The following is a 55103-nucleotide window of genomic DNA, read 5'->3' as shown; positions in this document are numbered from 1 at the left end:
CCGGCCGGATCGCCGTCTGCCTCGGGCTCGACGGGCCCGCGTTCACCGTCGACACCGCGTGCTCGTCCGCGCTGACCGCGCTGCACCTCGCGTGCGCGTCGCTGCGGGCGGGCGAATGCGACGTCGCGGTCGTCGCCGCGGCTCACCTGCTGCTGGCCCCGGGCACCTTCGGGGTGTTCGCGAAGTCGGGCATGCTCTCGCCGACCGGGCGGTCGCGGCCGTTCGACGCGTCGGCGGACGGCTACGTCCGCGGCGAAGGCTGCGGGGTCCTGGTGCTGCGGCGCAAGCAGGACGCGGAAAAGGCGTACGCGGCGATCAAAGGCACCGCCGTGTACCAGCACGGTTCCCGCGACACGATCTCCCGGGTGTCGGGCACCGGACAGGCCCGGGTGATCCAGCACGCTCTGCGCGCGGCCGACGTCGAACCCGAGCAGGTCGGATACGTCGAGGCGCAGGCGAACGGCGTCCGCTTGGCCGGCGTGATCGAGGCCGAGGTGCTCGCCGACGTCTACGGCCGCAAGGGCGCCGGCCGTCCGCCGTTGCTGCTCGGCTCGGCGAAGGCGAACCTCGGGTACCTCGAAACGGTGTCCGGGATGGCCAGCCTGATGAAGGCCGTGCTCGCGGTCCGCGCCGGGGAAATTCCGCGCCAGGCAGGGGTTTCCGTGCCGGACCCGGACGTGGCGTGGGCGCGGCTGGGCCTGGAGATCCCGCGCGAGGGCACTCCGTGGCCGGACACCGGCGGCCGCCGGTTCGCCGCCGTCAGCTCGTTCGGGTTCACCGGGACCTACGCGCACGCGATCGTGGCGTCCGTGCGCGACGAGGAGACCGCCGCCGGTTCCGGAGCCGCCGTCCGCACCGGCCGGAGCTACTGGCCTGAAACGCATCGCTGGTCATGACCGGACAGGAGCGAACTTCCCCCATGTACTACGGCGAGCTGCAGACCCTCGACGCGACGGTCGCGTTCCACGCCCGGAACCGGCCCGACCAGGTCGCGATCCGCTGCGAGGACCGCGAGGTCACCTACGCGCAACTGCACCGCGGCAGCAACCGCATCGCCCGCGCGCTGCGGGCGGCGGGGGCCGGGCCGGGCGCCCGGGTGGTCTACCTCGGCCGGGATTCCGAGCACTACTACCGTCTGTTGTTCGCCTGCGCCAAGGCGGAAACCGTGCTGGTGCCGGTCAACTGGCGGCTCACCGCGGGCGAGACCGAGCACGTGCTGCGCGATTCGGGCGCGCACCTCGTCTTCGCCGAGCGCGATTTCCTCACCGTGGTCAAGGAAGCGGGCAAGGACCTGGCGGCACCACCCGAGGTCATTGCCGTCACCGCTTCCGACCCCGACGGCGGTCTCGACGATTGGGCGCGCGACGCCTCCGCCGAGGACATCGACGGCACGGCCGACCCGGACCGCCCGATCGTGCAGATGTACACGAGCGGGACCACGGGTCTGCCCAAGGGCGTCGTGCTGGCGCACCGCAGCTTCTACGCGGTCCGCGACGCGCTCGCCGGAGCGGACCTCGACTGGATCGACTGGCGGGAGGGCGACGTCAGCCTGCTCGGGGTGCCGGGGTTCCACATCGGCGGCCTGTGGTGGGCGCTGCAGGGTTTCCACGCGGGCATCACGAACGTCGCACTGCGCACGTTCACCAGCGCCGACGCGGTGCGCCTGGTGCGCGAGCACCGCGTCACGACCATGTGCGTCGTCCCGGCGATGCTGCAGATGATGCTCGCCGAGCGCGCGGTGACCGACGCGGACTTCGCGAGCGTGCGGAAGGTCGTCTACGGCGGCTCGCCGATCGGGGAGCGGCTGCTCGCGGAGGCCATCGAGCGGATCGGCTGCGAGTTCGCGCAGATCTACGGCCTGACCGAGTCCGGCAACACCGCGGTCTGCCTCCCGCCGTCCGAGCACGTCGCCGGGGGACCGCGGATGACCGCGGCGGGCCGCCCGTACCCCGGGTTCGCGCTGATGATCAAGGACGACGCCGGGAACCCGCTGCCCGCGAGGGAGATCGGCGAGGTCTGGATCCGCACCCCGGGGCACCTGCTGGAGTACTGGGGACAGCCGGAAGCCACGGCCGAGACCCTCGTGGACGGCTGGCTGCGCACCGGGGACGCGGGCTACCTCGACGAGGAGGGCTTCCTCTTCATCTGCGACCGGATCAAGGACACGATCATCGTCGCGGGCGAGAACGTCTACCCGGCCGAGGTGGAGAACGCGCTGGGCAAGCACCCGGCCGTGACCGAGGCCGCCGTCGTCGGCGTCCCGGACGAGCGGTGGGGCGAGGCGGTGCACGCCTTCGTCGTGCTCGCGCCCGGGGCCGAGGCGAGCGCCCGCGAGCTGACGGTCTTCCTTTCCGGGCGCCTCGCCGGGTTCAAGACACCGACCAGTTACGAGTACGTCGACCGGCTGCCCCGCAACGCCAGCGGAAAAATCCTGCGGCGGCAGCTCAGAGACTCCTTCTGGCAGGACGCCGCTCGTAAGGTGAATTGACCGGCAACCGGAAGGAAACACGGTGAACTCGTTGACTGCCATCAAGTTCGGGCTGAACGCCGCGGCCGCGGTATCGCCGAGCCTCGCGGGGAAACTGGCATTCCCGCTTTTCGTGCGCACGGGCGCCCGCGCCAAGGTGCGCCCGCCCGAACAGGCGGTGCACGACGCCGCCGACGCCGAGCGGATGCGCGTGGACGGCAAGGAACTCGCCGTCTACCGCTGGGGCGACAGCGACCGGCGGGTCCTGCTCATGCACGGCTTCGACAGCCGCGCCTCCAGCTGGGCCGCGCTCGTCCCGGGCATTCTCGAACTGGGCATGTCGGCGGTGGCGTTCGACTCCTTCGGGCACGGGGATTCCGAGGGCGACCGGTCGACGATCGTCGACACCGCGAGCGCCGCGCGGGCGGTGGCCGCGAAATACGGGCCCTTCCGCGCGGTCGTCGCGCACTCCTTCGGCGGCCTCTGCGCCTACCACGCGCTCCGCACCGGCGTGCCGGCCGACCGGCTCGTCACCATCGGGGCGGTGTGCGATTTCGGGTACCTGCCGGTGCTGTTCACCGGGCGGCTGGGGCTCGGCGGCAAGGTCGCCGACGACCTGCGGCGGCGCAGCGAGCAGTACTTCGCGCCGGAAGAGGACATCTGGAACCGGTTCTCCGCGACCTACCGCGCGGACGAGGCCAAGTGGCCGCTGCTGGTGATCCACGACGACAAGGACAAGGAAATCCACGTCTCGCAGGGGCGCAAGATCGCCGAGACGTATCCGCGGGCCGAATTCCTGGAGACCTCCGGGCTCGGGCACCGGCGGATCCTCGGCGACGGCGAGGTCGTCGCCAGGACGCTCGAGTTCATCGCCCGGGGCGAAACCGGGTGACGGGAAGAAAACCAGGGAAAGGGGACCGATGACCACGGGGCACGAGGACGGCGGGATCGACGCCGGGATCCGCGACGAGATCCGCCGGATCGTCGCCGACATCGTCGAGGTCGACGTCGAGGAAATCGGCTGGAACAGCCATTTCTGGGACGAGCTGAAGGCGGATTCCCTGCAGGGGATCGAAATCCTGTCGGCGCTGGAGCGCAGGTTCCGGATCACCATCGAGCAGTCGGCGCTGGCGGTGATGCACGACGTGCAGAACACCTACGAGGTGGTCGTGGCCGCGCTGGCGGCCGCCCGGGCCGGAGCGCGCTGACATGCCGGAGAACCGCTCCGGCCGCGAGCCGGTCGTCGTCACCGGGCTGGGGATCGTCAGCAGCATCGGCACCGGGGTCGGCGAGTTCGCGGACGGGTTGCGGGAGGGGCGCTCCGGCGCCCGCCCGATCACGGCGTTCGACATCGAGGGGTTCGCGCACACCACCGCGTGCGAGGTCCCGGACTTCGAGCCGGAGCGGTGGCTCGCGCGGCTGGCGCCCGGCGACCTCGGCCGGGCGACCCAGCTCTCGGTCGCCGGCGCGCGGATGGCGCTCGGCGACGCGGGCCTGACCGAGGAGCAGGTCCGCGACCGGCGGGCGCTGGTGGCGATCGGGACGACCTACGGCGAGTCCGGCGAACTCGACCGGATCGTGCGCGGGCAGGTGGCGAGCGGCTCCGACGACGTCGACGCCGCCGCCGCGCTCCGGTCGTCGTCGAGCCGGCTTTCGGTCGACGTCGCCCGGGAACTGGCGCTGACCGACGTCGAGGCGGTCACCATCCCGACCGCGTGCGCGGCGGGCAACTACGCCATCGGATACGGGTTCGACGCGGTCGCCGGCGGCGAGGCCGACATCGCGCTGTGCGGGGGCGTCGACGCGTTGCTGCGCATGACGTTCGTGACGTTCTACCGGCTGGGCACGATCGCGCCGGAGCACTGCCAGCCGTTCGACCGGGACCGCAAGGGCATCCTCACCGGCGAGGGCGGCGCGGTGCTGGTGCTGGAGACGCTCGGCTCCGCGCTCGCCCGCGGCGCGCACGTCTACGCCGAGGTGCTGGGCTACGGCCTGGCGTGCGACGCCCACCATCCGGTCGCGCCGGACCAGTCCAGCGTGGCCCGGTGCATCCGGCAGGCGCACCGGAACGCGGGCATCGAGCCCGGCGAGGTCGACTACATCTCCGCGCACGGCACCGGGACCAAGGCCAACGACGTGATCGAGGCGGCCGCGATCAAGCAGGTGTTCGGGCCGGAGCCGCCGCCGACGTCGTCGATGAAGTCGATGCTCGGCCACAGCATGGGCGCGGCGAGCGCGCTGGCCGCGGCGGGCTGCGCGCTGGCGCTGGAGAACGGGTTCATCCCGCCGACGGTCAACTTCTCCGAGCCCGACCCCGAGATCGGCATCGACTGCGTGCCCAACACGGCGAGGAAGGAAGAACTCCGGGTGGTCCAGAACAATTCGCTCGCCTTCGCCGGCAACGACGCGGTGCTGATCCTCGGCAAGCACGAGCAGAGCGGACGGCGATGACCGCTTCAGCCACTTCGGTGATCACCGCGTGGGAGACGTATTCCCCGCTGGGGCACGGCGCGCAGGCCCACCTTTCCGGCCTGCGCGAAGGCGACGGGAAGCGCGCCGCGGTCGCGGACTTCGACGTGCGCGAGATCCTCGGCAAGAAAGGGACGCGGGCGATGGACCGGGCCGCGGGACTCGCGGTCGCGACGACCGGCCTGCTGCTGGACAAGATCGGCCGCGAGCGGTACGCGGCGGACGACCTCGGCCTGGTCCTGGGGGCCAACGACGGGGTCCAGAGCGCGATGGAGTTCCTCCGCGACACGTGGACCCGGGACAAGCCCTACGACGTCGACCCGGCGCACGTGCCGAGGACCCTGATGAACTTCGCCGCCGGGCAGTGCGCGATCTGGCACGGGATCAAGGGACCGAACACGACGATCTGCGGCAGCCACGCGACCGGGTTGCTGACCTTGAACTACGCGCGCCGGATGCACGGCAACGGGCACGCGAAAGCGGTCGTCTGGGGCGCGGTGGAGGAGCTGTCGCCCGGCCGGCGCGCGGTCGAGGCGGCCCGCTCGGCCGGGTCGGACCCGGCCGAGGGCTGCGTGATGTTCCTGCTCGAAGCGCCCGAAGCCGTCGGCGGCGACCGCCGTGCGCTGGCCGAGGTCCTCGCGGTGGACTTCGGGGTCTACCCCGAACCGGACGGGATGCAGTCCGCGCTCGCCGCCAGCCTCCGCCGGGCCTTGCGGAAAGCGGGGGTCGACGCGGGCGAGGTCGGTGCGGTCGTGCCCGCGGCTTCGCCGAGCCGCGGCGCTCGGGAACGCGCGGCCGTCGGCGAGGTCCTGCCGGACGCGCAGGTGCGCACGAGGAGCGCGGAACGCTTCGGCGACACCGGGGCGGCTTCGGCCGCGTACCAGCTCGTCGAACTGCTGGCGGAACCGGGAGAACCGGGCCGGATCGGCGTGGTGACCACGTCGGACGCGGAAGGACGGGTGGGATGCGCGGTCTTCCGGAGCTGCTGACGCCGTTCGAGTGGCGGTTCGCCCGGGTCGGCCCGGACACGGTGCGAACCAGCGTCGACTCGAACTCCGCGGTTTTCGCCGGCCACTTCCCGGAGCGGCCGGTCGTGCCCGGCGTATGCCTGATCGACCTGGTGCGCCAGGCCGCCGCGGAACTGGGATTTCCGGTGCCGCCCGGGCTTGACGTCGCGCGGGCCCGGTTCGTCGACGCGGTGCGGCCGGGCGACGAGCTGGAGACGACCGTCTCCGCGGGACCGGACGGGCAGCTGACCGGCGCCGTGCGCAGGCGGGGCGAGCCCGTCTGCCAGATCCGGTTCGCCGCGCCGTGACCGGCCTGCACGACCTGCTTCCGCACCGCGACCCGATGCTGCTGCTCGACGAGATCACGGCGGTCGAGCCCGGCGTCCGGCTGGCGGCGCGCTGGACGGTCGCGGCGGACCGGCCGTGGTGCCGGAACGGGGCCGCGCCGTACCTGCTGCTCGAGTCGTGGCTGCAGGCGAGCGCGGCGCTGGCGTGCTGGGAATCCCCGCAGGCGGACGGAGAAGTGCTCGTCGCCGGGCTGCGCGACGTGCGGGCGGTGCGCGGCGCGGCGCCCGGCGAGGCGATCGAGCACCGCGTGGAACTGGTGCGCGGCGTGACCGGGTCGGCGATCTGCGCGGGCACGGCCTTGATCGGCGACGAGACAGTGCTGTCCGTCGGACAGGCGACAATCGGTTTCGGGAACAGGACGGGACGATGACACAACGCCCGGTGGCTTTGGTGACCGGCGGTTCGCGGGGGATCGGGCGCGCCGTCGTGCTCCGGCTCGCGCGGTCCGGGCATGACGTGGCCTTCTGCTATCGCTCGCGCGCGGACGACGCGGCGGAGGTCGAAAAGCTGGCGGCCGAATGCGGCGCCGCCGCGCTGGCCTGCGCGGTCGACGTGACCGACGCGCAAGCCGTGCAGGAGTTCGTCCGGCGGGCCGAAGGAGAACTCGGCCCGGTCGAAGCGGTGGTGACCTCCGCGGGCATCACGCGCGACCGGCCGGTGGTCGCGATGTCCGACGACGACTGGGGTTCGGTGTTCCGGACCAATGTGGACGGAACGTTCTTCGCGTGCCGGGCCGCGGTCTTCGGGATGATGAAGCGCCGTTCCGGGGCCGTGGTCACGCTGTCGTCGATCGCCGGCCGGGACGGCCAGGCCGGGCAGGCCAACTACGCGGCGGCCAAGGGCGCGATCGCGGCGTTCACGAAGACGCTGGCCAAGGAAGCGGGCCGGTACGGCATCCGGGCGAACACGGTCGCTCCCGGCTACATCGAGACCGAGATGACGAGCGCGATGTCCCAGGACGTGCTCGACAAGGCCGTGCCCCGGATCCCGCTCGGGCGGCTGGGGACCGCGGAGGAGGTCGCGGACCTGGTCGAGTTCCTGGTGTCCGGGCGCTCGGCGTACGTGACCGGCCAGGTCTTCGCGATCGACGGCGGCCTGGTGCTGTAACAGAGCCCCGCCAAGGAAAAGCCGCCGGAAACGGCTCGCGCCGCGCCCCCTCCGGGCGCGGCGTTTCCGTGCGTCCGGCTGTCTGGCACGAACGATCGTTCGCATGCTAGCCTGACGCTACGTTCAAGATCGGGGGGGCGAGTGGTGAGCACCAGTGCGTCGGCTTCGCGAGAGGCGGGACTGAGCTCCCGGGAGCTGGTATTGCGGCGGGCGATCGACCTGGCGTCGCTGGAGGGTCTCGACCGGCTCACCATCGGCAGGCTCGCCGGGGACCTGCGGCTCAGCAAAAGCGGCCTCTTCGCCCTCTTCGGGTCGAAGGAACGGCTGCAGCTGGCGGTCATCGAAGGCGCGCGGGCGTTCTACGTCGAGCACATCATCCTGCCCGCGCAGCGAGTTCCCTCGGGCACTCGCCGGCTGCTCGCGCTGATCGAGCGGTTCCTGCTCAACTCCGAAGAACACTGGCTGCCGGGCGGCTGCTTCTTCACGCCGGTGGCGCACGAGTTCGATTCGCGCCCCGGCCCGATCCGGGACGCGATCGCCGCGCTGATCCAAGAGGGCAACGACGTCCTCGCCCAGCAGATCCGCGTCGCGGTGGCCAAGGGCGAGCTGCGCGCCGACACCGACGTCGCGGAGCTGGCTTTCGAACTCCAGGGGCTGCTGTTCGCGGCCAACCTGCACGGCCAGCTCGGCCTCCCGGACGCGTTCGCGCGGGCGCGTTCCCTTTCCCGCAAGGCGTTGCGCGGCCACGCGGCCGACGACGGCGCCTTCGCGCGGCTGCTGGCCGAATCCTGATCTTCCCGACGGCGAATCATCGTGACTTCACAAAGGCGGGGCTAGATGCAGAACACCTCTGAGCTGCCGGTGCTCGACGACCTGGTCAGGTCCGCGAAGGGCCCGTGGTGGGAGTGGATCCCGGACATCGGAAGGCAGCACCGGTTCAGCCGGCTCGGCGGCATGGTCCTGGTGCACCGGTACGAGGACTGCTGGGAGGTCCTGCGGGACCCGGCGCGGTTCCGGGAAGGCGTTTTCGCGGCGATCAAACGGCTCGAGGGGGTCGACCCGCGGTTCGTCGAACGCCGCAGCAAGTCCCTCCTGTCGCTGGAGGGCGAGGACCACCAGCGCCTGCGCCGGCTCGCGCTGCCGGTGTTCCGCGCCCCGCTGATGGATCCGCTGCGCCCGCGGATGCGCCGGATCTTCTCCGACATGGTCGACGCCGCCGCGTCCGGCGCCCCGCTCGACGCCGTGTCCGCGCTGACGCGGCAGTACCCCCTGTCGGTGATCTGCGCCGTTCTCGGCGTCCCCACCGACGATCTGGAGTTCTTCTCCGAAATCGCCGAGGCTCAGGTCAGCGGGCTGAGCGGGTCCCCGGACACGTTCCCGGCCGCGATGCGCGCCTACGACGAACTCGACCGGTACCTGACCGAACTGCTCCAGCAGCGCCGCGAGCGCCCGACCGACGACCTGCTGTCCAATCTCGTCCGTGCGGAGGAGAACGGCGACCGGTTCAGCCGGGAGGAACTGATCTCCCTGGTGTCCACGCTCCTGGTGGCCGGGACCGACACGACCCGGACCACCCTGGCCAGCGTCATCTACCTGTTCGCCAAATACCCGGAGCAGTGGGACGACCTGGTCGCCAACCCGGAGCTGGTGCCCAGCGCGCTCGACGAGGTGATGCGCTTCGCGCCGACCGCGTTCGTGATCAAGCGGATGGCGCTGGCCGACGTCACCCTCGGCGGCCTGGACATCCCGGCCGGAACCGAGGTCGCGACGCTGGTGGTGATGGCCAACCGCGACCCGGACGTCTTCGCCGACCCGGACCGGTTCGACATCCGGCGGGTGACGCGGCGGCCGAACCTCGGGTTCGGCGCGGGCTACCGGCACTGCATCGGCAACGCGCTGGCCAAGGCGGAACTCGAGGAGGCGCTGAAGGTGCTCGTCGAACGGTTCGAGCGCATCGAGCCGGCCGGCGCGCCGTCGTGGCGCCGTCCGGACAACATCCAGGGCCCGACCGCGCTGCCGGTCCGGCTGATCCCGCGCGCCGCGGACCGGCAGCCCGAAACGGTGTCGTGATGACGGATCCGATTTCCGCGGGGCAGGCGGCCGGTTCCCGCACCGTGCTGCTCTTCGCCTCGGCGGCGACCTTCGTGGCGTTCCTCGACGTCACGGTCGTGAACGTGGCTTTTCCCGATCTGCGGGCGAGTTTTCCCGACGTTCCGGTGTCGTGGCTGACCTGGGTCGTTACGAGCTACACGGTCTTGTTCGCGGCGCTGTTGTGCTCCTCGGGACGGCTGGCCGACGTGATGGGCCGGCGCAAGCTGTTCAGCAGCGCGACCGCCGCTTTCACCGCTGTCTCGCTGCTGTGCGCGATCGCGCCCAACGTCGAGCTGCTCGCGGTTTTCCGTGCGCTGCAAGGCGCGGCGGCGTCCGCGATGATCCCGTCCGCGCTCGGTCTCGTGCTGGCCGAAAGCCCGCCGGAGAAACGGGCCGCGGCGGTCGGCACCTGGGGCGCGGCCGGCGCGATCGCCGGGCTCGTCGGCCCGGTGCTCGGCGGCGGGCTCGTGGAGGCCTTCGGCTGGCGCGCGGTGTTCCTGATCAACATCCCGATCGGCATCGTCGTGGTGTACGGCACGCTGCGCACGGTCCGGCGCGACCAGCCGGTCAAGCAGGCGCTGCCCGACCCGGTCGGCACCGTCGCGATCACCGTCGGGGTCGGGGCGTTCGTACTGGGCTTGTCCGAGGGTGAACGCTGGGGCTGGGGGAGCGTCGCCACGGTGGCGACCGTCCTCGGCGGCGCGGTGGTCACGGCGCTGGCGCTGCTGCGTTCGCGGCGGCATCCCGCGCCGGCGGTGGAACTTTCGCTGTGGCGCAGCCACGCTTTCGCGCAGACCAACGTGATCGCGGCGTTCTTCGGCGCCGCCATGTACGCCGTGCTGCTGAGCAGTCCGTTGTTCCTCACCGGGATCTGGCATTACTCGGTGTTCGAGGCCGCGCTCGGCGTGACCCCGGGCGCGGTGACCTCCGCGGTCGCCGCGATCGCGGTCGGCCGGTGGGTCAGCCCGCACGGCCGGCTGCTGATGATCGTGTTCGGCTCGCTGCTGGTGGTCGCGGTGACGCTGTGGATGACCTTCGGCCTCGGCTCGGAGCCGCAGTTCCTCCTGGTGTGGCTGCCCTGCAGCCTGCTGAGCGGGCTCGGGATGGGCGCGGTGCTCACCGGGCTGGCCAGCATCGCCGCGGGTTCGCTGCCGCCGGCCAGTTTCGCCGCGGGCAGCGGGCTGCTGATGGCGGCGCGGCAGGTCGGCGGCGCGCTCGGCATCGCCGCGGTGGCCGCGATCCTGAGCGTGGGCGGCAACCAGACGCTGGACGCGCTGCTCTCGGTGTTCGGATTCTGCGCGATCGTCAGCGGCGTGGCCGCGGTGTTCGGAATCCTGCTTTACCTGCGGGTGCGCGCGCGGCGCCCCGCTGCCGCCGCCGCGGAGAAACAGCAAGCGGACGCGCGACCCAGCTGACGAAGGAACATCGGAGGACCCATGCCTGGTTCGCGAGTGCTCTCGGCCGGTTACTACCAGCCGGAGAAGGTGCTGACCAACAACGACATCGCGCAGATGATGGACACCAGCGACGAGTGGATCCGCACTCGCGTCGGCATCCGGACGCGCCACATCGCGGACCCCACCGAGACCGTGGACGAGATGGCCGCCCACGCGGCCCGGTCGGCGCTGGAGCGCGTGGCGCTCCCGGCCGCGGAGATCGACGCGGTGATCGTGGCGACGACCACGGCCCTGGACCGGTCGCCGAACGTGTCCGCGCGGGTCGCGGCCAAGCTGGGCATTCCGTGCCCGGCCACGCTGGACGTCAACGTGGCGTGCGCGGGCTTCTCGCACGCGCTCGCCGTCGCGGACCAGGCGATCCGCGCCGGATCGGCGACGAAGGCCCTGGTGATCGGCGTCGAGCGGCTGACGGATTTCGTCGACTGGAAGGACCGGTCGGTCAGCGTCCTGGTCGGCGACGGCGCGGGCGCGGTGGTGGTCGAGGCGACCGACGAGCCGTCGATCAGCCCGGTGGTCTGGGGATCCGTTCCGGAACTGGGCAGCGCCGTCCGCATCGAAGGCGTCCCGGGCAAGTTCGAGCAGGAGGGCCAGACCGTTTTCCGCTGGACCACCACCGAACTGCCCGGGATCGCGCGGAAAGTCTGCGACCGGGCGGGGGTCGCGCCCGAAGACCTCGACGCGGTGGTGCTGCACCAGGCGAACCTGCGGATCGTGGAACCGGTGGTGCGCAAGCTCGGCGCGGTGAACGCGGTGATCGCCCGGGACGTCGTCGACTCGGGCAACACCTCGGCGGCGAGCATTCCGCTGGCGCTGGCGAAGCTGGTGGAGCGCCGGGAGGTGAAGCCCGGCGCGCTGACCTTGCTGCTGGGGTTCGGCGGCGGCCTCGCCTACGCCGGGCAAGTGATCCGATGCCCGTGACCGGCGAGGCCGCCTCACGCGCTGAACGATCTCTCGCCGGTCAGCAGCCGGACGCTGTCGCCGTGGTTGAGAATGCCGTCGCGATTGAGCACCCGCTGGTGGAGCTCCTGCATTTCCACGGCGGGCTCCATGCCCAGCCGCTCGATCAGCCGGGTCCGGAGCCGCGCGTACACGGTCAGCGCCTCGGCGGTCCGGCCGGACCGGTAGAGGCCGATCATGAGGTAGCCGTGGAAATTCTCCCAGTGCGGATGCTGGTCGACGAGCGACTGCAGTTCGCCGACCGCCTCGTGGTGGTGGCCGAGCCGGAGGTCGATGGACAGTTTGCGTTCGATCGCGGCGAGCCGCCGCTCCTCGATCCGCTTGGCGAAGTGGTGCAGCATCGGGCCGCCGCGCACGTCGGCTAGCGCGTCGCCGCGCCACAGGCTGAGCCCTCGGTTCAGCTGCGCGGACGCGGCGGGCAGGTCGCCGGCGAGTTCGGCTTCCCGCGCTTCCTCGAGCCGGAGGCGGAACAGGGAGAGATCGACGTCGTTCCCGGCGGTCTGCAGCACGTAGCCCGGCTGCCGGGTCAGCAGCATGCTCCGGCCGGAGCCCTTCGTCACCGGGCAGTTCAGCAGATGCTTGCGCAACTGCGAAACGTAGACGTGCATCGCGGTGGCCGCGGTGCGCGGCGCCTCGTGCGGCCACAGCTCCTGGATCAGCTGGGAGACCGGGACGACGTTCCCGGCATTGATCACCAAAGCCGCGAGCAGGGTGCGCAGTTTCAACGGTTTCGGCGTGTGGTCCGCACCTCTTTCGTCCAGCAAGCCGAGCGGGCCTAAGACAGCAAACCTCATGCGGTTCATCCCCCAAGAAACATCGAGATCCGTCGCTGGCGCGTCGCTTTTTCACCTTCCCCAGCGGGCGCGCGCCGATGATCGAATGCGTTCCCGGTTCCGATTATACGCGACTGCCGGGGCGCCGGGGCCACACTGCGCCCGACTTCCGTCGGAAAAAATACCGCGCCGGCCCGGACGATTGCCACGTTATTATCCGGCGGCCAGTCAGCCGCCGGATGCGGGCAGTCGGCATTTTCATGATCAGCGCGGGCGGGAGAAGCGTCGTCGGCCGAGGCGGATGCCGTCGGACGCGGTGCTCCTGTTGGCGTAATCGCTTGTCTCGCCGGGGATTCGGGCGGGGATCCGTCGACTTGTGGCGTGGTTCGCCGCGCGGTCGAAAAGAGATGTGCGGCTAGGGGAATTTGCTTGAATAAGCCCCTTTCGTAGTTCACTTGAGACTGTCGAGCAGGTTTTTCGGTCGGACGAACGGGAGAGTCCAGTGTGCTCCCGGTATTCACGTGCATCGTCCGTCCACATGGGAACGTCGCGGTGCTCTTGTTTGCCGGAGGAGTGCCAGGTGAAAATATTCTCGAAAACTTCAGGAGGTGCGAGGAAAAATTCTGGATAATGCTGGTGGCTATCTCGCGATATCAGGAAACTTCCCTCGGCAACCGGCACTGCCCGCGCGACGGTTTTCCCCGGCAGGCCTGGATGTCGCGCATGATCAGCACGCCGCGCTGGTCGGCGGGCAGCGCGGCGGACAGGCGTTCGACCTCCAGCCTGCTCGACACGTCTTCCTCAGCGGACGGCCCCGCCTCGTCCCGCGCCGCGCCGCCGCGACGGCCGCCCGGCGAAAGGATTCAGCCTTCGCCGCCCGAGGTTCGGAAGCTGTGCTAACTTGGCCGGGTGCCCCGGATGGGCCTATGCATGGAGGTAGCGGCTAACCAGCCAGCACAGAGATCGGGCTCTCCGTCTCTCGCAGTTCCGCGGATCCGTCGAACGGATCGCTGCGCCGTGCCTGTCCTGCGGGGTCTTCGCGCGTCCCGTCCTGTGCTTGACGCCTCCTTTCCGGAAACCGAAAGGAAATGAGTGAGCAACGATTTTTCCCGCCGGCTGATCGCCGAGTTTCGCGCGAACGACGGCGTGCTGGGCGGCATGTTCGAGGGATGGTCGCTGGCAGTGCTGACGACCACCGGCGCGAGAACCGGCCTGCGCCGCGAGGTGCTTCTCGGCTATCTGGAGATCGACGGCGCCGGGGTGGTCGTCGCCTCGGCGAACGGGGCGGACCGCAATCCCGCCTGGTACCACAACATCCGGCGGAATCCGAGAGTGACCGTCGAGACCGGCGGCGACCCGTATGAGGCGATGGCGGCTATTCCGCAAGGAGCTGCGTACGAGAGGCTTTTCGCGCAAGTCCTCGCACAAGCTCCGGGCTACGGCGATTACCAGGCGAAAACGACCCGGCGGATTCCGGTGGTCGTACTGCACCGGATTGATGAGCGAGTCAACGGCATGGGCGATTGCTGATCGAAGCGCACCAATGGTTCCGCGCCGAATTGCGGACTCTGCGGGAGCAAGCGGACAACCTGGCCGACGGCAGCGCGACGACGATCGTCGGCCGGTACCGGATCTGGCTCAGGAAATGCGCACGCACTGCCTGAGCTTCTGCACCGCCCTGCGACGGCACCACGTCGGCGAGGACTCGACGGTGTTTCCTTCGCTGGCCGAGCAGTTCCCAGCGCCGGCCCCGGTCCTCGCGCAGCACCAGACGGCGGCGCGGCTGCGGACCAAATTGGAGCGTCTCGCGGGGGAGTTGGAGGCGCACTTCGCTCTGGAGGAACCGGCCGTGGTGACCGCGCTGAACGCCACGGCCGCGGCACCGCCGACGGCCTGAACCGGGACTCCGGCTCACGTCCCGGGCAAGTCGGACCCGGTGCGGCTGCGGATCGGATTGGAGCGTCTTGCGGGTGAGTCGGAAACAAGCTGTGGCGACCGCGCTCAACGCCACGGCGGCGGTGCCGCTGCGGATCGAACTCGATCGGCTCGCGGGTGAATCGCAGGCGCATTTCAACCTTGAGGACCAAGCCATGGCGACCGCGCTCAACGCCGCAACCGCAGCACCGCCGACAGCCTGCACCGAGCCCAGGCCCGCCGCGGTGTCCAGTGTGGACCTTGTTGCGAACAGAACACGGCGCTAGTCCGCGAGAAATGTGCGAAACAGGCCGCCCCGAATGGTTCAGACCAGGCGAACGGCCGTAAACCGGGCGCCGCTGCGCATTCCGGTGCGGAGTCGGCCGCGGGCAAGGGAAATCGGCGGGTCGGCGGAGTGCTTGTGCCCGAACGGCGGTTGGGCCGGGGGCACGCCTGGGTGATGACCCGCGCGGGGGAGCTGATTCGGCTGCGGGCCTGCTGGGCCGTTCGGGGTAGGTAGTGGGAAACTTGACTACAGCGGGTAATTCCGGTTGGCGGGTCAGCGTGACCCATCGTGACGTTCCCGTTATCTTCCCGGTGCTTCCTGACGGGAAAGACTCGCAGGCCGTGGCTGGAAAATGTCTGTAACACCGCCCGCTGAGCACCCGATACCTTGGCGAGTGTCACACCTTCGGCGACGTGCGGCCCGACCGCCCGGTGATCACTGATCGTGATCAGCGGTTCTGACTCAGCGTGCCGGCGGCGATCAGGTCCGGGGAGCTTGCGCAGCGCGGGAGGACTGATGGAAGAACCGGTGCGGCCCTGGCCCGCGGACGGCGTCGCGCTGCCGCGGGTCGACCTCACGGCGGTCCCCGCGCCGCCGGTCGAGGTGGCGGCCCCGCCGCCCGGCCGTCCGGACGCCGACGGCAGGCTCGACCCGGCCACGGTGTGCCCGGCGGAGGGGGATCCGCCGAAAACGCACGCCGCGGAATGGGAAAAGCGTTACCGCAGAACGGTGATCGCCTCGGATCTCGTCGCCGCCTGCGTGGTGATCGCGATCAGCGCGTTCGTCATCGACCGGCTCGCCCCGCACGACATGCACGCGTTCGGCACCGCGTTCGCGATCCTGTGCGCCCTCCCGGTCAGCCGGGCGTGGAGCGCGCGGGTGCTGGGGGAGGGCCCCGAGGAGTACCGCACGCTCGGCCGCGCGCTGATCACCGCGGCGGTGCTGGTCGCGTTCGGGGGACTGTTGTTCGGTGCGCTCGAAGTGCAGCCCTGGGTGTTTTTCGTAGTGCCCGCCGTCGCATTAGTCCTTTTTCCGCAGCGATATGTGCTCCGGCAGATCCTGCACCGGAGACGGCGGCGCGGGCTGTGCCTGCTTCCCGTGATGGCGGCGGGCAGCGCCGAAACGGTCGCGGACCTGATCAAGCGGACCCGGAAGGAAGCGCACGTCGGGTGGCGCGTCGAGGCGGTCTGCACGTCCACCGGGCACGGGGAGATCGACGGGGTCCCGGTCGTCGGGCGGCTCGAGGAGCTTTCGCGGCACGTCCGCCGCGGCGGATACCGGGTCGTCGCCATCACCGCCGACCAGTACTGGAACCCGGAGCGGCTGCAGCGGCTCGCCTGGGATCTCGAGGGCACGTCGTCGGAAATGGTCGTCGCGCCGGTCCTGATGGAGGTCGCCGGGCCGCGGCTGAACGTCAGCGGAGTCCTCGGCATGCCGCTGCTCCGGGTGACCGCCCCCGCGTTCACCGGCGGGCGCCGGCTGGTGAAGGAAGTCGTCGACCGCTGTGGCGCGACGTTGCTTCTCGCGCTGTTTTCGCCGCTGATGCTGGCGATCGCGGTGGCGGTGAAGGCGGGCGACCGAGGCCCGGTGGTCTACCGGCAGCGGCGGATCGGCAAGGACGGCGAAGCGTTCACCATGCTCAAATTCCGCACGATGGTGGTCGACGCGCACCTGATCCGCCGCGACCTGGAAAGGGCGAACGAAGGCGCGGGGCCGCTTTTCAAGATGAAGAAGGACCCGCGGGTCACCAAGGTCGGCGGGATGCTGCGCCGGTACTCGCTCGACGAACTGCCCCAGTTGTTCAACGTCGTCGCCGGGCGGATGTCGCTGGTCGGCCCCCGGCCGCCGCTGCCGGAGGAGACGGCCAAGTACGCTCCGGCCGCGCGCCGCAGGCTGCTGGTGAAACCCGGGCTGACCGGGCTGTGGCAGGTGAGCGGCCGCAGCGACCTGTCGTGGGACGAGAGCATCCGGCTCGACCTGCGCTACGTCGAGGACTGGTCGCTGGCGCTGGACCTGGTGATCCTCTGGAAAACCTTCCGCGCCGTCCTGGCCGGGCAGGGCGCCTACTGACCTGGGAAGATCCCTCCGCTGACGGCCGCCGGGCCGGGGAAGGCGCGGCGGCCGTCCTCGTGCGCTGGGTCACACCGGCCGGATCCGCGAAATAGTCAAGCGTTCAACCATGTTGGTGCCGTGCGTAGGCGACAGCACGGGAAGGAACGCCGAACCGATGACTACTTTCGCAGAGTCCGAGCAGTTGCAGGTGCCCGCCGAGGTGCAGGACCTCCTGTTCCGCGAAGCGCGCACGGCCAACAGCTTCAGCGACGAGCCGGTGACCGACGAGCAGGTCCGCGCGATCTACGACCTCGTCAAGTGGGCCCCCACCTCGATGAACACCCAGCCGCTGCGCGCGCTGGTGCTCCGCAGCGACGAGGCGAAGCAGCGTCTGCTGCCGCACCTGTTCGAGGGCAACCGGGCCAAGACCGAGACCGCGCCGCTGACCGTGATCCTGGCCGCGGACGTCGACTTCCACGAGAACATCCCGCAGGTCTTCCCGCACAACCCGGGCGTGAAGGACAACTTCGCCGACGAGTCCGGCCGTGTCGAGTTCTCCAAGCTGAACTCGCTGCTGCAGGTCGGCTACTTCATCATCGGCGTGCGCGCCGCCGGACTGGCCGCGGGCCCGATGACCGGCTTCGACGCCGCGGGCGTGGACAAGGAGTTCTTCTCCGGCAACAACTGGCGTTCGCTCGTAGTGGTGAACGTCGGCAAGCCGGGCGAGAACCCGTGGTTCGACCGCCTGCCGCGGCTCGACTTCGACCAGGTCGTCGAGACCCTCTGACCCCTTCCGCGTCGCCGAGAGGCCGCCCCGCACGCCCGGGGCGGCCTCTCGGCGTCCGCGGGCGACGGCGGTCGAATCGGCCGTCCCGCCGACGGCTAGCATCAGCGGAAGCCGTTTCAGTCACTTCTCCCAAAGGAGTCCGATCGTGTCCCAACCGTCGTCAGCTGCCGCCGTACCCGCCCCGCGCGTGGTGGTGCCGGCGGGCACTACGGCGGGCGCCGCGGTGCGCGAAGCCGGGCTGCCCACCAAGGGCCCGGACACGATCGTCGTCGTCCGCGACGCCGACGGGAAACTGCGCGACCTCGCGTGGGCCCCGGAGGCCGAGGCCCAGGTCGAAGCCGTCGCGGCGAACACCGAGGACGGCCGCAGCGTGATCCGGCACTCGGCCGCGCACGTGCTCGCCCAGGCCGTGCAGCAGGAATTCCCGGACGCCAAGCTCGGCATCGGCCCGCCGGTGCGCGACGGCTTCTACTACGACTTCGCCGTCGAAAAGCCGTTCACGCCCGAGGATCTGCAGAAGCTCGAGAAGCGGATGAAGCAGATCGTCAAGGGCGCGCAGCAGTTCTCGCGCCGCGTTTTTGCCTCCACCGACGAGGCCAAGGAAGAGCTGAAGGACGAGCCGTTCAAGCTCGAGCTGGTGGACCTGAAGTCCGAAAAGGACACAGTGGACACCTCCGAAATCATGGAGGTGGGCGGCGGCGAGCTGACCATCTACGACAACCTCGACCCGCGCACCAAGGAACGCGTGTGGAGCGACCTCTGCCGCGGCCCGCACGTGCCCACCACGAAGTTCATCCCGGCGTTCAAGCTCACCCGCGTGGCCGCCGCGTACTGGCGCGGCAACGAGAAAAACCCGCAGCTGCAACGGATCTACGGCACCGCGTGGGAATCGGCCGAGGCGCAGGACGCCCACCTCGAGCGCCTCGCCGAGGCCGAGCGCCGCGACCACCGCAAGCTCGGCGCGGAGCTGGACCTGTTCTCCTTCCCCGAGGAGATCGGCTCCGGCCTGCCGGTGTTCCACCCCAAGGGCGGCATCATCCGCCGCGAGCTGGAGAACTACTCGCGCCGCAGGCACGAGGAAGCCGGCTACGAGTTCGTGAACACGCCGCACATCTCCAAGGGCGACCTGTTCCACACTTCCGGGCACCTCCCGTACTACGCGGACACCATGTTCCCGCCGGTGCAGTTCGAGGAAGAGGACTACTACCTCAAGGCCATGAACTGCCCGATGCACAACCTGATCTTCCGCTCGCGCGGGCGGTCCTACCGCGAACTGCCGCTGCGGCTGTTCGAATTCGGCACCGTCTACCGCTACGAGAAGTCCGGCGTCGTGCACGGCCTCACCCGCGTGCGCGGCCTGACGATGGACGATTCGCACATCTACTGCACCAAGGAGCAGATGCCGTCCGAGCTGCGGTCGCTGCTCAAGTTCGTGCTGGACCTGCTGGCCGACTACGGCCTGTCCGACTTCTACCTCGAACTCTCCACCCGGGGCGACTCGGACAAGTTCATCGGCGAGGACTGGGAGTGGGAGGAGGCCACCGAGACGCTGCGCCAGGCCGCCGTCGACTCCGGCCTCGAACTGGTGCCGGACCCGGGCGGCGCGGCCTTCTACGGCCCGAAGATCTCGGTGCAGGCCAAGGACGCCATCGGCCGCACCTGGCAGATGTCGACCATCCAGCTGGACTTCAACCAGAACAAGCGGTTCGGCCTCGAGTACACCGCGCCCGACGGCAGCCGCCAGCGCCCGATCATGATCCACCGCGCGCTGTTCGGCTCGATCGAGCGGTTCTTCGGCGTGCTGACCGAGCACTACGCGGGCGCGTTCCCGGCGTGGCTGTCTCCGGTGCAGACGGTCGCCATCCCGATCACCGCCGACCAGGTCGAGTACCTGCGCGGCGTGGAGAAGGCGTTGCGCGCCAAGGGAATCCGCGTCGAGGTCGACGCGAGCGACGACCGGATGCAGAAGAAGATCCGCACCCACACCACGCAGAAGGTGCCGTTCCTGCTGCTGGCCGGCGCGAAGGACGCGGAGGCGGGCGCGGTGTCGTTCCGGTTCCGCGACGGCGGCCAGATCAACGGCGTCCCGGTCGACCAGGCCGTCGAGGCCATCGCCGAATGGGTCGCCCGCCGGGAGAACGCGTCGCCGTCGGCCGAAGCCGTGGAGAAGATCCTGAAGTGACCGAGCCGGAACTCGTCGAACAGGACGGGGCCGGGGTCCCGGACGCGCTGCAGCGGCTGTGGACCCCGCACCGGATGGCCTACATCCGCGGCCAGGACAAGCCGGACGGCGAGGAGTCCGACGGCTGCCCGTTCTGCCGCCTGCCCGGCCTCGGCGACGACAAGCGCGCGCTGATCGTCGCCCGCGGCGAGACGGTGTTCGCGGTGCTGAACCTGTACCCGTACAACCCGGGGCACCTGATGGTGGTCCCGTACCGGCACGTCGCGGACTACCCCGACCTCACCGCGGACGAGACGCGCGAGCTGGCCGAGTTCACCCAGCACGCGATGGGCGTGATCCGGGCGGTCTCGGCGGCGCACGGGTTCAACATCGGGATGAACCAGGGCGTGATCGCCGGGGCGGGCATCGCCGCGCACCTGCACCAGCACCTGGTGCCGCGCTGGGGCGGCGACGCGAACTTCATGCCGGTGATCGGGCACACGAAGGTGCTGCCGCAGCTGCTGGGCGAAACCCGCGACCTGCTCGCGGAGGCGTGGTGAGCCCCGTCGCGCGGCGGTGATTGAGTGCTCAACCAGCGTATGATGACGATATGTCCGAACCACGCTGGCTGACCGACGACGAGCAGCGGGTCTGGCGCGCCTACGCCCAGGCCAGTTCGCTGCTGCACGCCCACCTCGAGGGACAGCTGCAGCACGATTCGGGCATGCCGCACACGTACTACGAGGTGCTCGTCGCGCTGTCCGAGGCGGAGGGGCGGCGGCTGCGGATGAGCGAGCTGGCGTCGGTGCGCGGTTCGTCGCGCAGCCGGCTGTCGCACGCGGTGGCGCGGCTGGAGGCCAAGGGCTGGGTCCAGCGCGAGTCCTGCCCCACGGACAAGCGCGGGTCGTGGGCGGTGCTCACCGAGGCGGGGTTCGCGGCGCTGAAGGAAGCCGCGCCCGGGCACGTCGAGGCGGTCCGGGAGACGCTGTTCGACCAGCTGACGGGCGAGCAGGTGCGCCAGCTGGGCGAGATTTCCGAGGCGATCCTGGCCGGGCTGCGGCCGAAATGCCAGGCCGTCCGGGAGGCCGAGGAGGCGGCGGAATTCGCCGCGCCGGTCGTCGAACTGCCGAAATCCGGCTGACGTTCCGGCGGGTCGCGGGCGGGCGGGTCCGGTTCGGACAGCGGGGTCGATAGGCTTTCGTCGCCCACCCGCCCCCGAATCAGGTGCACAGACGAGGAAGATGCTCAACATTTTCGCCCGTGCCTCGGTCTCCCGCGTGACGGACCCGATCGGCGCCGCCCTGGTCCGCGCCGGACTGACCCCGAACGCGATGACCGTGCTCGGCACCGCGGGCGCCGTCGCGTGCGCGCTGGCGTTCTTCCCGCAGGGGATGCTGCTGTGGGGCACGTTCACCGTGTGGGGCTTCGCCATGCTCGACCTGCTCGACGGCGCGATGGCCCGCGCCCGCGGGTACGGCACGCCGTTCGGCGCGGTGCTCGACGCGACCTGCGACCGGCTGGTCGACGGCGCGCTGTTCGCCGCGATCGCGTGGTGGTGCTTCGTGCAGGACCACAACAACCGGGCCGCGGCCGCCGCGCTGATCTGCCTCGTGCTGGCCCAGGTCATTTCCTACGTGAAGGCGCGCGCCGAAGCGTCCGGCCTCGAAGCCGACGGCGGGCTGGTGGAACGCGCGGAGCGGCTCATCATCGCCCTGGTCGGCACCGGGCTGCACGGCTTCGGCGTGCCCTGGACCGTCGAGATCACGCTGTGGCTGCTCGCCGTGCTGTCGGTCGTCACGCTGCTGCAGCGCGCGGCGGCGGTGGCGAGCGCGGCGCGGGCGGTCGCGGCGAAACAGGCCGATCCTTCGGCGGGCGGGGCGCAACCGTGAGCACACTTTCCCAGCGGCTCAGCGAGTTCGGCTACGCGACGGGCTGGCGGCTCGTCCGGCGGCTGCCGAAGTCGTTCGGGTCGGCGACCTTCGCCTTCGGCGCGGACATGGCCGCGCGGCGCGGCGGCGGGGGAGTGCGGCAGCTGCGCGCGAACCTCGCCCGCGTCGTGCCGCAGGCCGGGGAAGCGGAGCTGGACGAGCTGGTCCGGCGCGCGATGCGGTCGTACGCGCGGTACTGGTTCGAGACGTTCCGGCTCCCCGCGATGGACCACGCGGCGGTCGCGAAGCAGGTGACGGTGACCGGCGCGGAGAACATCGACGCCGCGCTCGCCGAGGGCAACGGCGCGGTGATGACGCTGCCGCACAGCGGGAACTGGGACATCGCGGGAGTCTGGCTCGCCAGTTACGCGGGCACCTTCACCACCGTCGCGGAGCGGCTCAAGCCCGAGTCGCTGTACCGGCGGTTCGTGGAGTTCCGGGAGTCGCTCGGCTTCGAGATCGTGCCGCTGACCGGCGACAGCGCGGCCATGCGGCTGCTGCTGCGGCGGCTGCGCGAGAACAAGGTGGTGGTCCTGCTGGGGGACCGGGACCTGACGTCGTCCGGGATCCCGGTGCGGTTCTTCGGCGAGCAGACGCACCTGCCGCCCGGTCCGGCGCGGCTCGCCGCCACCACCGGCGCGGCCCTGCTGCCGACCGGCTGCTGGTTCACCGAGGACGGCTGGGAGATCCGGATCCACCCGCGCATCCGCGTCACCGCGCGCGCCGAGGTGCCCGCCGCGACGCAGGCGCTGGCCGACGTGTTCGCCGGCGACATCGCCGCGCATCCGGCCGACTGGCACATGCTGCAGCCGTTCTGGCCCGCCGATTCCGCGGCGACGGCGCTGGAAGAAGCGAGCTGACCCGGGTGGCGCGCGGGTTGAAGATCGGGATCGTGTGCCCGTACTCGTTCGACGTCCCCGGCGGGGTCCAGGGGCACGTGATCGACCTGGCGCGGGCGCTGCTCGAACGCGGGCACCGGGTGTCGGTGCTGGCTCCGGCGGACGAGGACGCCCAGGTGCCGGATTTCGTGCACCCCGCGGGCAAAGCACTGGGGATTCCGTACAACGGCTCGGTCGCGCGGCTGCAGTTCGGGCCGGTTTCGTACGCGCGGGTGCGGCGGTGGATCCGGGACAACGGCTTCGACGTGCTGCACCTGCACGAACCGGCCGCGCCGAGCCTGTCGCTGCTGGCGCTGAAGGTCGCCGACGGCCCGATCGTGGCCACCTTCCACACCGCGACGACGCGCTCGCGGACGCTGGCGGCGTTCCAGCCGGTGCTGCGTCCGCTGCTGGAGAAGATCACCGCGCGGATCGCGGTGTCCGCGCTGGCCCGGCGCGTGCAGGTGGAGCACGCGGGCGGCGACGCGGTGGAGATCCCGAACGGCGTGGACGTCGGCTTCTTCTCCCGGGCGCTGCCGCTGGACGGCTATCCGCGCGCGGGCGGGACGATCGGGTTCGTCGGGCGGTTCACCGAACCGCGCAAGGGCATGGACGTACTGCTGGAGGCCGCGCGGCGGCTGCTGCCGGAATTCGAGGACCTGCGGTTGCTCGTGGTCGGCCGCGGCGAGCCGGACCAGCTGCGGAAGATGGCCGGACCGGACCTGTGGCCGCACATCGACCTGCTGGGCCAGGTCGACGACGAGACCAAGGCCCGGGCACTGCGCAGTGTCGACGTCTACTGCGCGCCCAACACCGGCGGCGAGAGCTTCGGGATGATCCTCACCGAGGCGATGGCCGCGGGCACTCCGGTGCTCGCCAGCGGCCTCGATTCGTTCCGTCGCGTCCTCGACGACGGCAATGCCGGAATGCTCCACCTGACCGGCGACCCGGCCTCCCTCGCCGACGGCCTGCGCGAACTGCTGGGCGACCCGGCGCACCGGGCGTCGCTCGCGGCCGCGGCGGGCGAGCGCGTGACGGCGTACGACTGGGGAGTCGTGGTCACGCAGGTGCTGCGGGTGTACGAGACGGCCATCGCGGCGGACCCCCGGCTGGTCGCGGCGGGCGAGCGGGAGCCGGCGTGACGGTGCTGGTGTGGCTGCTCGTCGCGGCGGCCGCGATCGTGGTGCTCGGCGGGCTGTTCCTGGTCGCGACCGCGAATCGGCTCGACCGCCTGCACGTCCGGACCGACGCGGGCTGGGCCGCGCTGGAGGCCGCTCTCGCCCGGCGAGCCGTGGTCGCCCGGGCCGTCGCCGCCGTGCTGCACGACGGTGCTGCCCTGCATGCCGCAGCCGCGCGGGCCGAGGCTGCCGCACGGCCGGACCGCGAGGTCGCGGAGAACGAACTGACGCTCGCCCTGGCCTCGATCGACCGCTCCCGGCTGCCGGAAGTGCTCGCCGAGGAGCTGACGGACGCCGAACACCGGGTCGTTATCGCGCGCCGCGTGCACAACGACGCGGTGCGGGACACGCTGGCGCTGCGGCGGCGCCGGAAGGTGCGGTACTTCAAGCTCGCCGGGACCGCGCCGCTGCCGGAGTACTTCGAATTCGCCGAGCCGGACCTCTGAGGCAGACTGAGGCGCATGACGACCGAACCCGATGCCTGCGCCGTCGCCCACGGCGAGGCCGAAGAGCCGCCCGCCGAACGGACCCTGGTGGCCGTGTTCGCCTCGCCGGTCGCCAAGCACCTGCTGCGCTACGCGACCGACCTGGGCTATCACGCCGTGCTGTTCGAACCGGACGAGGCACGGGCCAGCGACGCTCCCGAGGGCGTCGAAGTCCGCACCACCGCGCCCTCTCCGGGCCCGGACGCGGATGTCGTCGTGACCGACCACCACCGCCCGGAACTCGGGACGGTCCTGCAGGCCGCACTGGCGACCCCGACGCGCTGGGTGGGCGTGCTGGGCAACCCGCGGCATCCGGGCCCGCACGTGGAAGCCCTGCGCGCACTGGGCGTGGCGGAACCGGACATCGCCCGCGTCCACCGGCCGGTCGGGCTGAACATCGGCTCGCGCACCCCGGCGGAGATCGCGATCGCGACGCTGGCCGGACTGGTGGCGGACCGCAACGGGCGACCGGGCGGCTTCGAGTTCTGAACTCGTGAGCGGTGATGCGCCCCTGATGGGGTTTCCGCGGTAGCGCGGCGTGCGGCGTCGTTACGGCGATGCGCGGCATGGACCGCGCCGCCTTTCCGCTCCCACCGACGTCCGTGAGGGGAACCCTGACGGAATCAGATTCCGTCAGGGTTCCCCTCACGGACATCCGCACCAACCCCACCGCGCCCGTCGACCGAGCGCAGCTTCACGCACCGCCTTCGCGGAGAGTTTCGTTCCTTCGGCAGCGGCCGGGCGGGCGCGCGGTGGCGAGGGTCCGTGAAGGTCTCCTTTAGGGAAGGAGATTCCCTGTGGAGCCCTTCACGACCTCGGCGGGAGAGGATCCGCCGCCCGGTTCCCCGCAGCACCCTCACCAGCACCGCTGCCGCGAACCCACCGCACACCGCGCTACTGAGAAACCCCGATGTGGCATTGGGTGCGTGGGACGCACCCAATGCCACATTGGGGCGCTTGCCTGCGCAGGCAGGGTGTGAGCGACGGCGCCGGTTCTGGTCTGCCGGTCCCGGGTCCCTGCGCTCAGGTCGGGACCACCGCCCCCTCCGGCATCGGCTCGAAGCGGGCATGCCGCCGCGTGAACGTGGCCGTCCCCGAAGTCAGCGACCGCAGATCCACCGCGTACCGCAGCAGTTCCACCGCGGGCACCTCGGCGTGCACCACCGTGTGCCCGCCTTCCCCGGATTCCGTGCCCAGCACCCGGCCGCGGCGGGAGGACAGGTCGCCCAGCACGGTGCCCAGGTGTTCGTCCGGCAGGCTCACCTCGACCGTGTCCAGCGGTTCCAGCAGCAGGATCCGGCTGGCCGCCGCGGCTTCCCGCAGTGCGAGCGCGCCGGCGGTCTGGAACGCCGCGTCGGACGAGTCGACGCTGTGCGCCTTCCCGTCGGTCAGCGTCACGCGCACGTCCACCACCGGGTAGCCGTCCTGGACTCCGCGTTGCAGTTGCGCTCGCACGCCCTTCTCGACGCTCGGGATGAACTGGTGCGGCACCGCACCGCCGACGACCTTGTCCACGAACTCGAACCCGGCGCCGCGCGGCAGCGGTTCGACCTCGATGTCGCACACCGCGAACTGCCCGTGCCCGCCGGACTGTTTCACGTGCCGTCCGTGGCCGCGCGCGGGTTTCGCGAACGTGGAGCGCAGGCTGATCCGCACCGGCTCGGTGCCGACGTCCGCGCCGCCCGCGCGCAGCCGCGACAGGACGACCTCCGCGTGCGCCTCGCCCATGCACCACAGCACGAGCTGCCCGGTTTCGGCGTTGCGTTCCAGGCGCAGCGTCGGATCGCCCGCGACGAGGCGGGACAGGTTGCGGGACAACGTGTCCTCGTCGCTGCGGGACTTCGCGACCACGGCGACCGGCAGCAGCGGTTCGGGCATCCGCCAGGGTTTGATCAGCAGCGGATCGTCCGGCGACGACACGGTGTCGCCGGTTTCCGCGGAACCCACTTTGGTGAGCGCGCAGAGATCGCCCGCGACGCAGAACGGCACCTCGCGCAGGTTCGCGCCGAGCGGCGAGTACAGGTGGGCGACGCGTTCGTCGGCGTCGTGGTCTTCGTGGCCGCGTTCGGCGAGGCCGTGGCCGGAGACGTGCACGGGATTCTCGGGGCGCAGCGTCCCGGAAAACACCCGGACGAGCGAAACCCGTCCCACGTACGAGTCAACGGCGGTGCGCACGACCTCGGCCGCGAGCGGACCGTCCGGATCGGCGGACAGCGCGGCGTGCTCGGCGCCGTCGGGGCTGGTCACGCCGGGCGGGGTGTGCTCGAGCGGCGAGGGGAAGGCCCGCACGATGCCGTCGAGCACCTCGGCGAGCCCGACCCCGGTGTGCGCGCACACCGGGATGACCGGGTGGAACGAACCGCGCGCGACGGCCGTCTCGAGGTCGGCGATCAGCACGTCCTCGGAAATCTCCTCGCCGCCGAGATAGCGGTCCATAAGGGTCTCGTCCTCGCTCTCGGCGATGATGCCCTCTATCAGCTCGTTGCGGGCGTCGGCGTGCTCGCCGGAAACGGCCGGGTCCGGGTCGCTCACGCGCGGCGGATAGCCGGCGGAATAGTCGTAGCGGCGCCGGGTGACGAGCCCGACCAGTCCCTCGGGCGCGGGGAGGTACAGCGGCAGCACGCCCGCGCCGAAGGCGGCCTGGCAGGCGGCGATCTCGGCGAGCGGGTCGGCGCGGTGGTGGTCGAGGCGCGACACGACGACGGCGCGCGGCATGCCCACCGACGCGCATTCCTCCCACACCGCGACGGTGGCGGCGTCCACGCCCTCGGCGGCGCAGACGACGAACAGCGCGGCGTCCGCGGCCCTCAGCCCGGCGCGCAGTTCGCCCACGAAATCGGCGTACCCCGGGGTGTCGATGAGATTGATTTTGTGCCCGGCGTGCAGCACCGGGGCGACGGAAAGCCCGACTGAGCGCTGCTGGCGCACCGCCGCGGGGTCGTGGTCGCACACCGTGGTGCCCTCGACGACCGAACCGGCGCGCGGCACCGTGCCGGACGCGGCGAGCAGTGCCTCGGTGAGCGTGGTCTTCCCGGACCCGGAAGGCCCGACGAGGACGACGTTGCGCACCTTGGCGGGGTCGTCCACAGCGACGGCGGCCCCGGGGTCGGCACTCCTGTTCTGCTTGTCGGCCATGCCGGCCTCCTCAGCGACGGCGGATGGAAGAACTGTGTCCCCGATCACACACCCGCGACCCGCCGGGAAGCAAGGCGAACGGCCCGGGACCAGCCGTTCGCTTACTCCGGGCGCGCGGGGCCCCGGGCCATTGAATCCACTGTGGACGGCCCAGTGATCTACTGTCCACAAAGGATTTACCGGCGCATTGCCGCCGGATTGATCCGGAACGCCGGACTGCTGCCGAGCTGGGCGAGTGGCGATTCTTGGGCGGAAAGCGGAATTTCCGGAAAATGCGCACCGGAAATCGGCGCCGCGGCGCCGAAGTTGATAACTTAACGACCTTCGTCGGTTGTCCGGAGTTGGGAAAAACCCGACTCTTGGCGGGGTTCGATCCCATTCCACTTCCGAATCCGGCCCCCACCCCCGGGTCTGATCCGGCCTGTCCGGAGGAGAACACCGCCGATGAAATCGCGCCGACCGCTCGTGCTGCTCGCAGCCGGGGTGCTGGCCGGGGCCGTCACCACGGCCACCGCCGCCCACGCGCAACCGCTCGAACCGCAGAGTCCGCAGGCCGCCGAGGCCATGGCGGCCACCGCCGCGCAGGCGCTGGTCGCCTCCCGGCCCGCCGCGCTGCACGCCAGCAAGGACGACGTTTTCCAGCCGCACAAGGTGATCTCGTCGACCAACGGGCTGAAGTACGTGCCGTACGACCGCACCTACAAAGGCCTGCCGGTGATCGGCGGCGACTTCGTCGTGGCCACGAACTCCGCCGGGCAGGTGCTCGCCACCTCGGTCGCGCAGACCTCCGCGATCGACCTGCCCAGCACGTCGCCGAAGCTGACCGCGAAGCAGGCCGAAGCGATCGCGCGCACCCACGTGCCCACTGTGGACAGTGTGCAGCCCGCGACGCTCGCCACGTACGCGCTCGGCAGCCCGAGGCTCGCGTGGACGACCCGGGTGACCGGGCGGAACGCCGAAGGGCCCAGCAAGCTGGACGTCGTCGTCGACGCGATGACCGGCAAAGTCCTGCACACCCAGGAGCACGTGGCCTACGGCGACGCACAGGGCGTGTGGAACGGCCCGGAGCCGCTGCACCTCGACACGTCTTCGGACGGCGCGGGCGGCTACTCGATGACCGACCCGACCATCGCGAACCTCAGCTGCCAGGACGCCGCCACCCAGCAGACCTTCACCAAGTCGACCGACAGCTGGGGCAACGGCGACGAGACCGACAAGGAAACCGGCTGCGCCGACGCGCTGTACGGCATCCAGCAAGAGAACAAGATGCTGACGCAATGGCTGGGCCGCAACAGCTTCGACGGCAACGGCGGCGCCTGGCCGATCCGCGTCGGCCTCAACGAGCAGAACGCCTACTACGACGGCACCCAGGTTCAGGTCGGGAACAACACCGCGGGCCAGTGGATCGGCTCGCTCGACGTGATCGGGCACGAGTTCGGCCACGGCATCGACGACCACACGCCGGGCAGCATGTCCGGCGCGGGCACCCAGGAATTCGTCGCGGACGTCTTCGGGGCGTCGTCCGAATGGTTCGCCAACGAGCCCGCGCCGTACGCGGTCCCGGACTTCCTCGTCGGCAACCAGGTGAACCTCACCGGCAGCGGGCCGATCCGCAACATGTACGACCCGTCCCAGCTCGGCCACGCGAACTGCTACGACGACTCGATCCCGGGCACCGAGGTGCACGCCGCGGCCGGCCCCGGCAACCACTGGTTCTACCTGCTGGCCGAGGGAACGAACCCGACCAACGGCCAGCCGACGAGCCCGACGTGCAACAACTCCACGGTGACCGGGCTCGGCGTGCAGACCGCGGTGAAGATCTTCTACAACGCGATGCTGCTGAAGACCAGCGGCAGCTCGTACCAGAGCTACCGCACCTGGACGCTGACCGCGGCGAAGAACCTCTTCCCCAACGGCTGCACCGAATTCAACACTGTGAAGGCGGCGTGGGACGCCGTGAGCGTTTCCGCCCAGCCGGACGAGCCGTCGTGCGGCGCGGCCGGCGCGACCGGTTCGCGGGCGATTTCCGCCCGATGACCCGGAACTGATTTCCCCACCGGCGGGCGGGGGAGGCGAACGGTCGCCTCTCCCGCCCGATCGTTATTGCTTGCCGGGTGTTTTCTCGTTCGAGAAGAATTGCGCACTGGAAGTCGCCGTGCGATTTCCGGTTACGGGACTCCGGCGAGCCTGAGCAACGCGGCGGTCGCCGCGGCGGCGATCACGACCGCCACGAACGGCGCCTTCCGCCACGCGAGCACTCCGCCCGCCAGAACTCCGGCCGGCCGGGCGATTCCGGCGAATTCGTGCCCCTGGGTCAGCGCGCTGGTCGCGACCAGCGCGGCGAGCAGCACCACCGCCGAGAGCGTCATCAGCCGCTCGGCGCGCGGGGACAACCGCACTTTCGTGCGCAGCAGCGGCCCGGCGAGCCGGAACGCGAACGTCCCGGCCGCCAGCACGAGTGTCGCGACGATCAGTTCCGCACCGTCCATCAGTGCGCTCCTTCCAGAGACTTGGGCTCCTTCGCCGCGGCCCCGGCGACCACTCCGACCAGCGCCAGCAGCACCGGCAGCCCGGCCGGGAGCAGGGGAGTGGCGGCAAGGGCGACCACCACGCCGATCAGCACCGGCAGCCGCGAGGCCCGGTCCTTCAGCGACGGCAGCACGAGCGCCAGCAGCACCGCCGGGAACGCGGCGTCCAGGCCGAACGCGTCGGTGTCGCTGATCGCGGACCCGGCGAACGCGCCCACCACGACCCCGAGGTTCCAGCACACGAACAGCCCGATGCCGCACGCCCAGTACGCCGCCCGCCGCCGCTCCGCGTCGCGCTGGGCCAGCGCGAACGCCACCGATTCGTCGATCATCAGGTGGCTGCCGGCCAGCCGTCCGAGCAGGCCGCGCCCGAGCGCGTCGCCGACCGCGAACCCGAACGGCACGTGCCGCGCGTTCACCAGCAGCCCGGCGGCGACCGCCGCGAGCGGATTGCCGCCCGAGGCGACGATGCCGACGAACATGAACTGCGACGCGCCGGCGAAGACCAGCAGGGACAGCAGCATCGGCGCCCACAGCGGGAAGCCGGAGCCCACCGCGATGGCGCCGTAGGACACGCCCACGAGGGCGTCGGCCAGGCACACGAGACCGATGTCGCGGGCGAGGCCGCGATCGAGTGTTCGCCAAATCGAACGCATAGTGTCCTATGCTGAACACAACCGACCCTGTTCGTCAAGGCGAACGAGAAGACTGATGGAGCGAACACAGATGCCGAACGAGAGCACCGGCGCGCCGCTGGACATCATCGCGGCGTCCCTGCGCCGCGAACGGGCCCGCGCCGGCCTCTCCCTGACCGAGGTCGCCCGCCGCGCCGGCCTGGCGAAATCCACGTTGTCCCAACTGGAATCGGGGGCGGGCAACCCGAGCGTGGAGACGCTGTGGGCCCTGGGCGTCGCGCTGGACGTGCCGTTTTCCCGGTTGGTCGAACCGGAACGGCAGGAGGTGAAGGTGATCCGCGCGGGCAAGGGCCCGACGGTGTTCGCCGAACACGCCGACTACGCGTGCACCCTGCTGTCGGCGTGCCCGTCCGCGGCGCGCCGGGACATCTACCTGGTCAGCGCGGAGCCCGGCATCCCGCGGCGGTCGGACCCGCACATGAGCGGCGTCGTCGAGCACACCGTGCTGTGCGCCGGCCGCGCGCGGATCGGCATCATGGACGACCCGGTGGAGCTGCTGCCCGGGGACTACATCTGCTATCCGGGGGATGTGCCGCACATCTTCGAGGCGCTGGAGCCGGGGACGTTCGGGGTGGAGATCTCCGAATACAACTGAGCGCGTCCTGGCGTTCCGCGGCTGGCGGCTGTACACCGCCGCCCGGATAGCGCAGAGTCTCTGCCGGAGAAGAAGAGACCATCGGCCAGGAGGTGCGGATGTCCGGCGAGGAAATCGTGCTCGGTCCCCTGCCCAAGGGGATCACGCCGGCCCGCGAGGGCATGCGGGGCAAGGTGTGGAACGTGCTCGGCCACACCTACTCGATGAAGGCGGCCAGCGAGTCGAGTTTCGCGTTTGAAACCCTCGACCCGCCCGGCACCGGGGTGCCCCCGCACGTCCATCCGACTCAGGACGAGCACATCTACATCCTGGAGGGCGTTTTCACGCTCTACCTCGACGGCCACTGGGAAACCGCCGGTCCCGGCGACACCGTGCGGATGCCGAAGGGGCTCCCGCACGCCTATTACAACCGCAGCGAGGGCATGACCCGGGGGCTGTTCTGGGTGAGCCCGGCCGGGAAGCTGGCGTCGCTGTTCGACAAACTGCACAACCTGACGGACCCGGCCGAGGTGGTCCGGGTGTCGGTACTGCACGACGTCGACTTCCTGCCGCCCGGTTCGGTGGAGGGAGCCTGAACCGGCTCAGGCGCGGTTCACCTGCTGCTGGGACGCGCCGGAAACCTGCGCGTAGCCGCTGACGATCGCCTCGAGCGTCGCCGCGTCGATGACGTCCTCGAGGCGGTCGAACCCGTCCGGCGCGCGCCGTTCGACCTCGTCGATGACGTTTTCCGGGCCGCCCAGGCGGTTGCGCAGCACGATCTCGCTGGTGGCCGCCAGCCGGTCGGTTTCGTACGCGCGCAGGGCCTCGGCGGGATCGGCGTGCCGGGCCAGGTGCGCGGCGAGGCTGGACGCGTCGAGGATCGCCTGGCCGGCGCCGTTGGACCCCATCGGGTACATCGGATGGGCGGCGTCGCCGAGCAGCGTCACGCGTCCGTGCGACCAGGCGGGCAGCGGATCGCGGTCGCACATCGGGAATTCGAAGATCTCCTCGGTGGCCTCGGCCAGCGCGACGTGGTCGACCGTCGGGCAGCGGAACCGCCCGACGTGCCGGGCCAGTTCGGATCGGTCGCCGGGCTTGGCCCAGTCCTGCCGCTCCGGGGGAGGGTCGCCGGGCTGCCCGGTGCGGATGCAGACGGCCCAGTTGGTCAGCCGGGTGCTTGCGGTCTTTCCTGGTCCGATCGGGTAAATCACCAGCTTGGCGTCGGTGCCGCCGGAAACGATCATCGAAGCGCCGCCGCCGAATTCCGGCCAGTCAGTGGCGCCGCGCCACATCAAGACGCCGTTCCAGCGCGGCGGTCCCTCCGCGGGGAACAGCAAGGACCGGGCAGCCGAGTGAATTCCGTCTGCCGCCACCAGAATGTCGGCGGGCACGGTGACCGCTTCGCCGCGATCCCGCTCGGCGAAGCGCACCCGGACGCCCCGCTCGTCCTGCTCGAACCCGGTCAGCCGGTGCCCGGTTCGGATCGCATCGGGACCGAGCCGGTCTTGGACGGCTTGCCGCAACATGTTCTGCAGTCTGCCCCGGTGCAAGCAGTACTGCGGGAGCGCGAATCCGGCGTCGAGCCCGCACGGCTTGTGGAGAATGACCTGCCCGAGCCGGTGGGTGTAGAACAGCTCGCGGGTGCGGATGCCGATCTCGTCCAGCTGGTCGAGCAACCCGAGCGCGGCGAGTTCCTTGACGGCGTGCGGCAATGCGTTGATCCCGACGCCGAGTTCGCCGATCCGGGTGCTCTGTTCGTACACCGTGGATTCGAGGCCTTCGCGGTGCAGCCACAGGGCCGCGGTCAGCCCGCCGATGCCCGCCCCGACGATGACGACCTTCACCCGGCGCCTCCCGTCCTCGGGTGTTCAGGGTGGCGGAACCCGGGGGTGGGGCGCTACCGCCGACCGGAGGCGGCCAAGGTTTTGGTTGCGCGGCCAGCGATGCGCCAATGCGCGTGGCAAGGACGGCTGACGATCGACGGTACCGTGGGATTGCCGCGCTCCAGCGGCCCGATAACCGCGGGCCGGCAATTCACTGGAAATGCCCCGTGCTTGTGTTGCCGAGGCGGTCACAGCCGGGGAAACCGTGAAGCTGCAAGCATTTCCGGCACACAACTCCGGCCAGCGCTGCCGGGCCGGAGAGGCGTGGCCCCGTCGCGGGGACGGGGCCGGATTCGGGACGGTCAGGCGCGGATCTGCTTGGTCTCGCCGCTGCCGCCGATGGCGATCTTGCGCGGCTTGGCCTGTTCGGCGATTGGCACTCGCAGGGTGAGCACGCCCGCGTCGTAGTCGGCTTTGATGCTGTCGGTGTCGAGCGTGTCGCCCAGGAACAGCTGGCGGGAGAAGACCCCGCGCGGCCGTTCGGAGACCTGGACCTCCGCGTCCTCGCCGTAGTCGGGCCTGCGCTCGGCCCGGACGGTCAGCACGTTGCGCTCGACGTCCAGGTCGATGGACTCCGGCGCGACGCCGGGCAGGTCGAACTGCACGACGTAGTCGTTGCCGGACCGGTAGGCGTCCATCGGCATCACCGCCGGACGGGTCGTGGTGCCGTTGCCGCCGAAGAACTGCTGGGTCAGCCGATCGAGCTCCCGGAACGGGTCAGTTCGCATCAACATGACCATGCGCCTCCCTTTCTCCTTCCCTGCCCGCCGTCGGGGCGGGCGCTCGCTTGGTCTCCACTCTGCTAACGACTCGCTCTGAAATCCTGTTCCCGTGACTGCAGATTTTCGCGATCCGCGGCTGCTGGATCGCCGGTCTTCGCGGAGATGCGGCCCCGCCGGACGCAGCGGCGGGGCCGGAACCAGTTCGGGTGAAAAGCAATCGTGATGAGTTGTCGGCAAGTCAGCGCTGCCGGTGCTCCGGGGCGGTCGCGGGGCCACGTCACGAGACGCGGTGCCGGGGCTGTGCGAGCCTCTCGGCCAACCGTGGTGGCAGACCTCCCCGTCCGGCCGCGGCGCGTTATCACCTCCCGAGCGATGTCACGGCTTTCGTGTCCTCGCTCGGCGGCGGAGGGGCGCGCTCCCGGTGCTCCGGCGGCCAAGCCCGCCACACGCTCGCCGCGACCCGTCGCGCAGCGGCGGTCTTCCCGGGGTCCAGCGGACGGGAATCGTTGGCGGGCACCGGCGGAAGCGCCGGGACGTCGCCGAAACCAGCGGACACGATCGCCTCGAACTCGGCGCGCAGCCAGGCCGGGTCGGCGCAGATCAGCTCCGCGAACTCGCGGGCGGTCGCGTCCTGGCGGCTGATGGTGTCCGGCATCGTCGATCACTCCCCGGCTACGTTCTTCTCGGCACCCAGGTCAGCTATCGCGTCTAGAAATTTCTATAGCGCGGACTGGAGATTGTGTCAAGCCTCGAGTCCAGATATCGTCTGTCCCAGACAGGAGGTTGCGTGACCGGACTCGAGAACCTCGACGACCAGGACTACCCGGCCTACACGACCGGGCAGGCCGCCGAGATGCTGGGCGTGCAGCAGGCTTTCCTGCGCAGCCTGGACACCGCCGCCGTGGTGCGGCCCGAACGCTCCGGCGGCGGGCATCGCCGCTACTCCCGCCGCCAGCTGACCCTCGTGCTGCGGCTGCGCGAACAGCTGGACGAGGGCCATTCCCTCGCGTCGGCGGCCCGGATCGTCGGCCTGGAAGACGAACTCGCCGACGCCCACGACATCATCACCGGCCTCCGCGCCCGGCTCGACGAACGCGACTGCTGACCCGGCGGCGGCCTCGGTACTGTCGTTTCCCGTGACCGGCACCGAAATCGTCCTCACCGCGGAGCTGGTCCGGGACCTGCTCCGGGAGCAGCATCCCGACCTCGCCGGTCTGGCGATCCGCGAGGTGGCGGGCGGCTGGGGCAACCAGATGTGGCGTCTCGGCGACGAGCTGGCCGTCCGCATGCAGCGCATGGACCCCACCTCGGCGCAGCAGTTCAAGGAGCGGAAGTGGCTGCCGGCCCTGGCTCCGCGCCTGCCGCTCCCGGTGCCGACGCCGGTGCGGCACGGCGAACCGTCCGAGCGTTTCCCCAAGCACTGGACCGTGATGACCTGGGTTCCTGGCGAACCGCTCGACCACGGCACGATCAGCCGCGGCACCCACGCGGCCGACACTCTCGCGGACTTCCTCCGCGCGCTCCACGTGGAAGCCCCCGCCGACGCGCCGATCGCCACGGACCGCGGGGCCCATCCCCGAGACTGCACCGGCGGCTTCGAGAAATTCCTCGAGGCGGTTGCTCTCGACGACCTCGCAGCCGACGTCCGGGCGGTCTGGGACGACGCCGTCGCGGCCCCCGCGTGGGAGAGCCCGCCGGTGTGGGTGCACGGCGACCTTCATCCTGCGAATGTCGTTGTCTCCCAAGGAACCCTGTCCGGCATCGTGGATTTCGGCGACCTGTTCGCCGGCGATCCGGCGTGGGATCTCGCCGCCGCCTGGGTGTTGCTGCCCGCGGGCACCGCCGCGCGGTTTTTCGAGAGTTACGCGCGGGCGGACGAGCCGGCGATCCGGCGCGCCCGCGGGCTGGCGGCGATGAAGAGTCTCTTCCTGATCCTCATGGGACAGAACGGGGACCGGGGATTGCCGGGCGGCAAACCGCACTGGGGACCCGCGGGCCGGGCGGCGCTGGATCGTGTCCTGAAAGGGCTGTGACGGGCCGGTCCGGCTGCGACAGCGGCACCCGAGGTCCATTGTGGATCAGTCCCCGACCCCGGACGCGGCAAGGGCTTCCGCCGCGACGCGCAAGGCGGCTTTGCTGGCTTCGGGATCGGGGTGCGTCGGCGAGAGCGCGAGCGTGGTGACCCCGGCTTCGGCGAGGGCGCGCATCCGGTCGGCGATCCGTTCCTTCGGGCCGAGAAGCGAGGTCGCGTCGAGGAAGTCCGCCGGGATCGCGGCCATCGCCCCGGCGTAGTCCATGGTCAGGTACCGGTCGCGGATCTCGTCCGCGGCGGCCGCGTAGCCCATGCGGGCGGCGAGATCGCGGTAGAAGTTCTTCTCGCGGCTGCCCGCTCCGCCGATGAACCCGGCGACGTAGGGCCGGGCGCAGTCGGCCGCCGCCCGCCAGTCGTCGCCGACCGCGAGCGGGGCGGTGGTCACCACGTCGAATCCGTCGAGCGTCGCACCGATCTTCGCGCGGCCGGCGCGGATCCGGTCGAGGGATTCGCGCCCGTGGCCGGGGGAAAAGAACAGGCCGAGCCAGCCGTCGGCGATTTCGCCGGTGAGTTCGAGGTTTTTCGGGCCGAGAGAAGCGAGGTAGAGCGGAATGTGCTCGCGAACGGGAGGCACGGCCAGCGGCAGCGCTTTGCCGGGACCGCCGGGGAGGGGAAGCTGGAAATGCGCGCCGTCGTGCCGGACCCGTTCGTAGCGCAGGGCTTTCCCGACGATGTCGACGTATTCGCGCGTGCGCTGCACGGGTTTCCCGAACGGGACGCCGTACCAGCCCTCGGACACCTGCGGGCCGGAAACGCCGAGTCCGAGCCGGAATCTGCCGCCGGACAGATTGTCGAGCGTCGCGGCGGTCATCGCGGTCATCGTCGGACGGCGGGCCGGGATCTGCAGGATCGCGCTGCCGAGATCGATTCGCTTGGTGCGCGCGGCGAGCCACCCCAGCACCGTCGCGGCATCCGACCCGTACGCCTCGGCCACCCACACGACCGAAAACCCGAGCCGGTCGGCTTCTCTGGCCAGTTCGAGATTCGTCGAGTCGTTTCCGGCGCCCCAATAACCGATGTTGAGTCCGATTTTCATGCGGCCGACGTTACCGTTGGTAATTGAGAGGATACCGGTCGTTCCCGGCGTTCAGGGGGTGCGGTAGGGGTGCCGTTCGTCCATTGTGGAGGTACGAGCCCGACGGGAAGCGTGCGCTGATCGGGCTCACTTCAAGCGATAGCGGCGGAGTCGCTGATACAGCGTGCCACGGGAGATGCCGAGCCGGGCCGCCGCCTCGGACTTGTTGCCGCCGCACTCGGCGAGCGTGTCGGTGATGACCCGTAGTTCGGCCTGTTCCAGCGGGCCTAGGCGGTCGGCGGGACCGGGCTTGAACGAGCCTCCGCCCAGAGCTGTCCCGCGCGTGAGCACGAGGACGACGCCGTCTTCGAGGCGGCCGGGGACGACGGGGTACAGGCGTGCGCGCAGGCCGTCGGGGAGCGCGATCTCGTTCGCCGACGGGCCGGCTTCCGTCACCGCGGCCCACAGGCCCGGCCGGTCCAGGCCCAGTTCGGCGGCGTCGTCCTCGACGATCATCGTCTGGCGGTCGAGGGTGACGACCGGGCCGGCCGCCGCCGAGCGCATCGACAGGTGCGCGTCGAGCATCCGCCGTTGCCGGACGGTCGCGGCCTCGTGCAGCGCGGCGGCGACCCCGTCGACCAGTGCCCGGACGGCGACCAGCAGCAGGTGGTTGGCGTCCGCGGCGGGGCAGGCGACGTTCACGATGCCCGCGACGCGCCGGGTGATCGGGTGGACCACCGGCGCGGCGACGCAGGCCCACGGGTGCCACGGCTGCTTGTAGTGCTCGGCGCCGATCACCACGGAGGGGTGGCGCGTGGTCGTGGCGACCCCGATGCCGTTGGTGCCCGCGCTGCGCTCGGCGATCTGGGAGCCGGGCTCGAACTCGATCCGGTCGAGCTCGCTCGTGAGCGTCCGCTCGGACTCCCAGCGCCAGGTCAGGATGCCGTCGGGATCGGCGAGGGCGAGCGAGGTGGAGCTGCCGGCCAGCAGGTCGGCCATGCCGAGCAGCACCGGCGCGGCGACGCGGACGAACGGGGAGCGCGGGTCGATCTCGCTGTGCGCCAGGTCCAGCCGGTCCGGGTCGACGCCGCTGCTGCGGGAGCGGCGCCACGACGCGACGATCTCCCGGCGGATCGAGGCCGGTGCTCCGGACTGGAACCTTTCCCAAGCCCGCTGCGTCTCCGTCGACCGCATCACGCCTCCTCGCCGCGCACGGGCGCCGCCGCGCTGAGCCGGGACGACGCCGTCGGCCGATTATGCCCGGGAGAGCGGGGAAAATCGCCGCCCGCTGTGCAAATTCTGCACACCCGCCTCGACCGGGGAGCCGTTCGCGGCGCACCGTTTCCCCAGCTTCACCGGCGGACCCGCTGATCGTCCGCCGCCGATCCGAGGAGGAATTGCGGCACATGGAATTCACGGTCGAATGGGACGGCGACGTCACCCTCGTGCACCCGGAGCGCGAGCAGCGAGCCAAGCAGGACGTCAACGCGCTCTTCGGGGTGAACGGGGTGACCACGCCGTCGAAGCACCTGTCGCTCCTGGTGACTTCGCTGCGGCCCGGCGAAAAGTCGAACGTCCACTACCACGTCGAGCACGAGTCGGCGCTGTACGGCATCCGCGGCAGCGTGCATTTCTTCTGGGGCAAGGAACTCGAGCACGACCTGGTCGTGGGCGTCGGCGATTTCCTGTACATCCCGCCGTTCTGCCCCCACGTGTCCTACAACCGCAGTCTCGCCGAGGACGCCGCGTTCGTCACTGCCCGCACCGACGCGTTCGAGCAGGAGCGCGTCGTGACGTTGCCGGAACTCGAGGACGACCGGTGCAAGCCCCGGGTGTCCTACGTCGACTGAGCCCCCTCGGAAAGGAAGATCCTGATGATCGACGTACCTGTTCTCGTGGCGGGGGGCGGACCGGTCGGCATGAGCCTCGCGCTGCTGCTGGACCGGTTCGGGGTGGAAAGCCTGCTCGTCGAGCGCCGGCCGGCCACGACCACGCACCCGAAAGCCCGGGGCTGTCACCCGCGCACGATGGAGTTGTTCCGGCAGTGGGGGATCGAGGACCGGGTGCGTCGTGCGGGTCTCCCGCCGGACGCGGACGTGGCCTGCTGGTGCGAGAGTCTCAACGGCCCCTTGGTGGCCTACACCGACCCCTGCCCGAGCCTGCACACCCCCGCGCCGAGGTCGATCGTGCCCCAGGACGCGGTGGAGGAGGCTCTGGACGACGCGCTGTCCGCCCGGCCGCGGGCCCAGGTGCGGCGCTCCGCCGAACTCGTGTCCCTCGCCCAGGACGCCGACGGCGTGACGGCGCGGGTGCGGCGGCTGCCCGACGGCGAGGAGTTCGAGGTCCGGGCGCGGTACGTCGTCGGGTGCGACGGCGCGAACAGCCGGGTGCGCGAGGCCGTCGGGATCCCGATGGACGGGCCGGAAACCCTGGCGCTGATGGCGAATCACTACTACCGCGCCGACCTCGGGCACCTGCCGCACGTCCGCAGCGCGATCGGGTTCCTGGTCCGGCCGCGCGACCGGAGCCGGCCCGACGTGAACGTCCTGGCCACCGGACCGGACGGCGACCGGTGGCTGGCGGTGCAGAAGCTGCGGGAAGGCGAGGAGCCGCTGTCCGAGGAACGCCTCGTCGAAGAAGTGCGGGAGCAGTGGGAGATGCCCGACCTGAAGGTCGAGCGGATCAACGTCATGAACTGGCGGATGAGCGCCCAGGTCGCGCAGCGGTTCCGCGAGGGAAGGGTGTTCCTCGCCGGGGACGCCGCCCACCGGTTCCCGACCGCGGGCGGCAACGGGCTGAACTCCGGCGTCCAGGACGTGCACAACCTCGCCTGGAAGCTCGCGACCGTGCTGTCCGGGCGGGCCGGGGACGTCCTGCTCGACACCTACGAGGACGAGCGCCGCCCGGTCGCGCAGTCCAACACCGACTTCGCTGTGCGCAACCAGACGCGGCTGGACGAGATGGACGAGGCCTTCCGGCGCCGCGAGGAGGAACCGCAGCGCTGGCGCGACCTGCTGATCGACATGAACAAGCAGCTGCACAGCGACGGCCACACGCTGGGATACGTCTACGCCCGCGGTGCGGTCGTCGACGACGGCTCGCCGATCCCGCCGTACGACTCGCAGCACTACTGGCCGACCGACCGGCCCGGCGCGAGGTTCCCGCACTTCTGGCTCGACGTCGAGAAGACGGAGTCGAGCATCGACTGGTTCGACACGATGTTCGTGCTGGTCTGCGGGCCGGACGCGGAGGAATGGGAGCGCGCGGGCCAGGACCTGGCGGCGGCGGCCGTCGTCCCGTTGCGGGTCAAGCGGTTGCCGCACCTGCTCGGGCCGCTGTCGATGGGCCGGGAAGGGGCGGTGCTCGTCCGCCCGGACGGACACGTCGCCTGGCGGGCGCGCCAGGCCGGGGACGGGGCCGAACTGTCCGCCGCGCTCGGCCGGATTCTCGCCGGCGGCGCCCACGCACCCGCCGCCGCCTGATCGACCTCGAAGGAGAAACGGACCACCATGACCATTGCGCCGAGCTATGAGAACCCGCCCGGAGTCGGGGCGCCGTTCAGCGCGTACTCCCACGTGTCCAGAGCGGGCGAGCTGATCTTCGTCGCCGGCCAGTGCGGCATCGCCGAGGACAATTCCGTGGCCGGGCCGGACGTGCGGACGCAGACGCTGCGCGCCTACGAGAACGTGCGCACGATCCTCGAGTCGCAGGGCGCCGCCTTCCGCGACGTCGTGCGGTTCGTGAGCTATCTGACCTCGCGTGCCCAGGTCGGCGACTTCTACGCGGCCCGCGAGGAGTACTTCGCCCGGCATTGCCCGCCGGGGGAGTATCCGCCGAACACGCTGCTGATCGTCCAGGGACTGGTGCGCGAAGACCTTCTGGTCGAGATCGACGCGACCGCCTGCCGGCCAGGGAGGTGAACGCATGTCCGTGCGGGATTCCATCGACCGGTCGGGGATGAGCCGGTTCCAGATCAGGGTCGTCGCGATCTGTCTCGTGATCAATCTCGTGGACGGTTTCGACGTCCTCGTGATGTCTTTCGCGGCGCCCGGCGTGGCGCACGAGTGGGCGCTCACCGATTCCCGGGTGGGAGTGCTGCTCAGCAGCGGCCTGGTGGGGATGGCGCTCGGCTCGGCCGTGCTCGCCCCGCTGGCCGACCGCGTCGGCCGGAGACCGCTCACACTGATCTGCCTGGCCTTGTGCACCGCCGGCATGGCGCTGGCCGCGCTCAGCACCGGTTTCGCGGTGCTCGCGGGATGCCGTCTCCTCACCGGGCTCGGCATCGGCGGCATGGTGGCCAGCCTGCCCGTGGTCATCTCGGAATACACGCCGCGGCGGCTGCGCGGAACGATGATCGCGCTGTACGGGATGGGGCTGCCCCTCGGCGGGGTGCTCGGCGGCGCGGTCGCCAAGCTCGTGGTCGCCGAATACGGCTGGCGCGCCACGTTCTTCGCGGGCGCCGTGCTCACCCTGGTCATGGTGTTCGCGGTCGCCGCCGCGATGCCGGAGTCGCTGGACTACCTGATCAGCCGCCGGCCCCGAAGCGCGCTGAGCAAGGTCAACCGGCTCCTGTCCAGGATGCGGCTGCCCGCGGTCGACGTTCTGCCCGGCCCCGAACCCGGCGAGGAACGGGTGCGGGTGACGACGCTGCTGACCAGGGACACGGCGCGCACCGTCCTGCTGTGGATCTCCTACTTCGTGATGATGGCGGGCTTCTACTTCGCGGCGAGCTGGACGCCGCTCCTGCTGCAGCAAAGCGGCTTCTCGGCCCAGGAGGGCATGAACGCCGGGCTCCTGCTCAACCTCGGCGGGATCGCGGGCACTCTGCTGTTCGGCTTGCTCGCCCTCAAGGCGCGGCTGCGGGTGCTGACGGTCGGGTGCTTCCTCGCGGCGGGAATGGCGTACCTGGCGATGAGCCTGTTCCTCGGTTCGGCCGCCGCCGCGCTGATCGCCGCGGTCGCGGTCGGGATGTTCATCAACGCCGCCGGCAACGGCCTCAACGGCATCGCGCCCGGTCTCTACGCCGCGCCGGTACGGGCCACCGGGGTCGGCTGGGCGATGGCCTTCGGCCGGGTCGGGGCCTTGACCGCGCCGATGCTCGCCGGGCTGCTGCTCGACCATTCCTGGTCGCCCCGCTCGCTCTTCGGGCTTCTCGTCGTGCCCCTCGCAGCGGCCGCCGTCGCCGTCTTCCTGATCACCGCGCCCAGTCGCCGGGCGCGGACGGCCGCGAAGGCCGATACCCCCGCCGCGCTGACCTGATCCGTCCGTCTCCGAGGAGGAAAAGCATGAAAGCCGTGCGCTTGCACGACTACCACAAGCCCCCTGTGGTGGAAGAAGTTCCCGAGCCGGTCCTGACCGGACCGCTGGACGTGATCGTGCGGATCGGCGGCGCCGGAGTGTGCCGGACCGACCTGCACATCATCGAGGGACAGTGGGCGGACGCGATGGGCCCGCGGCTGCCCTACACGCTGGGACACGAGAACGCGGGCTGGGTGCACGAGGTCGGCGCCGGGGTCGCCGGCTTCGAGGTCGGCGACGCGGTGATCCTGCACCCGCAGCCCTCCTGCGGGCTCTGCCCGGCCTGCCGGGAGGGCCGGGACATGGCCTGCGCGGCGGCCGCGTTCCCCGGGGTGTCCGACCACGACGGCGGCATGGCCGAATACCTGCGCACGACCGCGCGGGCGTGCGTCAAACTCGGCTCGGCCACCGACCCCGCCGACGTCGCCGCGCTGGCGGACGCGGGCCTCACCGCCTACCACGCGGTGCGCAAAGCGGTTCCGCTGCTGCCGCCCGGCAGCACGGCCGTCGTGCAGGGCGCCGGGGGCCTCGGCCACATCGGAATCCAGGTGCTCGCCGCGCTGACCGCCGCGAGGATCGTCGTGGTGGACCGGGACCGGGCCGCGCTCGCGCTCGCCGCCGGACTCGGCGCCGACGTCACGGTCCTGGCCGACGGCGACCAGGTGAGCGCGGTCCTGGACAGCACGGGCGGCCGCGGTGCCGAGGTCGTGTTCGACTTCGTCGCCGAGCAGGGCGCGGAGAACGACGCCTGGGACATGACCGCGGCAGGCGGTTCCCTGTATCTCGTCGGGTACGGCGGCGAGCTGCGGATCCCCACCGCGGCCGCCGTCGCGGGCGAGAAGAACGTCGTCGGCAACATGGTCGGCACCTACCGCGACCTGGTCGAACTCATGGTGCTCGCGGAAGCCGGGAAGGTGACCCTGCATACCCGCCGCTACCCCCTCGACGCGGCCGCCGAGGCGTTCGACGATCTGGCGCTGAACCGGATCAGGGGGCGGGCGATCCTGGTGCCGGGGACGTGACCGAGCCCGGCCGCCGTCGAGACCCCGCGCCCGGTCTGGCACCGGGCAGATGATCTGGAGGAACCGCATGCGTATCGGCAATCTCGGCGGGCGGGCGCACCTGGTGCGCGGAGACCTGGCGATCGACATCGCGAAGGCCAGCGCCGGGACCTTCGGACCGGAGCCCGGGAGCCTCTTCGCCCGCTGGCCGGAATTCCTGGAGTGGGCCGGCACCGCACCCGCCGACGCCGCCGTGCCCTACCGAGCCGAGGACCTGAGTGCCCCCATTCCCCGGCCGCGCCAGGTCTTCGCCGTCGGTCTCAACTACGCCGAGCACGCGGCGGAGACAGGCTTGCGCGCCGGCGGCGTGCCCTCGGTGTTCACGAAGTTCGCCGATTCGCTGACCGGCCCGCACGGCCGGATCAGGCTCAGCGGGCCGTCTGTCGACTGGGAGGTCGAACTGGTTTTCGTGATCGGGCGGGAGGCGCGTGACGTCGCCGAAGCGGATGCCTGGACGTACGTCGCGGGTCTTATGGTGGGGCAGGACTTCAGCGACCGCGACGTGCAGATGAGCGGCACGCCGCCGCAGTTCTCGCTCGGCAAGAGCTACCCGGGCTTCGGTCCCACCGGGCCCGTGCTGGTGACTCCGGACGAGATCGACCTTTCGGCGCCGCTGAGGCTGCGGTGCTGGGTCAACGACGAACTCGTCCAGGACGGGCACACCGGCCAGATGATCCTCCCCGTCGGCGCGCTGATCGAGCGGATCTCGGCGGTGTGCACGCTGCACCCCGGCGATCTCCTCTTCACCGGAACCCCCGCCGGAGTCGGCATGGGACGCACCCCGCCCCGGTACCTCGCTGCCGGCGACATCGTCCGCACCAGCATCGAGGGCATCGGCGAAATGCGGCACGTCTTCGTACCGAAGGACGCGGGGTAGCCCACGACGCCGACAGTGTCCAAAGTGGCCGGACGAGGAACCGCCGGACAGCGGGAACGGTGGAGGGCAGGGGCGCCCTCCACCGTTCCCGCGGGTAAAGAATGAAGCAGACGGTTACCAGCCGCGCTCAGCCAAGCGGTGCGGCTCAGGCACGTCCTCGACGTTGATGCCCACCATCGCCTCGCCCAGACCGCGCGACACCTTGGCCAGCACGTCCGGGTCGTCGTGGAACGTGGTCGCCTTCACGATCGCTTCCGCGCGCTGCGCCGGGTTGCCGGACTTGAAGATGCCCGAGCCCACGAACACGCCCTCGGCGCCCAGCTGCATCATCATCGCGGCGTCGGCCGGGGTGGCGATGCCGCCCGCGGTGAAGAGGACGACCGGCAGCTTCCCTGCTTCGGCGACCTCGCGGACCAGCTCGTACGGGGCCTGCAGTTCCTTGGCCGCGACGAACAGCTCGTCCTCGGGCAGCGACTGGAGGCGGCGGATCTCGGCGCGGATCTTGCGCATGTGCGTGGTCGCGTTCGAGACGTCGCCGGTGCCGGCCTCGCCCTTCGAACGGATCATCGCCGCGCCCTCGGTGATCCGGCGCAGCGCTTCGCCCAGGTTGGTCGCGCCGCAGACGAACGGCACGGTGAACGCCCACTTGTCGATGTGGTTGGCGTAGTCGGCGGGGGTGAGCACCTCGGACTCGTCGATGTAGTCGACGCCGAGCGACTGCAGCACCTGCGCCTCGACGAAGTGGCCGATCCGCGCCTTCGCCATGACCGGGATCGACACCGCTTCGATGATGCCGTCGATCAGGTCCGGGTCGCTCATCCGGGCGACGCCGCCCTGGGCGCGGATGTCCGCGGGGACGCGCTCCAGCGCCATGACGGCGACCGCGCCCGCGTCCTCGGCGATCTTGGCCTGGTCGGCGGTCACGACGTCCATGATCACGCCGCCCTTGAGCATCTCCGCCATGCCGCGCTTGACCTTCGCGGTGCCGGTGACGGTCTGGGGTTCGGCGTTCTGCTGCTGCGACACCTTGCGGGCCTTTCTCGGGGGAGCTGAAGTGGTCTTCTCCTCCAGCGTAAGACGGCGGTGGACCGCTGAGGCAGGCCATTGCGCGGCTATCTCGGAAGGCCACTTCACGTGCGGAGAGATCCGCTTGGGCTCGGTCACTTTTCCGGCGGGAAGCGTTGACCTGGGGCTTCCCGGGCGGCCTACCATGGGAGACGGGACCGGCCTTCCGAAAACCGGCGGTCCCGGTGCCAGTGGAGATCACCTTCGAGGTGGCCACTGGCGACAGATTTCAGCAGTCCACTTCACGTCGGTCCAGGACGGGCCGCCGGGCGGGCGGCGGCCCCGGTGCGGCCCGCCTGACCTGCCCGGTTGCGCTCGGAGCGGCCCCCCTAAGCTGATGTGAACGTCTCACGGGAGGTTCGGTGGCGACAGCTACGGGAGCACGGCCGGCGGTCGGCGTGCTCGCCCTGCAAGGCGCCGTGCGCGAGCACGTCGCGATGCTGGAGAGCGCGGGGGCCCGCGCGGTTCCGGTGCGCCGCCCCTCCGAGCTGTCCGAAGTGGACGGCCTGGTGCTGCCCGGCGGGGAGTCCACCACGATGTCGCGGCTGCTCGAGACCTTCGAGCTGCTCGAACCGCTGCGCGAGCGGATCGCCGGCGGCCTGCCGGCGTTCGGCTCGTGCGCCGGGATGATCCTGCTGGCCCGCCAGGTGCTCGACGGGCGCCCGGACCAGCAGCAGCTCGGCGGCCTCGACGTGGTCGTGCGGCGCAACGCGTTCGGCAGGCAGGTCGACTCCTTCGAGGCCGACCTCCCGTTCGCCGGCCTGCCCGGCGGGCCGCTGCACGCGGTGTTCATCCGGGCCCCGTGGGTCGAGAAGGCGGGGGACGGCGTCGAGGTGCTGGCCACCGTGCCGGACCCGGAGGACCCGCCGGAGGGGCCGAGGGCCGATAGGATCGTCGCCGTCCGGCAGGGGGCGGTGGTGGCCACGGCGTTCCACCCGGAGATTACCCGGGACGAGCGCGTGCACCGGCTGTTCGTCGAGCTCGTGCGGAAAGCCTGAGCAAGGATTGCGGCGGCCGCGCCGGGAGGCACGCGGCCGCGGGAACAGATGGAGGAAAGATGAGCGGCCACTCCAAGTGGGCCACGACGAAGCACAAGAAGGCGAACCTCGACGCCAAGCGGGGCAAGCTCTTCGCGCGGCTGATCAAGAACATCGAGGTCGCCGCCCGCACCGGGACCGGGGGAGGGGACCCGGACGGCAACCCCACGCTGTACGACGCCATCCAGAAGGCGAAGAAGAACTCCGTCCCGCAGGACAACATCGAGCGCGCGCGCAAGCGCGGCGCCGGCGAGGAAGCGGGCGGCGCGGACTGGCAGACCATCACGTACGAGGGCTACGGCCCCAACGGCGTCGCGGTGCTGATCGAATGCCTCACCGACAACAAGAACCGCGCCGCGATGGAGGTCCGCACCGCGCTCACGCGCAACAACGGCTCGCTCGCCGACCCGGGTTCGGTCGCCTACATGTTCAATCGCAAGGGCGTCGTGATCATGCCCAAGGGGGACGCGACCGAGGACGACGTCCTCATGGCGGTCCTCGACGCGGGCGCCGAGGAGGTCAACGACCTCGACGAGAACTTCGAGATCGTCTCCGAGGGCACCGACCTCGTCCCGGTCCGCAAGGCGCTGCAGGAGGCCGGGTTCGAGTACGAATCGGCCGAGCTGACCTTCCTCCCGTCGGTGAGCGTGCCGCTCGACGTCGAGGGCGCGAAGAAGGTCTTCAAGCTGATCGACGCGCTCGAGGACTGCGACGACGTGCAGAACGTCTACGCGAACTTCGACGTGTCGGACGAAGTCATGGCCGCGGTGGACTGATCCAATCGCGACACGACACGGCCGCGCCCCTGCCACTCCGGGGCGCGGCCGTTTTCGTCCGCGTTTCCCCTTGCCGCACAAGGGAAAACGCGAAAATCCTTGGGACGGGCGGAAAATGACCGGCGCGGGGACTGGGCTCGGGCGCGCGGGTGGGGCAGAATGTCGCCCGTGACGACCTCCGCCCTCACCGAGCAAGAGCAGAGCCTCATCTCCTGGATCGAAACCCAGGCGCGGGAACGGGGCAACGCGGTGATCGCCGTGCCCGCCGACGACCAAGGGGCCGGCTACTGCTTCACCGCGTGCGCGTGGGCGTTGCACAACGTGCCCGAGGCCGTCGTGATCGGACTGCCCGACCACATGGCCCCGGTGCTGCTCGACGCGTACGTCGACCGTTCCGCCAACGGCGAGATCTTCGAGGTCGGCAAACGCTACGAGGATTTCTTCGACGGCGCGCCGGTCGTCTTCGAACGCGTCGCGAAAGGCCACTACCCGGAGTATTTCGGGTCCGCGTTCCTCGTCTACCCGGACGGCGACTTCCCGGCGCTGCAGATGATCGTCGCGACGCCCGACGGGCACTTCCCGTGGCACGCCGACGCGCCCGAGGGCTTCGCCGAATGGCAGCCGGTGCTCACCGAAAGCGGCGACCCGGAGAGCTGGACGCCCGGCGTCGACGGCCCCTGACCGGCTAACCGCGGCCCGGTTTCGCGGTACGTGAGGGCCACCCTCATTGACTCTGATTCCCTCAGGGTTCCCCTCACGTACCTGAAGACCGAGTCTCCGGCACAGCGGCTAGCCCAGCGCGGCCAGATCGGAGGCGGCGTCCGGAAACCGCTCGGCCAGCGTCGCCGGGTCCGCGAACTCGACGCAGTCGTCGGTATAGGGCGGCACCACGACAGTCCCGAGCAGGCTCCACGCGCCCAGCGACACGGTCGCCTGCCACGTTCCCGCGGGCACGACCACCTGCGGGCGTTCCCCGGCGGCCACGTCGCTGCCCAGCACCGGGCGCGTCACCGTGCCGTCCGGATGGAGCAGAAGCATCCGGGCGGGCGAGCCCGCGTGGTGCACGAACACCTCGACCCGGTTGAGGCGATGCGGCGCGGAGACCTCCGGCGCGGTGAGCAGGTAATAGATCGCCGAACCCTCGTCCGCGCGCCAGCTCTGCGCGAACCGGCCGCCCTCCACCGGCAGCGGCGCCAAGCCCAGGTGCGCGACGTAATCCTCCGGTCCCGGCATGCCCCCATCGTGCTCGCGGAGCGGAGGCCGCGTCCACCTCGCCCGCCGTTTGCGCGTGTCCGTCCGCCGGGCCGCGCCCGCCGACCGTTAGCCTGCATCTCGAACTGATGTTCGCGCGGGCGAAGGAGAAACGGTGCGGGTGCTCGGGGTCGACCCCGGTCTGACCAGGTGCGGCCTCGGCGTGGTCGACGGCGGCAAGGGCCGGTCGGTGCGCCCGGTCGCGGTCGGGGTCGTGCGCACGCCCGCCGACCAGGACCTCGCGCAGCGGCTGCTCGGCGTCGCCGACGAGGTGGAGCGCTGGCTCGACCGGTACCGGCCCGAAGCGGTGGCCGTCGAGCGGGTGTTCGCGCAGCACAACGTCCGCACCGCGATGGGCACCGCGCAGGCGGGCGGGGTCGTCGCGCTGGCGGCGGCGCGGCGCGGGCTGCCGGTCGTCTTCCACACGCCCAGCGAGGTCAAGGCCGCGGTCACCGGGTCGGGCCGCGCGGACAAGGCACAGGTCACCACAATGGTGATGCGGCTGCTCGGGCTCGAGGTCAAACCGCACCCGGCGGACGCGGCCGACGCGCTCGCGCTCGCCATCTGCCACCTCTGGCGCGAGCCGATGCGGGTCCGGCTCGCCGAGGCCGAGGCCCGCGCGGCCGAACTGGTCCGCGCCCACAAGGCCCGGCTGGCGGCCGCGGCCAAGGCGGCCGGAACGACCACGAAGCGGAACGAAACAGGAGCACGACGATGATCTCCTCGGTACGCGGCGAAGTGCTGTCCGTCGGGCTCGACCACGTGGTGGTCGAGGTCGGCGGCGTCGGCCTCGCCGTGCAGGCCACCCCGGCGACGCTGGCCACGCTGCGCCGCGGCGAGCAGACGCGGCTGCACACCGCGCTGGTCGTGCGCGAGGACTCGCTGACCCTCTTCGGGTTCGCCGAGGAGGACGCGCGCGAGCTGTTCGGCCTGCTCCAGACCGTGTCCGGGATCGGGCCGCGGCTCGCGCTGGCGACGCTGGCCGTGCTGGAGCCGGACAAGCTGCGCGCGGCGCTCGTCGAAGGCAACATCACCGTGCTCACCCAGGTCCCCGGCATCGGCCGCAAGGGCGCCGAGCGGCTCAGCCTCGAACTGCGGGACAAGGTCACCGCGCTCGGCGGCGCCAGCGACGCCCCGGTGGTGACCGCGCCCGGCGCGCTGCGCGGCGAGGTCGTGGAAGCGCTGGCCGGGCTGGGCTTCCCGGCCAAACAGGCCGAGCAGGCGGTGGACAAGGTGCTGTCCGAGGGCGACGGGCACACCACGTCGTCGGTGCTGCGCGCGGCGCTGGCCGCGCTGGGCCGCAAGCGGTAGCCGCCGATGAACCACGAAGTGACCGAGTTCGACACCGGCGGGTACGAGGCGGGCGACGAAACGCTGTCCGCGCTCGCCCAGACCGGCGAACGCGACCTGGAAACGTCGCTCCGGCCGCGGAAACTGGACGAGTTCGTCGGCCAGGAACGCGTCCGTGAGCAGCTGGAACTGGTGCTGGAGAGCGCCCGGCGGCGCGACGTGCCGCCGGACCACGTGCTGCTGTCCGGCCCGCCCGGCCTCGGCAAGACGAGCATGGCGATGATCGTCGCGGCCGAACTGGGCGCGGCCATCCGGATCACGTCCGGGCCCGCCCTGGAACGCGCCGGCGACCTGGCCGCGATGCTGTCCAACCTCGCGCCCGGCGACGTGCTGTTCATCGACGAGATCCACCGCATCGCCCGGCCCGCCGAGGAAATGCTGTACCTCGCGATGGAGGACTTCCGGGTCGACGTCGTCGTCGGCAAGGGACCGGGCGCGACCAGCATCCCGCTCGAGATCGCGCCGTTCACGCTGGTCGGGGCCACCACCCGGTCCGGTTCGCTGACCGGGCCGCTGCGCGACCGGTTCGGCTTCACCGGCCAGATGGAGTTCTACTCCGCGGCCGAGCTGGAGCTGGTCGTCCGCCGCGCCGCGACCATCCTCGGCATAGAGATCGACCGCGACGGCTGCGCCGAGATCGCCGGCCGTTCGCGCGGCACCCCGCGCATCGCCAACCGGCTGCTGCGCCGGGTCCGCGACTACGCCGAGGTGCGCGCCGACGGCAAGGTGACCCTGGAGGTCGCGCAGGCCGCGCTGAAGGTCTACGACGTCGACGAGCTGGGCCTGGACCGGCTCGACCGGGCCGTGCTCGGCGCGCTGACCCGCTCGTTCGGCGGGGGACCGGTGGGCATCTCGACGCTCGCGGTCGCCGTCGGCGAGGAGGCCACGACGGTCGAGGAGGTGTGCGAGCCCTACCTGGTCCGGGCCGGTATGCTCGCCCGCACTCCGCGCGGCCGGGTCGCGACCGCGGCCGCGTGGCACCACCTCGGACTCGTGCCGCCCCCGGAAGCGGGACGGCCCGACCCGGGCGGTCCGACGCTGTTCGACCAGGCCTGACAAGGGCGGACAGCGGCCCGGGTGGTGGCGTTTCCGCCGGTACCTGGCACACTCGAACACAGCACATCCGTCGAAACCGGACGCGGGCAGCCGAGAAAGGCGTCCGTCGAGGAGAGTCATGAACCAGTTACTGCTGCCGTTGCTGCTGCTGCTCGTAGTGGCCGTGCCGCTCGTCATGGGCACCCGCAAGCAGAAGAAGCAGCAGGCGGCTCAGCAGGAGATGCAGAACAGCATCGCCCCGGGCGACCGCGTGATGACCACGTCGGGCCTGTACGGCACGGTCGCCGACACGAGCAGCGAGACCACGATCGACATCGAGATCGCGCCGGGCGTCGTCACCACCTGGCTGCGCCTCGCGGTCCGCGAGAAGGTCGAGCCGGTCGTCGAGACCGAGGAGAACGAGGACCCGGCCGACGTCGCGGGCGTCGAGTCGGCCCTGGCCGCTTCTTCGGAGGCCCCGGCCCAGGAGTCGATCTCCGCCGAGGAGAAGCAGACCTCCGGTGCGCAGGTGGCGCCCCCGCTCGAGCACGGGAAGAAGTAGCCTCCGCACTTCCGCGGGCAGTGATCCGCCCACAGCCTACGAAAGTCGGTACGGGCGAACGGCGGGCTCACGCAGCACCGAGTACTGTCTCGGTGCTGCGTGCGTGTCCGCCGTCATAGTTCACGACCAGCCGCGTCCGGGGGCCCCTTCCGGCTCGCGCACCCGAACCACTCGGGGTCCATCCAGTCCGTGCCAGTTCGAGGAGACCGAAGCACAGTGGCACCATCGGCCGGGCATCTCCGCCCGGGACGCTATCTCGCCTTCTTCGCCCTGATCGTGGTCGTGCTGTACGCCTTGGTGTTCTTCACCGGCAGCGGCAAAGCGACGCCGAAACTCGGCATCGACCTGCAGGGCGGCACCCGGGTCACGCTCACCGCGCGGACGCCCGACGGGGGCCAGCCCACCCGCGATTCGCTGAACCAGGCGCGCCAGATCATCGAGACCCGCGTCAACGGGATCGGCGTCGGCGGCACCGAGGTGGTGCTCGACGGCAACAACATCGTGATCACCGTGCCGGGCGAGCAGGGCGACGAGGCGAAGAACCTGGGCCGGACCGCCAAGCTCGGGATCCGCGAGGTCATCACCTCGGTCCCGAACACCCCGGCCGCGCCACCTTCGGCTCCCGCTTCCGGCGCCCCGAGCGCCCCGGCGACCGCGCCGAGCAAGCCCGCCGGCGGCGGGGGAGCGGCGGGCGCCCCGGCGCAGCAGCCGCCGAGCACGACCCCCTCGGCCCCGGCCAGCGGACAGAACGCGGGCAAGAACCCGATCGAGGAAGCCCGCGCCGTGCGCCAGGCTCCCGCGCTGCTGCCGAAGGACCCGAAGAACCAGCAGGAGGCCGCCGCCGCGCAGGCCGCGCAGCAGAAGGCGCTCGCCGCGCTCACCTGCGCGCCGAACGTCGCGGACCCGCTGGAGGGCAACGACCTGCCCAACCAGCCGCTCGTCACCTGCGGCGACAAGAACGCCACCAAGTACGTGCTCGGCCCGGAGATCATCCCCGGCACCGAGATCGCGAACGCCAACTCCGGCTACGACCAGCAGCGCGGCCAGTGGATCGTCGACCTGAGCTTCAAGAGCGCGGGCGGCAAGACCTGGGGCGACTTCACGTCGGCCAACATCGGCAAGCAGGCGGCGTTCGTGCTCGACACGGACGTGGTGTCCGCGCCGACCGTGCAGAACGCCATCCTCGGCGGCAACACGCAGATCACCGGCAAGTTCACCCAGACCGACGCGAAGAACCTGGCGGACATCCTCAAGTACGGTTCGCTGCCGCTGTCGTTCGATTCGTCCGACGCCACCACGGTGTCCGCGACGCTGGGCTACGCCTCGCTGCAGGCGGGCCTGATCGCCGGCGCGATCGGCCTCGCGGTCGTGTTCGTGTACTGCCTGTTCTACTACCGGCTGCTCGGCATCCTGACGATCTGGTCGCTGGTGCTGTCCGGCCTGCTCGTCTACGCGGTGCTGGTGCTGCTCGGCCGCTGGATCGGGTACACGCTCGACCTCGCGGGCGTCGCCGGCCTGATCATCGCGATCGGCATCACGGCGGACTCGTTCGTCATCTACTTCGAACGATTGAAGGACGAGATCCGGGAGGGCCGGACGTTCCGGTCCGCGGTGCCGCGCGGCTGGGCGCGGGCGAGGCGCACGATCCTGGCCTCGGACGCGGTCAGCTTCCTCGCCGCCGCGATCCTGTACATCATCGCGGTCGGCGACGTGCAGGGCTTCGCGTTCACCCTCGGCATGTCGACGGTGCTCGACCTGGTGGTCGTCTACCTGGTCACGCATCCGCTCGTGGCGATGGTGTCGACCTCGAAGTCGAAGTTCCTGTCCAATCCCCGGAATCTCGGCCTCGGCGCCGTCCAGAAGCTCGGCTCGCAGCGCAAGTCCACGCGCCCCGCTCCCGGCCGTCGCGCGAACGTGAAGGAGGCCTGACGTGAGCGACGAAACCGCAGGCGTGACGTCGGACAGCCCGGAGGGCTCGAACGGCTCGGGCAGCACCGCTGCCACCGCGGCCAAGCCCGGCAAGAAGGAAAGCTTCTTCCACCGGCTCTACGTCGGCACCGGCGCGGTCGACATCGTCGGCTCGCGCAAGCGCTGGTACATCTTCTTCGCGCTGCTGCTCCTGGTGTGCATCGGCTCGATGGTCTTCCGCGGCTTCAACGTGGGCATCGAGTTCGAGGGCGGCACGCAGATCCAGCTGCCCGCGCACGGTTCGCACGGCCAGATCACCCAGGACCAGGTGATCAAGTCGTTCAACACCGCGCTGGGCGAGGCTCCGGCGGAGACGCAGACGGTCGGCACCGGCAACGCGGCGACGATCCAGACCCGCTCCGAAACGCTGACCGCGGACCAGGTCGCGAAGGTCAAGAAGCAGATCTTCGAGGACCTGGGCCCGATCGGCAGCAACGGCAAGTCCAGCGAACAGGCGATCAGCGACAGCGCGGTGAGCGCTTCGTGGGGCGACGAGATCTCGCGCCAGGCCCTGATCGCGCTCGCCGTGTTCCTGGTCGCCGTCGTGATCTTCCTGGCGATCTACTTCGACACCCGGATGGCGTTCGCGGCGCTCATCTCGCTGCTGCACGACATCGTGGTCACCGCGGGCGTGTATTCGCTCGTGGGCTTCGAGGTCACGCCCGCGACGGTGATCGGCCTGCTGACGATTCTCGGGTTCTCGCTGTACGACACCGTGGTGGTGTTCGACAAGGTCCGGGAGAACACCCGCGGCCTGCTCGGCCTCTCGCGGCGCACGTACGCGGAGGCGGCGAACCTGGCGCTGAACCAGACCCTGATGCGGTCGTTCAACACCGCGTTCATCGCCCTGCTGCCGATCCTGGGCCTGCTGATCGTCGGCTACGTCCTGCTCGGCTCGGGCACGCTGCAGGACCTGGCGCTGGTGCAGCTCACCGGTACGTTGGTGGGCGTCCTGTCGTCGGTCGCGCTGGCGACGCCGCTGCTGGTCGACTTCAAGATGCGCGACCCGCAGTACCGGCAGCAGGCCGAGCGAGTGGCGGCCCGCCGCGCGAAGGCCGCGAAGCGCGAAGCGGACGACGACTTCGACGCCAACGACGAGGAGCAGCTGGCCGCCGAACTCCGCAAGGAAAAGGCCATGGCCGCCGCGGCCGGCGTCCCGGCCCGGCACCCGAAGCAGCGTCCGTCGGGGAAGAAGAAGCGCTGACCCCGATGAAGCTCGACGAGGCACTGGACCTGATCGCCGAGGTCCCGGACTTCCCGGAACCCGGCGTCCTGTTCCGCGACCTGAGCCCGCTGTTCGCCGACGGCCCCGGCTTCGCCGCGGTCGCCGACGCTCTGGCAGCCACCCTCGACCCGGCCGCCGACCTGGTGGCCGGAGTCGAGGCCCGCGGCTTCCTCTTGGCCGCGGCCGTCGGCTACTCCCGCGGCATGGGCGTGGTGCTGGTCCGAAAGCCCGGCAAACTCCCGTCAGTCGCCGGACGCGTGGACTACTCGCTGGAATACGGCACCGCAAGCGTCGAACTCCCCGCAGGCGTAGTGAAAACGGGCCAGCGAATCGCGGTAATGGACGACGTCCTGGCCACCGGCGGCACCGTGGCAGCCACCGCGAAACTCCTGGAAGACGCAGGCGCAACAGTCACCGGAGTATCAGTAGTACTGGAACTGGCCGCCCTCAACGGACGCTCCACCCTGGACGGCCGCACAGTCCAAGCACTACGCACCGTCTAACCCACCAGACGCGTTCCCCTCACGGCTTGAAACCGCACCGCCGCACCCAGCCAGCGTGGCACCCAGCCCTCCCCCCAACCCCGATACGAAGCCTCCCTGCGGTTCG

60 protein-coding genes (1 of these 60 cut by a window edge) are annotated in these 55103 nt (G+C 70.9%); 48 read left to right on the top strand and 12 right to left on the bottom strand.

The window, feature by feature from the left end; all coding sequences use genetic code 11:
• The 13 genes from SSMG_RS21505 to SSMG_RS21445 form a co-directional block, all read left to right on the top strand.
• Positions 1-896, top strand: the 3' portion of a protein-coding gene (locus tag SSMG_RS21505) for a polyketide synthase (protein WP_050788245.1). Its footprint begins 553 nt before the window's first position; the window shows 896 of its 1449 coding nt (coding positions 554-1449); its start codon lies off the left edge, out of view; the stop codon is at positions 894-896.
• Between the two features lie 23 nt (positions 897-919).
• Positions 920-2488: a long-chain-fatty-acid--CoA ligase gene (locus SSMG_RS21500; RefSeq protein WP_037714413.1), complete on the top strand. Its 1569-nt coding sequence runs from the start codon at positions 920-922 to the stop codon at positions 2486-2488.
• Positions 2489-2510: 22 nt separating this feature from the next.
• The gene (locus SSMG_RS21495) at positions 2511-3359 is read left to right on the top strand and encodes an alpha/beta fold hydrolase (protein ID WP_009079399.1); all 849 of its coding nucleotides are present in this window, start codon (positions 2511-2513) and stop codon (positions 3357-3359) included.
• A gap of 28 nt (positions 3360-3387) precedes the next feature.
• Entirely contained in the window at positions 3388-3675 is a 288-nt protein-coding gene (locus SSMG_RS21490) for an acyl carrier protein (protein ID WP_009079398.1), read from the top strand.
• Between the two features lies 1 nt (position 3676).
• Positions 3677-4918, top strand: a complete 1242-nt coding sequence (locus SSMG_RS21485) for a beta-ketoacyl synthase (RefSeq protein ID WP_009079396.1) — start codon at positions 3677-3679, stop codon at positions 4916-4918.
• Positions 4915-5925 carry a beta-ketoacyl synthase N-terminal-like domain-containing protein gene (locus SSMG_RS21480; RefSeq protein ID WP_009079394.1) on the top strand — a complete coding sequence of 337 codons (1011 nt, stop codon included), beginning with the start codon at positions 4915-4917 and terminating at the stop codon, positions 5923-5925. Before SSMG_RS21485 ends, SSMG_RS21480 begins: the two co-directional genes overlap by 4 nt.
• Entirely contained in the window at positions 5901-6251 is a 351-nt protein-coding gene (locus SSMG_RS42510) for a MaoC/PaaZ C-terminal domain-containing protein (protein ID WP_009079392.1), read from the top strand. The genes SSMG_RS21480 and SSMG_RS42510 overlap by 25 nt, the downstream gene beginning before the upstream one ends.
• Positions 6248-6661, top strand: coding sequence for a 3-hydroxyacyl-ACP dehydratase FabZ family protein (locus SSMG_RS21470; protein ID WP_009079390.1), 414 nt, complete (start codon positions 6248-6250; stop codon positions 6659-6661). Before SSMG_RS42510 ends, SSMG_RS21470 begins: the two co-directional genes overlap by 4 nt.
• Positions 6658-7398 (top strand): 3-oxoacyl-ACP reductase FabG, encoded by a 741-nt coding sequence (gene fabG, locus SSMG_RS21465; protein WP_009079388.1) that lies wholly within the window; start codon positions 6658-6660, stop codon positions 7396-7398. Before SSMG_RS21470 ends, fabG begins: the two co-directional genes overlap by 4 nt.
• Before the next feature lie 144 nt (positions 7399-7542).
• A complete protein-coding gene (locus tag SSMG_RS21460) occupies positions 7543-8190 on the top strand; it encodes a TetR/AcrR family transcriptional regulator (RefSeq protein ID WP_009079386.1) in 648 nt (215 codons plus the stop codon).
• A 45-nt stretch (positions 8191-8235) separates the two neighbouring features.
• Positions 8236-9468, top strand: coding sequence for a cytochrome P450 (locus SSMG_RS21455; RefSeq protein ID WP_050788243.1), 1233 nt, complete (start codon positions 8236-8238; stop codon positions 9466-9468).
• Positions 9468-10904, top strand: coding sequence for a DHA2 family efflux MFS transporter permease subunit (locus SSMG_RS21450; RefSeq protein ID WP_050788242.1), 1437 nt, complete (start codon positions 9468-9470; stop codon positions 10902-10904). The genes SSMG_RS21455 and SSMG_RS21450 overlap by 1 nt, the downstream gene beginning before the upstream one ends.
• Before the next feature lie 21 nt (positions 10905-10925).
• The gene (locus SSMG_RS21445) at positions 10926-11864 is read left to right on the top strand and encodes a beta-ketoacyl-ACP synthase III (protein WP_009079384.1); all 939 of its coding nucleotides are present in this window, start codon (positions 10926-10928) and stop codon (positions 11862-11864) included.
• 14 nt (positions 11865-11878) lie between these two features.
• On the opposite strand, the gene SSMG_RS21440 is transcribed toward SSMG_RS21445, so the two are convergent.
• On the bottom strand, positions 11879-12697 hold the full coding sequence (locus SSMG_RS21440; protein ID WP_009079382.1) for an AfsR/SARP family transcriptional regulator: 819 nt from the start codon (positions 12695-12697) through the stop codon (positions 11879-11881).
• A gap of 632 nt (positions 12698-13329) precedes the next feature.
• Positions 13330-13470: a hypothetical protein gene (locus SSMG_RS45470; protein WP_158688059.1), complete on the bottom strand. Its 141-nt coding sequence runs from the start codon at positions 13468-13470 to the stop codon at positions 13330-13332.
• A 298-nt stretch (positions 13471-13768) separates the two neighbouring features.
• Here SSMG_RS45470 and SSMG_RS46280 point away from each other — a divergent pair, with 298 nt between their 5' ends.
• The 14 genes from SSMG_RS46280 (at position 13769) to SSMG_RS21375 (ending at position 24834) form a co-directional block, all read left to right on the top strand.
• Positions 13769-14206, top strand: a complete 438-nt coding sequence (locus SSMG_RS46280) for a nitroreductase family deazaflavin-dependent oxidoreductase (RefSeq protein ID WP_009079381.1) — start codon at positions 13769-13771, stop codon at positions 14204-14206.
• Positions 14200-14340, top strand: coding sequence for a hypothetical protein (locus SSMG_RS46275; RefSeq protein WP_199785950.1), 141 nt, complete (start codon positions 14200-14202; stop codon positions 14338-14340). The genes SSMG_RS46280 and SSMG_RS46275 overlap by 7 nt, the downstream gene beginning before the upstream one ends.
• Entirely contained in the window at positions 14322-14573 is a 252-nt protein-coding gene (locus tag SSMG_RS46270; protein WP_037714410.1) for a hypothetical protein, read from the top strand. Before SSMG_RS46275 ends, SSMG_RS46270 begins: the two co-directional genes overlap by 19 nt.
• 91 nt (positions 14574-14664) lie before the next feature.
• The gene (locus tag SSMG_RS21425; RefSeq protein WP_037714408.1) at positions 14665-14877 is read left to right on the top strand and encodes a hypothetical protein; all 213 of its coding nucleotides are present in this window, start codon (positions 14665-14667) and stop codon (positions 14875-14877) included.
• A 515-nt stretch (positions 14878-15392) separates the two neighbouring features.
• Positions 15393-16946, top strand: coding sequence for a sugar transferase (locus SSMG_RS21420; protein ID WP_037714406.1), 1554 nt, complete (start codon positions 15393-15395; stop codon positions 16944-16946).
• A 157-nt stretch (positions 16947-17103) separates the two neighbouring features.
• A complete protein-coding gene (locus tag SSMG_RS21415; RefSeq protein WP_009079378.1) occupies positions 17104-17715 on the top strand; it encodes a malonic semialdehyde reductase in 612 nt (203 codons plus the stop codon).
• Between the two features lie 238 nt (positions 17716-17953).
• Entirely contained in the window at positions 17954-19897 is a 1944-nt protein-coding gene (gene thrS / locus SSMG_RS21410; protein WP_286157060.1) for a threonine--tRNA ligase, read from the top strand.
• A complete protein-coding gene (locus SSMG_RS21405) occupies positions 19894-20436 on the top strand; it encodes an HIT domain-containing protein (protein WP_009079376.1) in 543 nt (180 codons plus the stop codon). Before thrS ends, SSMG_RS21405 begins: the two co-directional genes overlap by 4 nt.
• Positions 20437-20486: 50 nt before the next feature.
• Positions 20487-21017 (top strand): MarR family winged helix-turn-helix transcriptional regulator, encoded by a 531-nt coding sequence (locus tag SSMG_RS21400; RefSeq protein ID WP_009079374.1) that lies wholly within the window; start codon positions 20487-20489, stop codon positions 21015-21017.
• 100 nt (positions 21018-21117) lie between these two features.
• A complete protein-coding gene (gene pgsA / locus SSMG_RS21395) occupies positions 21118-21765 on the top strand; it encodes a phosphatidylinositol phosphate synthase (RefSeq protein WP_009079372.1) in 648 nt (215 codons plus the stop codon).
• A complete protein-coding gene (locus SSMG_RS21390) occupies positions 21762-22664 on the top strand; it encodes a phosphatidylinositol mannoside acyltransferase (protein WP_009079370.1) in 903 nt (300 codons plus the stop codon). The genes pgsA and SSMG_RS21390 overlap by 4 nt, the downstream gene beginning before the upstream one ends.
• A gap of 5 nt (positions 22665-22669) precedes the next feature.
• Complete coding sequence (locus SSMG_RS21385; RefSeq protein WP_353611767.1) at positions 22670-23824, top strand: glycosyltransferase family 4 protein; 1155 nt, start codon at positions 22670-22672, stop codon at positions 23822-23824.
• Complete coding sequence (locus SSMG_RS21380) at positions 23821-24306, top strand: hypothetical protein (RefSeq protein ID WP_009079366.1); 486 nt, start codon at positions 23821-23823, stop codon at positions 24304-24306. The genes SSMG_RS21385 and SSMG_RS21380 overlap by 4 nt, the downstream gene beginning before the upstream one ends.
• A 15-nt stretch (positions 24307-24321) precedes the next feature.
• Positions 24322-24834 (top strand): XdhC family protein, encoded by a 513-nt coding sequence (locus SSMG_RS21375; protein ID WP_009079364.1) that lies wholly within the window; start codon positions 24322-24324, stop codon positions 24832-24834.
• A gap of 534 nt (positions 24835-25368) precedes the next feature.
• Here SSMG_RS21375 and SSMG_RS21370 read toward each other — a convergent pair.
• Positions 25369-27480, bottom strand: a complete 2112-nt coding sequence (locus tag SSMG_RS21370; RefSeq protein ID WP_009079361.1) for an elongation factor G-like protein EF-G2 — start codon at positions 27478-27480, stop codon at positions 25369-25371.
• 444 nt (positions 27481-27924) lie between these two features.
• Between SSMG_RS21370 and SSMG_RS21365 the strand changes: the two genes are divergently transcribed.
• Entirely contained in the window at positions 27925-29517 is a 1593-nt protein-coding gene (locus tag SSMG_RS21365; RefSeq protein WP_009079359.1) for a M4 family metallopeptidase, read from the top strand.
• A gap of 131 nt (positions 29518-29648) precedes the next feature.
• Here SSMG_RS21365 and SSMG_RS21360 read toward each other — a convergent pair whose 3' ends face one another.
• On the bottom strand, positions 29649-29969 hold the full coding sequence (locus SSMG_RS21360) for an AzlD domain-containing protein (RefSeq protein ID WP_009079357.1): 321 nt from the start codon (positions 29967-29969) through the stop codon (positions 29649-29651).
• A complete protein-coding gene (locus SSMG_RS21355; RefSeq protein ID WP_009079354.1) occupies positions 29969-30664 on the bottom strand; it encodes an AzlC family ABC transporter permease in 696 nt (231 codons plus the stop codon). The genes SSMG_RS21360 and SSMG_RS21355 overlap by 1 nt, the downstream gene beginning before the upstream one ends.
• A 55-nt stretch (positions 30665-30719) precedes the next feature.
• On the opposite strand from SSMG_RS21355, the gene SSMG_RS21350 reads away from it, so the two are divergent.
• Positions 30720-31298, top strand: coding sequence for a helix-turn-helix domain-containing protein (locus tag SSMG_RS21350; protein ID WP_286156968.1), 579 nt, complete (start codon positions 30720-30722; stop codon positions 31296-31298).
• Positions 31299-31396: 98 nt separating this feature from the next.
• The gene (locus SSMG_RS21345; RefSeq protein ID WP_037714401.1) at positions 31397-31873 is read left to right on the top strand and encodes a cupin domain-containing protein; all 477 of its coding nucleotides are present in this window, start codon (positions 31397-31399) and stop codon (positions 31871-31873) included.
• 6 nt (positions 31874-31879) lie between these two features.
• Here the strand turns inward: SSMG_RS21345 and SSMG_RS21340 are convergent, their stop codons facing one another.
• From SSMG_RS21340 to SSMG_RS21330, 3 genes are all read right to left on the bottom strand, one after another.
• Positions 31880-33121: a flavin-dependent oxidoreductase gene (locus SSMG_RS21340; protein ID WP_009079351.1), complete on the bottom strand. Its 1242-nt coding sequence runs from the start codon at positions 33119-33121 to the stop codon at positions 31880-31882.
• A gap of 341 nt (positions 33122-33462) precedes the next feature.
• Positions 33463-33894 carry an Hsp20/alpha crystallin family protein gene (locus SSMG_RS21335; RefSeq protein ID WP_009079349.1) on the bottom strand — a complete coding sequence of 144 codons (432 nt, stop codon included), beginning with the start codon at positions 33892-33894 and terminating at the stop codon, positions 33463-33465.
• 346 nt (positions 33895-34240) lie between these two features.
• On the bottom strand, positions 34241-34537 hold the full coding sequence (locus SSMG_RS21330) for a hypothetical protein (protein WP_009079348.1): 297 nt from the start codon (positions 34535-34537) through the stop codon (positions 34241-34243).
• Between the two features lie 132 nt (positions 34538-34669).
• On the opposite strand from SSMG_RS21330, the gene SSMG_RS21325 reads away from it, so the two are divergent.
• Positions 34670-34987: a helix-turn-helix domain-containing protein gene (locus tag SSMG_RS21325; RefSeq protein ID WP_037714399.1), complete on the top strand. Its 318-nt coding sequence runs from the start codon at positions 34670-34672 to the stop codon at positions 34985-34987.
• Between the two features lie 31 nt (positions 34988-35018).
• Positions 35019-35915 (top strand): aminoglycoside phosphotransferase family protein, encoded by an 897-nt coding sequence (locus SSMG_RS21320; protein ID WP_037714397.1) that lies wholly within the window; start codon positions 35019-35021, stop codon positions 35913-35915.
• Between the two features lie 45 nt (positions 35916-35960).
• On the opposite strand, the gene SSMG_RS21315 is transcribed toward SSMG_RS21320, so the two are convergent.
• Together SSMG_RS21315 and SSMG_RS21310 are read right to left on the bottom strand one after the other, a co-directional pair.
• Entirely contained in the window at positions 35961-37010 is a 1050-nt protein-coding gene (locus tag SSMG_RS21315; RefSeq protein ID WP_009079342.1) for an LLM class F420-dependent oxidoreductase, read from the bottom strand.
• Between the two features lie 126 nt (positions 37011-37136).
• Positions 37137-38183 carry a helix-turn-helix domain-containing protein gene (locus tag SSMG_RS21310; protein ID WP_037714394.1) on the bottom strand — a complete coding sequence of 349 codons (1047 nt, stop codon included), beginning with the start codon at positions 38181-38183 and terminating at the stop codon, positions 37137-37139.
• A gap of 212 nt (positions 38184-38395) precedes the next feature.
• Between SSMG_RS21310 and SSMG_RS21305 the strand changes: the two genes are divergently transcribed.
• The 6 genes from SSMG_RS21305 (at position 38396) to SSMG_RS21280 (ending at position 44225) form a co-directional block, all read left to right on the top strand.
• On the top strand, positions 38396-38839 hold the full coding sequence (locus SSMG_RS21305) for a cupin domain-containing protein (protein WP_009079338.1): 444 nt from the start codon (positions 38396-38398) through the stop codon (positions 38837-38839).
• Positions 38840-38863: 24 nt separating this feature from the next.
• A complete protein-coding gene (locus tag SSMG_RS21300) occupies positions 38864-40471 on the top strand; it encodes an FAD-dependent monooxygenase (RefSeq protein ID WP_009079337.1) in 1608 nt (535 codons plus the stop codon).
• 27 nt (positions 40472-40498) lie between these two features.
• Positions 40499-40909: a RidA family protein gene (locus SSMG_RS21295; RefSeq protein ID WP_009079335.1), complete on the top strand. Its 411-nt coding sequence runs from the start codon at positions 40499-40501 to the stop codon at positions 40907-40909.
• Between the two features lie 4 nt (positions 40910-40913).
• Positions 40914-42248 (top strand): MFS transporter, encoded by a 1335-nt coding sequence (locus SSMG_RS21290; protein ID WP_009079333.1) that lies wholly within the window; start codon positions 40914-40916, stop codon positions 42246-42248.
• A 26-nt stretch (positions 42249-42274) separates the two neighbouring features.
• A complete protein-coding gene (locus tag SSMG_RS21285; RefSeq protein ID WP_009079331.1) occupies positions 42275-43309 on the top strand; it encodes an NAD(P)-dependent alcohol dehydrogenase in 1035 nt (344 codons plus the stop codon).
• Positions 43310-43376: 67 nt separating this feature from the next.
• Positions 43377-44225 (top strand): fumarylacetoacetate hydrolase family protein, encoded by an 849-nt coding sequence (locus SSMG_RS21280; protein WP_009079329.1) that lies wholly within the window; start codon positions 43377-43379, stop codon positions 44223-44225.
• A 114-nt stretch (positions 44226-44339) separates the two neighbouring features.
• Here the strand turns inward: SSMG_RS21280 and pdxS are convergent, their stop codons facing one another.
• Positions 44340-45251, bottom strand: a complete 912-nt coding sequence (gene pdxS / locus SSMG_RS21275; protein ID WP_009079327.1) for a pyridoxal 5'-phosphate synthase lyase subunit PdxS — start codon at positions 45249-45251, stop codon at positions 44340-44342.
• Between the two features lie 401 nt (positions 45252-45652).
• On the opposite strand from pdxS, the gene pdxT reads away from it, so the two are divergent.
• The 3 genes from pdxT to SSMG_RS21260 all read left to right on the top strand — a co-directional run bounded on the left by pdxT (position 45653) and on the right by SSMG_RS21260 (position 47784).
• On the top strand, positions 45653-46288 hold the full coding sequence (pdxT, locus tag SSMG_RS21270) for a pyridoxal 5'-phosphate synthase glutaminase subunit PdxT (protein ID WP_009079325.1): 636 nt from the start codon (positions 45653-45655) through the stop codon (positions 46286-46288).
• Positions 46289-46347: 59 nt separating this feature from the next.
• Positions 46348-47103 carry a YebC/PmpR family DNA-binding transcriptional regulator gene (locus SSMG_RS21265; RefSeq protein WP_009079324.1) on the top strand — a complete coding sequence of 252 codons (756 nt, stop codon included), beginning with the start codon at positions 46348-46350 and terminating at the stop codon, positions 47101-47103.
• A gap of 168 nt (positions 47104-47271) precedes the next feature.
• Positions 47272-47784 (top strand): DUF4262 domain-containing protein, encoded by a 513-nt coding sequence (locus SSMG_RS21260; protein ID WP_199785948.1) that lies wholly within the window; start codon positions 47272-47274, stop codon positions 47782-47784.
• Positions 47785-47892: 108 nt separating this feature from the next.
• Here SSMG_RS21260 and SSMG_RS21255 read toward each other — a convergent pair whose 3' ends face one another.
• Positions 47893-48336, bottom strand: coding sequence for a cupin domain-containing protein (locus tag SSMG_RS21255; protein ID WP_009079321.1), 444 nt, complete (start codon positions 48334-48336; stop codon positions 47893-47895).
• A 133-nt stretch (positions 48337-48469) separates the two neighbouring features.
• Here SSMG_RS21255 and ruvC point away from each other — a divergent pair, with 133 nt between their 5' ends.
• From ruvC to SSMG_RS21220, 7 genes are all read left to right on the top strand, one after another.
• Positions 48470-49072 carry a crossover junction endodeoxyribonuclease RuvC gene (ruvC, locus tag SSMG_RS21250; protein WP_009079320.1) on the top strand — a complete coding sequence of 201 codons (603 nt, stop codon included), beginning with the start codon at positions 48470-48472 and terminating at the stop codon, positions 49070-49072.
• On the top strand, positions 49069-49665 hold the full coding sequence (ruvA, locus tag SSMG_RS21245; RefSeq protein ID WP_009079318.1) for a Holliday junction branch migration protein RuvA: 597 nt from the start codon (positions 49069-49071) through the stop codon (positions 49663-49665). The genes ruvC and ruvA overlap by 4 nt, the downstream gene beginning before the upstream one ends.
• 6 nt (positions 49666-49671) lie before the next feature.
• Positions 49672-50760: a Holliday junction branch migration DNA helicase RuvB gene (gene ruvB / locus SSMG_RS21240; protein WP_050788240.1), complete on the top strand. Its 1089-nt coding sequence runs from the start codon at positions 49672-49674 to the stop codon at positions 50758-50760.
• Between the two features lie 118 nt (positions 50761-50878).
• Positions 50879-51301 carry a preprotein translocase subunit YajC gene (yajC, locus tag SSMG_RS21235; protein WP_009079315.1) on the top strand — a complete coding sequence of 141 codons (423 nt, stop codon included), beginning with the start codon at positions 50879-50881 and terminating at the stop codon, positions 51299-51301.
• A gap of 216 nt (positions 51302-51517) precedes the next feature.
• Positions 51518-53230, top strand: a complete 1713-nt coding sequence (secD, locus tag SSMG_RS21230) for a protein translocase subunit SecD (protein WP_009079313.1) — start codon at positions 51518-51520, stop codon at positions 53228-53230.
• A gap of 1 nt (position 53231) precedes the next feature.
• Entirely contained in the window at positions 53232-54473 is a 1242-nt protein-coding gene (secF, locus tag SSMG_RS21225) for a protein translocase subunit SecF (RefSeq protein WP_009079311.1), read from the top strand.
• Positions 54474-54478: 5 nt separating this feature from the next.
• Positions 54479-54997, top strand: a complete 519-nt coding sequence (locus SSMG_RS21220) for an adenine phosphoribosyltransferase (RefSeq protein ID WP_009079309.1) — start codon at positions 54479-54481, stop codon at positions 54995-54997.
• Positions 54998-55103: the final 106 nt, after the last annotated feature.

The sequence above is a fragment of the Streptomyces sp. AA4 genome (assembly GCF_000158875.1).
Classification (GTDB): Bacteria; Actinomycetota; Actinomycetes; order Mycobacteriales; family Pseudonocardiaceae; genus Amycolatopsis.
The sequence above is the reverse complement of the archived record's forward strand: the minus strand, read 5'-3'. Positions and strand labels throughout refer to the sequence as shown.

Excerpts from the sequence above, each read along its gene's own strand:
- SSMG_RS21500 (WP_037714413.1), top strand. The coding sequence starts at position 920 with ATGTACTACGGCGAGCTGCAGACCCTCGACGCGACGGTCGCGTTCCAC.
- SSMG_RS21490 (WP_009079398.1), top strand. The coding sequence starts at position 3,388 with ATGACCACGGGGCACGAGGACGGCGGGATCGACGCCGGGATCCGCGAC.
- SSMG_RS21485 (WP_009079396.1), top strand. The coding sequence starts at position 3,677 with ATGCCGGAGAACCGCTCCGGCCGCGAGCCGGTCGTCGTCACCGGGCTG.
- SSMG_RS21480 (WP_009079394.1), top strand. The coding sequence starts at position 4,915 with ATGACCGCTTCAGCCACTTCGGTGATCACCGCGTGGGAGACGTATTCC.
- SSMG_RS42510 (WP_009079392.1), top strand. The coding sequence starts at position 5,901 with ATGCGCGGTCTTCCGGAGCTGCTGACGCCGTTCGAGTGGCGGTTCGCC.
- fabG (WP_009079388.1), top strand. The coding sequence starts at position 6,658 with ATGACACAACGCCCGGTGGCTTTGGTGACCGGCGGTTCGCGGGGGATC.
- SSMG_RS21455 (WP_050788243.1), top strand. The coding sequence starts at position 8,236 with ATGCAGAACACCTCTGAGCTGCCGGTGCTCGACGACCTGGTCAGGTCC.
- SSMG_RS21450 (WP_050788242.1), top strand. The coding sequence starts at position 9,468 with ATGACGGATCCGATTTCCGCGGGGCAGGCGGCCGGTTCCCGCACCGTG.
- SSMG_RS21445 (WP_009079384.1), top strand. The coding sequence starts at position 10,926 with ATGCCTGGTTCGCGAGTGCTCTCGGCCGGTTACTACCAGCCGGAGAAG.
- SSMG_RS21440 (WP_009079382.1), bottom strand. The coding sequence starts at position 12,697 with ATGAGGTTTGCTGTCTTAGGCCCGCTCGGCTTGCTGGACGAAAGAGGT.
- SSMG_RS46270 (WP_037714410.1), top strand. The coding sequence starts at position 14,322 with ATGCGCACGCACTGCCTGAGCTTCTGCACCGCCCTGCGACGGCACCAC.
- SSMG_RS21420 (WP_037714406.1), top strand. The coding sequence starts at position 15,393 with ATGGAAGAACCGGTGCGGCCCTGGCCCGCGGACGGCGTCGCGCTGCCG.
- SSMG_RS21415 (WP_009079378.1), top strand. The coding sequence starts at position 17,104 with ATGACTACTTTCGCAGAGTCCGAGCAGTTGCAGGTGCCCGCCGAGGTG.
- SSMG_RS21400 (WP_009079374.1), top strand. The coding sequence starts at position 20,487 with ATGTCCGAACCACGCTGGCTGACCGACGACGAGCAGCGGGTCTGGCGC.
- pgsA (WP_009079372.1), top strand. The coding sequence starts at position 21,118 with ATGCTCAACATTTTCGCCCGTGCCTCGGTCTCCCGCGTGACGGACCCG.
- SSMG_RS21375 (WP_009079364.1), top strand. The coding sequence starts at position 24,322 with ATGACGACCGAACCCGATGCCTGCGCCGTCGCCCACGGCGAGGCCGAA.
- SSMG_RS21370 (WP_009079361.1), bottom strand. The coding sequence starts at position 27,480 with ATGGCCGACAAGCAGAACAGGAGTGCCGACCCCGGGGCCGCCGTCGCT.
- SSMG_RS21365 (WP_009079359.1), top strand. The coding sequence starts at position 27,925 with ATGAAATCGCGCCGACCGCTCGTGCTGCTCGCAGCCGGGGTGCTGGCC.
- SSMG_RS21360 (WP_009079357.1), bottom strand. The coding sequence starts at position 29,969 with ATGGACGGTGCGGAACTGATCGTCGCGACACTCGTGCTGGCGGCCGGG.
- SSMG_RS21355 (WP_009079354.1), bottom strand. The coding sequence starts at position 30,664 with ATGCGTTCGATTTGGCGAACACTCGATCGCGGCCTCGCCCGCGACATC.
- SSMG_RS21350 (WP_286156968.1), top strand. The coding sequence starts at position 30,720 with ATGGAGCGAACACAGATGCCGAACGAGAGCACCGGCGCGCCGCTGGAC.
- SSMG_RS21345 (WP_037714401.1), top strand. The coding sequence starts at position 31,397 with ATGTCCGGCGAGGAAATCGTGCTCGGTCCCCTGCCCAAGGGGATCACG.
- SSMG_RS21335 (WP_009079349.1), bottom strand. The coding sequence starts at position 33,894 with ATGTTGATGCGAACTGACCCGTTCCGGGAGCTCGATCGGCTGACCCAG.
- SSMG_RS21330 (WP_009079348.1), bottom strand. The coding sequence starts at position 34,537 with ATGCCGGACACCATCAGCCGCCAGGACGCGACCGCCCGCGAGTTCGCG.
- SSMG_RS21315 (WP_009079342.1), bottom strand. The coding sequence starts at position 37,010 with ATGAAAATCGGACTCAACATCGGTTATTGGGGCGCCGGAAACGACTCG.
- SSMG_RS21310 (WP_037714394.1), bottom strand. The coding sequence starts at position 38,183 with ATGCGGTCGACGGAGACGCAGCGGGCTTGGGAAAGGTTCCAGTCCGGA.
- SSMG_RS21305 (WP_009079338.1), top strand. The coding sequence starts at position 38,396 with ATGGAATTCACGGTCGAATGGGACGGCGACGTCACCCTCGTGCACCCG.
- SSMG_RS21300 (WP_009079337.1), top strand. The coding sequence starts at position 38,864 with ATGATCGACGTACCTGTTCTCGTGGCGGGGGGCGGACCGGTCGGCATG.
- SSMG_RS21295 (WP_009079335.1), top strand. The coding sequence starts at position 40,499 with ATGACCATTGCGCCGAGCTATGAGAACCCGCCCGGAGTCGGGGCGCCG.
- SSMG_RS21290 (WP_009079333.1), top strand. The coding sequence starts at position 40,914 with ATGTCCGTGCGGGATTCCATCGACCGGTCGGGGATGAGCCGGTTCCAG.
- SSMG_RS21285 (WP_009079331.1), top strand. The coding sequence starts at position 42,275 with ATGAAAGCCGTGCGCTTGCACGACTACCACAAGCCCCCTGTGGTGGAA.
- SSMG_RS21280 (WP_009079329.1), top strand. The coding sequence starts at position 43,377 with ATGCGTATCGGCAATCTCGGCGGGCGGGCGCACCTGGTGCGCGGAGAC.
- SSMG_RS21265 (WP_009079324.1), top strand. The coding sequence starts at position 46,348 with ATGAGCGGCCACTCCAAGTGGGCCACGACGAAGCACAAGAAGGCGAAC.
- SSMG_RS21255 (WP_009079321.1), bottom strand. The coding sequence starts at position 48,336 with ATGCCGGGACCGGAGGATTACGTCGCGCACCTGGGCTTGGCGCCGCTG.
- ruvA (WP_009079318.1), top strand. The coding sequence starts at position 49,069 with ATGATCTCCTCGGTACGCGGCGAAGTGCTGTCCGTCGGGCTCGACCAC.
- ruvB (WP_050788240.1), top strand. The coding sequence starts at position 49,672 with ATGAACCACGAAGTGACCGAGTTCGACACCGGCGGGTACGAGGCGGGC.
- yajC (WP_009079315.1), top strand. The coding sequence starts at position 50,879 with ATGAACCAGTTACTGCTGCCGTTGCTGCTGCTGCTCGTAGTGGCCGTG.
- SSMG_RS21220 (WP_009079309.1), top strand. The coding sequence starts at position 54,479 with ATGAAGCTCGACGAGGCACTGGACCTGATCGCCGAGGTCCCGGACTTC.